53 protein-coding genes and 2 tRNA genes are annotated in these 57,150 nt (G+C 57.2%); 36 read left to right on the plus strand and 19 right to left on the minus strand.

Annotated elements, in window-relative coordinates; translation table 11 throughout:
- Positions 1-157 precede the first annotated feature (157 nt).
- The 7 genes from GPK42_RS03585 to folB all read left to right on the plus strand — a co-directional run bounded on the left by GPK42_RS03585 (position 158) and on the right by folB (position 5,911).
- A tRNA-Gly gene (locus GPK42_RS03585) sits at positions 158-233 on the plus strand.
- Positions 234-236: 3 nt separating this feature from the next.
- A tRNA-Val gene (locus tag GPK42_RS03590) sits at positions 237-311 on the plus strand.
- A gap of 633 nt (positions 312-944) precedes the next feature.
- Complete coding sequence (gene nrdD / locus GPK42_RS03595; protein WP_161155448.1) at positions 945-3,167, plus strand: anaerobic ribonucleoside-triphosphate reductase; 2,223 nt, start codon at positions 945-947, stop codon at positions 3,165-3,167.
- A 426-nt stretch (positions 3,168-3,593) separates the two neighbouring features.
- Entirely contained in the window at positions 3,594-4,175 is a 582-nt protein-coding gene (nrdG, locus tag GPK42_RS03600) for an anaerobic ribonucleoside-triphosphate reductase activating protein (RefSeq protein ID WP_035138878.1), read from the plus strand.
- Between the two features lie 66 nt (positions 4,176-4,241).
- The gene (gene folE / locus GPK42_RS03605) at positions 4,242-4,799 is read left to right on the plus strand and encodes a GTP cyclohydrolase I FolE (protein WP_195544129.1); all 558 of its coding nucleotides are present in this window, start codon (positions 4,242-4,244) and stop codon (positions 4,797-4,799) included.
- 1 nt (position 4,800) lies between these two features.
- Complete coding sequence (locus GPK42_RS03610) at positions 4,801-5,382, plus strand: HD domain-containing protein (RefSeq protein ID WP_215693580.1); 582 nt, start codon at positions 4,801-4,803, stop codon at positions 5,380-5,382.
- Positions 5,383-5,425: 43 nt separating this feature from the next.
- Positions 5,426-5,911, plus strand: a complete 486-nt coding sequence (gene folB / locus GPK42_RS03615; RefSeq protein ID WP_161115749.1) for a dihydroneopterin aldolase — start codon at positions 5,426-5,428, stop codon at positions 5,909-5,911.
- A gap of 6 nt (positions 5,912-5,917) precedes the next feature.
- Here the strand turns inward: folB and GPK42_RS03620 are convergent, their stop codons facing one another.
- Together GPK42_RS03620 and GPK42_RS03625 are read right to left on the minus strand one after the other, a co-directional pair.
- Complete coding sequence (locus GPK42_RS03620; RefSeq protein ID WP_252200077.1) at positions 5,918-6,694, minus strand: M48 family metallopeptidase; 777 nt, start codon at positions 6,692-6,694, stop codon at positions 5,918-5,920.
- 74 nt (positions 6,695-6,768) lie between these two features.
- Positions 6,769-7,782: a dipeptidase gene (locus tag GPK42_RS03625; RefSeq protein ID WP_035138875.1), complete on the minus strand. Its 1,014-nt coding sequence runs from the start codon at positions 7,780-7,782 to the stop codon at positions 6,769-6,771.
- 120 nt (positions 7,783-7,902) lie between these two features.
- Between GPK42_RS03625 and GPK42_RS03630 the strand changes: the two genes are divergently transcribed.
- The 3 genes from GPK42_RS03630 to GPK42_RS03640 all read left to right on the plus strand — a co-directional run bounded on the left by GPK42_RS03630 (position 7,903) and on the right by GPK42_RS03640 (position 9,794).
- Complete coding sequence (locus GPK42_RS03630) at positions 7,903-8,331, plus strand: FKBP-type peptidyl-prolyl cis-trans isomerase (RefSeq protein ID WP_035138874.1); 429 nt, start codon at positions 7,903-7,905, stop codon at positions 8,329-8,331.
- Positions 8,332-8,334: 3 nt separating this feature from the next.
- Complete coding sequence (locus GPK42_RS03635; protein ID WP_052044235.1) at positions 8,335-8,913, plus strand: urease accessory protein UreE; 579 nt, start codon at positions 8,335-8,337, stop codon at positions 8,911-8,913.
- Between the two features lie 83 nt (positions 8,914-8,996).
- Positions 8,997-9,794 carry an HAD-IIB family hydrolase gene (locus GPK42_RS03640; protein WP_215693584.1) on the plus strand — a complete coding sequence of 266 codons (798 nt, stop codon included), beginning with the start codon at positions 8,997-8,999 and terminating at the stop codon, positions 9,792-9,794.
- A 77-nt stretch (positions 9,795-9,871) separates the two neighbouring features.
- Here GPK42_RS03640 and GPK42_RS03645 read toward each other — a convergent pair whose 3' ends face one another.
- The 5 genes from GPK42_RS03645 to GPK42_RS03665 all read right to left on the minus strand — a co-directional run bounded on the left by GPK42_RS03645 (position 9,872) and on the right by GPK42_RS03665 (position 13,396).
- Positions 9,872-10,252, minus strand: a complete 381-nt coding sequence (locus tag GPK42_RS03645; RefSeq protein WP_215693586.1) for a Fur family transcriptional regulator — start codon at positions 10,250-10,252, stop codon at positions 9,872-9,874.
- Between the two features lie 61 nt (positions 10,253-10,313).
- Entirely contained in the window at positions 10,314-10,724 is a 411-nt protein-coding gene (locus tag GPK42_RS03650; protein WP_195245751.1) for an acylphosphatase, read from the minus strand.
- A 2-nt stretch (positions 10,725-10,726) separates the two neighbouring features.
- A complete protein-coding gene (locus tag GPK42_RS03655) occupies positions 10,727-11,833 on the minus strand; it encodes a Gfo/Idh/MocA family protein (RefSeq protein WP_195245750.1) in 1,107 nt (368 codons plus the stop codon).
- A 75-nt stretch (positions 11,834-11,908) separates the two neighbouring features.
- Positions 11,909-12,445, minus strand: a complete 537-nt coding sequence (gene rnhA, locus GPK42_RS03660) for a ribonuclease HI (protein WP_195245749.1) — start codon at positions 12,443-12,445, stop codon at positions 11,909-11,911.
- Positions 12,446-12,457: 12 nt separating this feature from the next.
- Positions 12,458-13,396: a LysR family transcriptional regulator gene (locus GPK42_RS03665; protein ID WP_215693588.1), complete on the minus strand. Its 939-nt coding sequence runs from the start codon at positions 13,394-13,396 to the stop codon at positions 12,458-12,460.
- A 273-nt stretch (positions 13,397-13,669) separates the two neighbouring features.
- Here GPK42_RS03665 and GPK42_RS03670 point away from each other — a divergent pair, with 273 nt between their 5' ends.
- The 3 genes from GPK42_RS03670 to GPK42_RS03680 all read left to right on the plus strand — a co-directional run bounded on the left by GPK42_RS03670 (position 13,670) and on the right by GPK42_RS03680 (position 16,461).
- Positions 13,670-14,980 carry an O-acetylhomoserine aminocarboxypropyltransferase/cysteine synthase family protein gene (locus GPK42_RS03670; RefSeq protein WP_195245747.1) on the plus strand — a complete coding sequence of 437 codons (1,311 nt, stop codon included), beginning with the start codon at positions 13,670-13,672 and terminating at the stop codon, positions 14,978-14,980.
- A gap of 311 nt (positions 14,981-15,291) precedes the next feature.
- Positions 15,292-16,068, plus strand: a complete 777-nt coding sequence (locus GPK42_RS03675; RefSeq protein WP_195245746.1) for a hypothetical protein — start codon at positions 15,292-15,294, stop codon at positions 16,066-16,068.
- A gap of 186 nt (positions 16,069-16,254) precedes the next feature.
- Entirely contained in the window at positions 16,255-16,461 is a 207-nt protein-coding gene (locus GPK42_RS03680; RefSeq protein WP_195245745.1) for a hypothetical protein, read from the plus strand.
- 108 nt (positions 16,462-16,569) lie between these two features.
- On the opposite strand, the gene GPK42_RS03685 is transcribed toward GPK42_RS03680, so the two are convergent.
- Positions 16,570-17,484 carry a ketopantoate reductase family protein gene (locus GPK42_RS03685; RefSeq protein WP_252200078.1) on the minus strand — a complete coding sequence of 305 codons (915 nt, stop codon included), beginning with the start codon at positions 17,482-17,484 and terminating at the stop codon, positions 16,570-16,572.
- A gap of 480 nt (positions 17,485-17,964) precedes the next feature.
- On the opposite strand from GPK42_RS03685, the gene GPK42_RS03690 reads away from it, so the two are divergent.
- The 6 genes from GPK42_RS03690 to GPK42_RS03715 all read left to right on the plus strand — a co-directional run bounded on the left by GPK42_RS03690 (position 17,965) and on the right by GPK42_RS03715 (position 24,551).
- Positions 17,965-19,155: an aldo/keto reductase gene (locus GPK42_RS03690; protein ID WP_215693590.1), complete on the plus strand. Its 1,191-nt coding sequence runs from the start codon at positions 17,965-17,967 to the stop codon at positions 19,153-19,155.
- A 90-nt stretch (positions 19,156-19,245) separates the two neighbouring features.
- Positions 19,246-20,265 carry a Gfo/Idh/MocA family protein gene (locus GPK42_RS03695; protein WP_338404324.1) on the plus strand — a complete coding sequence of 340 codons (1,020 nt, stop codon included), beginning with the start codon at positions 19,246-19,248 and terminating at the stop codon, positions 20,263-20,265.
- Between the two features lie 166 nt (positions 20,266-20,431).
- Positions 20,432-21,298, plus strand: coding sequence for a deoxyribonuclease IV (locus tag GPK42_RS03700; protein WP_215693592.1), 867 nt, complete (start codon positions 20,432-20,434; stop codon positions 21,296-21,298).
- 147 nt (positions 21,299-21,445) lie between these two features.
- On the plus strand, positions 21,446-22,306 hold the full coding sequence (locus tag GPK42_RS03705; RefSeq protein WP_035138867.1) for an ABC transporter substrate-binding protein: 861 nt from the start codon (positions 21,446-21,448) through the stop codon (positions 22,304-22,306).
- 118 nt (positions 22,307-22,424) lie between these two features.
- Positions 22,425-23,786, plus strand: a complete 1,362-nt coding sequence (locus tag GPK42_RS03710) for an amino acid ABC transporter permease (protein WP_252200079.1) — start codon at positions 22,425-22,427, stop codon at positions 23,784-23,786.
- 12 nt (positions 23,787-23,798) lie between these two features.
- Positions 23,799-24,551 carry an amino acid ABC transporter ATP-binding protein gene (locus GPK42_RS03715; protein WP_215693595.1) on the plus strand — a complete coding sequence of 251 codons (753 nt, stop codon included), beginning with the start codon at positions 23,799-23,801 and terminating at the stop codon, positions 24,549-24,551.
- 117 nt (positions 24,552-24,668) lie between these two features.
- On the opposite strand, the gene GPK42_RS03720 is transcribed toward GPK42_RS03715, so the two are convergent.
- Both GPK42_RS03720 and GPK42_RS03725 read right to left on the minus strand, forming a co-directional pair.
- Entirely contained in the window at positions 24,669-25,088 is a 420-nt protein-coding gene (locus GPK42_RS03720; RefSeq protein WP_215693597.1) for a flavodoxin, read from the minus strand.
- A gap of 46 nt (positions 25,089-25,134) precedes the next feature.
- Complete coding sequence (locus GPK42_RS03725; protein WP_215693599.1) at positions 25,135-25,839, minus strand: DUF3793 family protein; 705 nt, start codon at positions 25,837-25,839, stop codon at positions 25,135-25,137.
- 173 nt (positions 25,840-26,012) lie between these two features.
- Between GPK42_RS03725 and GPK42_RS03730 the strand changes: the two genes are divergently transcribed.
- Both GPK42_RS03730 and GPK42_RS03735 read left to right on the plus strand, forming a co-directional pair.
- Positions 26,013-26,396 carry a heavy-metal-associated domain-containing protein gene (locus GPK42_RS03730; protein WP_215693601.1) on the plus strand — a complete coding sequence of 128 codons (384 nt, stop codon included), beginning with the start codon at positions 26,013-26,015 and terminating at the stop codon, positions 26,394-26,396.
- 272 nt (positions 26,397-26,668) lie between these two features.
- On the plus strand, positions 26,669-29,221 hold the full coding sequence (locus tag GPK42_RS03735; protein ID WP_215693603.1) for a hypothetical protein: 2,553 nt from the start codon (positions 26,669-26,671) through the stop codon (positions 29,219-29,221).
- On the opposite strand, the gene GPK42_RS03740 is transcribed toward GPK42_RS03735, so the two are convergent.
- Positions 29,218-29,643: a hypothetical protein gene (locus GPK42_RS03740; RefSeq protein ID WP_338404325.1), complete on the minus strand. Its 426-nt coding sequence runs from the start codon at positions 29,641-29,643 to the stop codon at positions 29,218-29,220. The genes GPK42_RS03735 and GPK42_RS03740 overlap by 4 nt on opposite strands.
- On the minus strand, positions 29,636-31,141 hold the full coding sequence (locus GPK42_RS03745; RefSeq protein ID WP_215693605.1) for a Y-family DNA polymerase: 1,506 nt from the start codon (positions 31,139-31,141) through the stop codon (positions 29,636-29,638). Before GPK42_RS03745 ends, GPK42_RS03740 begins: the two co-directional genes overlap by 8 nt.
- Before the next feature lie 210 nt (positions 31,142-31,351).
- On the opposite strand from GPK42_RS03745, the gene GPK42_RS03750 reads away from it, so the two are divergent.
- Both GPK42_RS03750 and pgi read left to right on the plus strand, forming a co-directional pair.
- A complete protein-coding gene (locus tag GPK42_RS03750; protein WP_035138860.1) occupies positions 31,352-31,876 on the plus strand; it encodes an iron-containing alcohol dehydrogenase in 525 nt (174 codons plus the stop codon).
- Between the two features lie 199 nt (positions 31,877-32,075).
- The gene (gene pgi / locus GPK42_RS03755; protein WP_215693607.1) at positions 32,076-33,770 is read left to right on the plus strand and encodes a glucose-6-phosphate isomerase; all 1,695 of its coding nucleotides are present in this window, start codon (positions 32,076-32,078) and stop codon (positions 33,768-33,770) included.
- A gap of 141 nt (positions 33,771-33,911) precedes the next feature.
- Here the strand turns inward: pgi and GPK42_RS03760 are convergent, their stop codons facing one another.
- From GPK42_RS03760 to GPK42_RS03770, 3 genes are all read right to left on the minus strand, one after another.
- Positions 33,912-35,216 carry a VirD4-like conjugal transfer protein, CD1115 family gene (locus GPK42_RS03760; RefSeq protein WP_215693609.1) on the minus strand — a complete coding sequence of 435 codons (1,305 nt, stop codon included), beginning with the start codon at positions 35,214-35,216 and terminating at the stop codon, positions 33,912-33,914.
- Positions 35,209-35,826 carry an ATP-dependent Clp protease proteolytic subunit gene (locus GPK42_RS03765; RefSeq protein WP_022094432.1) on the minus strand — a complete coding sequence of 206 codons (618 nt, stop codon included), beginning with the start codon at positions 35,824-35,826 and terminating at the stop codon, positions 35,209-35,211. Before GPK42_RS03765 ends, GPK42_RS03760 begins: the two co-directional genes overlap by 8 nt.
- A gap of 63 nt (positions 35,827-35,889) precedes the next feature.
- Positions 35,890-36,936, minus strand: coding sequence for a hypothetical protein (locus GPK42_RS03770; protein WP_215693611.1), 1,047 nt, complete (start codon positions 36,934-36,936; stop codon positions 35,890-35,892).
- Between the two features lie 334 nt (positions 36,937-37,270).
- Here GPK42_RS03770 and GPK42_RS03775 point away from each other — a divergent pair, with 334 nt between their 5' ends.
- From GPK42_RS03775 to GPK42_RS03785, 3 genes are all read left to right on the plus strand, one after another.
- A complete protein-coding gene (locus GPK42_RS03775; RefSeq protein WP_215693614.1) occupies positions 37,271-38,113 on the plus strand; it encodes a Cof-type HAD-IIB family hydrolase in 843 nt (280 codons plus the stop codon).
- 64 nt (positions 38,114-38,177) lie between these two features.
- On the plus strand, positions 38,178-38,837 hold the full coding sequence (locus GPK42_RS03780; RefSeq protein WP_338404326.1) for an HAD family hydrolase: 660 nt from the start codon (positions 38,178-38,180) through the stop codon (positions 38,835-38,837).
- 64 nt (positions 38,838-38,901) lie between these two features.
- A complete protein-coding gene (locus GPK42_RS03785; protein WP_215693617.1) occupies positions 38,902-39,765 on the plus strand; it encodes a PfkB family carbohydrate kinase in 864 nt (287 codons plus the stop codon).
- A gap of 270 nt (positions 39,766-40,035) precedes the next feature.
- Here the strand turns inward: GPK42_RS03785 and GPK42_RS03790 are convergent, their stop codons facing one another.
- Positions 40,036-40,818, minus strand: coding sequence for a TatD family hydrolase (locus GPK42_RS03790; protein WP_215693619.1), 783 nt, complete (start codon positions 40,816-40,818; stop codon positions 40,036-40,038).
- 14 nt (positions 40,819-40,832) lie between these two features.
- Entirely contained in the window at positions 40,833-41,630 is a 798-nt protein-coding gene (locus GPK42_RS03795) for a tRNA threonylcarbamoyladenosine dehydratase (RefSeq protein ID WP_215693621.1), read from the minus strand.
- A 460-nt stretch (positions 41,631-42,090) separates the two neighbouring features.
- Between GPK42_RS03795 and GPK42_RS03800 the strand changes: the two genes are divergently transcribed.
- The 5 genes from GPK42_RS03800 to GPK42_RS03820 all read left to right on the plus strand — a co-directional run bounded on the left by GPK42_RS03800 (position 42,091) and on the right by GPK42_RS03820 (position 46,701).
- Positions 42,091-42,369, plus strand: coding sequence for an autorepressor SdpR family transcription factor (locus GPK42_RS03800; RefSeq protein ID WP_022094448.1), 279 nt, complete (start codon positions 42,091-42,093; stop codon positions 42,367-42,369).
- Positions 42,362-43,066: an SdpI family protein gene (locus tag GPK42_RS03805; RefSeq protein WP_215693623.1), complete on the plus strand. Its 705-nt coding sequence runs from the start codon at positions 42,362-42,364 to the stop codon at positions 43,064-43,066. Before GPK42_RS03800 ends, GPK42_RS03805 begins: the two co-directional genes overlap by 8 nt.
- 177 nt (positions 43,067-43,243) lie before the next feature.
- Positions 43,244-44,923, plus strand: coding sequence for an energy-dependent translational throttle protein EttA (gene ettA, locus GPK42_RS03810; protein ID WP_117763769.1), 1,680 nt, complete (start codon positions 43,244-43,246; stop codon positions 44,921-44,923).
- A 280-nt stretch (positions 44,924-45,203) separates the two neighbouring features.
- Positions 45,204-46,331 (plus strand): hypothetical protein, encoded by a 1,128-nt coding sequence (locus tag GPK42_RS03815; protein WP_215693625.1) that lies wholly within the window; start codon positions 45,204-45,206, stop codon positions 46,329-46,331.
- 31 nt (positions 46,332-46,362) lie between these two features.
- Positions 46,363-46,701: a hypothetical protein gene (locus GPK42_RS03820; RefSeq protein WP_196022586.1), complete on the plus strand. Its 339-nt coding sequence runs from the start codon at positions 46,363-46,365 to the stop codon at positions 46,699-46,701.
- A gap of 55 nt (positions 46,702-46,756) precedes the next feature.
- Here GPK42_RS03820 and GPK42_RS03825 read toward each other — a convergent pair whose 3' ends face one another.
- Positions 46,757-48,064, minus strand: coding sequence for a hypothetical protein (locus GPK42_RS03825; protein ID WP_215693627.1), 1,308 nt, complete (start codon positions 48,062-48,064; stop codon positions 46,757-46,759).
- Between the two features lie 137 nt (positions 48,065-48,201).
- On the minus strand, positions 48,202-49,155 hold the full coding sequence (locus GPK42_RS03830) for a hypothetical protein (protein WP_215693629.1): 954 nt from the start codon (positions 49,153-49,155) through the stop codon (positions 48,202-48,204).
- A 493-nt stretch (positions 49,156-49,648) separates the two neighbouring features.
- On the opposite strand from GPK42_RS03830, the gene GPK42_RS03835 reads away from it, so the two are divergent.
- The 5 genes from GPK42_RS03835 to GPK42_RS03855 all read left to right on the plus strand — a co-directional run bounded on the left by GPK42_RS03835 (position 49,649) and on the right by GPK42_RS03855 (position 57,016).
- The gene (locus GPK42_RS03835; RefSeq protein ID WP_055251466.1) at positions 49,649-49,930 is read left to right on the plus strand and encodes a DUF2087 domain-containing protein; all 282 of its coding nucleotides are present in this window, start codon (positions 49,649-49,651) and stop codon (positions 49,928-49,930) included.
- A complete protein-coding gene (locus tag GPK42_RS03840; protein WP_252200085.1) occupies positions 49,908-51,092 on the plus strand; it encodes an MFS transporter in 1,185 nt (394 codons plus the stop codon). The genes GPK42_RS03835 and GPK42_RS03840 overlap by 23 nt, the downstream gene beginning before the upstream one ends.
- Positions 51,093-51,141: 49 nt before the next feature.
- Positions 51,142-53,421: a B12-binding domain-containing radical SAM protein gene (locus GPK42_RS10155; protein ID WP_215693633.1), complete on the plus strand. Its 2,280-nt coding sequence runs from the start codon at positions 51,142-51,144 to the stop codon at positions 53,419-53,421.
- A 312-nt stretch (positions 53,422-53,733) separates the two neighbouring features.
- Positions 53,734-55,734, plus strand: a complete 2,001-nt coding sequence (locus tag GPK42_RS03850) for an NAD(+) synthase (protein WP_215693635.1) — start codon at positions 53,734-53,736, stop codon at positions 55,732-55,734.
- A 118-nt stretch (positions 55,735-55,852) separates the two neighbouring features.
- Positions 55,853-57,016, plus strand: a complete 1,164-nt coding sequence (locus GPK42_RS03855; RefSeq protein WP_006234344.1) for a pyridoxal phosphate-dependent aminotransferase — start codon at positions 55,853-55,855, stop codon at positions 57,014-57,016.
- Positions 57,017-57,150: the final 134 nt, after the last annotated feature.

Raw genomic sequence — 57,150 nt, forward strand, 5'->3', positions numbered from 1 at the left:
CAGGGTATCGGGTTCCCACATTCATCCGCACATGTGCGGATGAATGTGGGAGGTGTTCGGATAAAGTCGATAATCAAGGTTCGCGAGGGCGTTGCAAAACTTTTCAAAAAAAGTTCTTGCATAGGATGCGGGCATCACGTAAGATTAATCCCCGTAAGCGGACATGGCTCAGTTGGTAGAGCACAACCTTGCCAAGGTTGGGGTCGCGGGTTCGAGCCCCGTTGTCCGCTCCATTTGGGCGTTTAGCTCAGGGGGAGAGCGCTTCCCTGACACGGAAGAGGTCAGAAGTTCAAATCTTCTAACGCCCACCAAATGTTCGCAGCTCAGAGGCTATGTCCTCTGGGCTGTTTTGTTTTGCCACCAAGCACGCCGCCAAATAAGCCACCAAATATTGATCCAAGGTCTGTACGCGATGGTCTTCGCATCCCGTAGAGGTGCCGGCAGATTGCATACGTCCTGGCCGATCGTGACCGCAACATGTTGGTCAAGCATAATCTTTTGGATTCTTTTGGCGTGAGCGGCTTGGTTTTGGTAGGATTTGTCAGCGGCTTGACTAAGGGGGTTTTATAACTGCCATGCAGGTAGCCGTGTTGGTAACGTTTTACCGACTTGCCAAGAACCCCTCATAATTAATGCGTCTGGAAAATGACCAATTGCTTTGACCTGCTGAAACACTATATGTTGTGTTTGAACTAAAAAAAGAATACAGGATATAGATGTGTCTTTGTCGTATGATAGATGGCGGACAGAGAACGAAGACCTTAACTGCCTCTTTCGAACGTGTCCTTGAGCCGCTTGATTGGCTCTAGGGAATGTCCGCATGGAGGCTTATGGTTTATCGAGAACACAGATTGCGCGACGGCGCCGCAAGACAGGGGCAAGCCCTGCCGGGCATCGTTTGGCTCTGAAGCGCAATGAGGCTACGACGCGAAAGAGGCAAGAGGATGAAGATCATCAAGCGCAGCGGCACCGAGGTTGTCTTTGACATCGATAAGATCGTCAATGCCATCCGCGCCGCCAACTTGGAGGTCGAGGAGAGCTCTCGTCTAACCGACCGCCAGGTGGTTTATGCGGCGCAAAACGTCGCCGAGGCATGCGAGAACGCGGGCCACACCGTTTCGGTCGAGGAGATCCAGGATTTGGTCGAGGACGAGATCATGCGTCTCGACTGCTACGAGGTTGCCCGCCACTACATCATCTATCGCTATGTTCAGAGCCTGAAGCGCCAGAAGAACACGACCGATGACAAGATCCTGTCGTTGATTGAGTGCAATAACGAAGAGGTCAAGCAGGAGAACTCCAACAAGAATCCGACCGTCAACTCCGTTCAGCGCGACTATATGGCCGGCGAGATTTCCAAGGACCTGACCCAGCGCGTGCTGCTGCCCCAGGAGATCGTGGACGCCCATAATGAGGGCCTGATCCACTTCCATGATTCGGATTACTTTGCTCAGCACATGCACAACTGCGACCTGGTGAACCTGGAGGACATGCTCCAGAACGGCACCGTTATCTCGGGCACGCTGATCGAGAAGCCGCACAGCTTCTCGACCGCCTGCAACATCGCGACGCAGATTATCGCTCAGGTTGCTTCCTCCCAGTACGGCGGCCAGTCGATTTCGCTGACCCATCTTGCTCCGTTTGTTGAGGTGAGCCGTCAGAAGATTCGCGGCGAGGTCGCCCGCGAGCTCGAGGAGCTCGGCGTTTCCGCATCTCCCGAAAAGGTCCGCGAGGTTGTTGAGGACCGCCTACGTGACGAGATCCGTCGCGGCGTTCAGACGATTCAGTATCAGGTCGTAACTCTTATGACCACCAACGGCCAGGCGCCGTTCGTGACGGTCTTTATGTATCTTAACGAGGCCCGTACGCCTCAGGAGAAGCACGACCTTGCCATGATCGTGGAGGAGACGCTTCGCCAGCGCTACGAGGGCGTTAAGAACGAGGCCGGCGTATGGATTACCCCGGCATTCCCCAAGCTCATCTATGTGCTCGAGGACGATAACGTTCACGAGAATTCCCCGTACTTCTACCTGACCCAGCTGGCCGCTAAGTGCACCGCCAAGCGCATGGTGCCCGACTACATCTCCGAGAAGAAGATGCGCGAGCTCAAGCTGTCGAAGGGCGAGACCGCGGGCAACGGCGACTGCTATACCTGCATGGGCTGCCGCAGCTTCCTGACGCCCGACCGTTCGGGCAACGGCTTTAACAATGTCGCCAACGCGCTGAACTATGACCCGACCAAGCCTAAGTACTATGGCCGCTTTAACCAGGGCGTTGTGACCATTAACCTGCCTGATGTCGCGCTGAGCTCGCATCAGGACATGGACAAGTTCTGGAAGATCTTCGACGAGCGCCTTGAGCTATGCCACCGCGCCCTGCTGTGCCGTCATGAGCGTCTGATGGGTACGCTTTCGGATGCCGCGCCGATTCTTTGGCAGTACGGTGCCCTCGCCCGCCTGAAGAAGGGCGAGACGATCGACAAGCTGCTCGTGGGCGGTTACTCCACCATTAGTCTGGGTTATGCCGGCCTGTATGAGTGCGTCAAGTACATGACGGGCCACAGCCACACCGAGAAGGAGGGCACGCCCTTTGCCATGGCCGTCATGCAGCGCATGAACGACAAGTGCGCGGAGTGGAAGGCCGAAAGCGATATTGACTTCTCGCTGTACGGTACCCCGCTTGAGTCGACGACCTACAAGTTCGCCAAGTGCCTGCAGCGTCGTTTTGGCATCATCCCGGGCGTGACGGACAAGGGCTACATCACCAACAGCTACCACGTCCACGTGTCCGAGGAGATCGACGCATTCGACAAGCTCAAGTTCGAGGGTATGTTCCAGCAGCTTTCGCCGGGCGGTGCCATCTCCTACGTCGAGGTTCCCAACATGCAGGACAACCTCAAGGCTGTCATCCGCGTGATGCAGTACATCTACGACAACATCATGTACGCCGAGCTCAACACCAAGAGCGATTACTGCCAGGTGTGCGGCTACGACGGTGAGATCAAGATTGTCGAGGATGACGGCAAGCTGGTGTGGGAGTGCCCCAACTGTGGCAATCGTGACCAGGAGAAGATGAACGTCGCCCGTCGTACGTGCGGCTACATCGGTACCCAGTTCTGGAACCAGGGTCGAACCGAGGAGATCCGCGACCGCGTGCTGCATCTCTAATAACCATCCCAGGCCGCCCCGTAGCGAGGCCCCGGACCTTTACTCGCTATTTCGGACAGTCCTGGCTCACGACGGAGGCGCCACTGGCGCCTCCTGTTCGTGCGGAACTCATATCGAGCAAAGGTCCGGGGCCTCGCTACGGGGCGGCCAAGTTGACGTAGTTGAGATGCAGCTCGCGGTCTGCTCACTCCTCGAAGTTTTTAGCGGAAATAATTCGAGCTGCAGCAGCGATTGATTTGCAATGGCGGTTGAGCTGCAACAAAGTTTTTATTGGACCTCGAACCCTATACTCGATGTTCGCTTCGTTCATTGAGTTACCCTTTGCATGAGGCCGGGACATATCGTCCCGCCCGCAGTTTCGCAGGCCGAAGGCCGAGAATGTTTGAGGACGGGATGATATGTCCCGACCTCCCGGGAGAGTTACCTATGAACTACGCGAACATTAAGTATTTCGACATTGCTGATGGGGAAGGCGTTCGTACTTCTCTGTTTGTGAGCGGGTGCCGTCGTGGGTGCAAGAATTGCTTTAACTCCGTCGCGTGGGACTTTGCTGCGGGTGAGCCGTTCGATCGTGCCGTCGAGGACAAGATTATCGAGAGCCTCGACCACCCCTTTATCGATGGTCTGACGATTCTGGGCGGCGAGCCTATGGAGCCCGAGAATCAGGTGGGGCTTGTTGACTTTATCGAACGCGTGCGTGCGGCCTATCCCGCGGGGTCGGGCAAGACCATTTGGTGCTTTACCGGCGACGTGCTCGAGGAGCTTATGCCGGGTGGCCGTCATCATACCGAGGTGACGAACCGTATCCTGGCCCGCCTCGACATGTTGGTGGACGGCCCGTTTGTTCAGGATCTGTACGATATCTCATTGCGTTTTAGAGGCTCGAGTAACCAGCGTGTGATCGATATGAACGCTACGCGCGACCGTGCTGAGCGCGAGGGTGTTGCGCTTTGTGATGCGGTTGAACTTTGGCGGGACGATCCAGTCTATTCGACCCATACTATGTAGCTTGTGGCCGATGCCAAAGGGCGTGGTACCATAGCGCGAACGCAAAATCGGAAAAGTGAGGCCCAGATGATCGATCAGGAAAAAGTCGAGGCCGCCATTAAGCTGTTGCTTGAGGGCATAGGCGAGGACCCAACTCGTGAGGGCCTGCTGGAGACCCCGGCGCGCGTTGCCCGTATGTATGGTGAGATCGCCGGCGGTATGGACCAGAGTGCCGAGGAGCACCTGTCCAAAACCTTTGCCGTCGCTTCGAACGATTTGGTTATCGAGCGCGACATCACGTTCTACTCGCTGTGCGAACATCATCTGCTGCCGTTTTATGGCAAGGCCGCCATTGGTTATATCCCCAACGGCCGTGTCGCAGGGCTCTCTAAGCTTGCCCGCACGGTTGAGGTCTACGCCCGTCGTCTGCAGCTGCAGGAGCAGCTGTGCGCACAGGTTGCCGATGCCCTCATGGAGTATCTCGCTCCCCAGGGAGCGATTGTGCTCATGGAGGCTGAGCATATGTGCATGACCATGCGCGGCGTGCAAAAGCCTGGCACCAAGACCGTGACGCTCGCTCGCCGCGGCGTCTTTGAGACCGATCCGTCGCTCGAGGAGCGGTTCTTTAGGATGCTGGGCCGTTAGCATGAGGGTCGTCAATGACTTTACATCGAAGACCGATGGGGGGACGCCGCGTCGCGGCTTCATGGCTTCGGGCCTGGCCCCCTTTGATGCCATGCCTCGCATTGATTACATCTGTGCCAACGGTCTGTTCCGGCGGCACCTGGGCAACATTGCACAGTTGGAATCGGGGCGCATCTTCTGCCGCCACGGTATTGACCACCTGCTGGATGTCGCTCGCATTATGTGGATCAAGAATCTCGAGGAACAGCTCGAATTTGACCGCGAGGTCATCTACGCCACGGCACTTCTTCACGATATCGGCAAAGATGAACAGTATGAATCGGGTATATCCCATGATGTTGCAAGCGAACGCGTCGCTGATGCGATTCTCGGCGGTATGCCCGATGACGTAGCGTTTGAGCCGGTCGATGCCGCAGCCATTAAGACGGCCATTCTGGGCCATCGAAAGCTGCGCGTGAACAGCCAACCGCTCGAGCGCCTGCTCTATGCAGCCGACAAAGCGTCGCGCGCCTGCTTTGCATGCCCCGCGCGCAATGCTTGCAACTGGAGCGATGATAAAAAGAACCTGTCGATTCGCGTGTAGTTAGTTTACGCGGTCGGGGTTCTAAACGAAGGAGACGATCGCGATGAGCAACAAGAAACTGCCCGAGAATGCAACCAAGACTGAAGGCGCCGAGCTCGCCCGCCGTGGAAGGGGCGAAATATCCACCGCAACGGCGGTGCCCCACGTGAACTATGACGATCTGCGCCATGCCGACCGCATCACCGTTGAAGGTCTTGAGGTTTTTGCTAACCACGGCGTGTATCCCGAAGAGAACGCGCTGGGCCAGAAATTCATCGTGTCCTTGGTACTCTATGCTGACCTGCGTGCAGCGGGAGAGCACGATAACTTGGACGCCTCGATTGACTACGGCTCGGTGTGCCACGATGTCGATGGCTATCTGCGCGAGCATACGTTTAAGCTCATCGAGGCGGCAGCTGAAGGTACGGCCCAGATGCTGCTGCGCCGTTATCCCTCGCTGCTTGGTGTGCGCATCAAGCTCGATAAGCCGTGGGCGCCTGTTGGCCTGCCCTTGGCAAGCTGTGGCGTCGAGATCGAGCGTGTGCGCTAACCGGTTCTAATACGTCTCTATGGGTGGCTGCTTGAGCCGCTGCGACAGAGCCCTGTTGTTGGGGCAGTACGTGTCGAGCAGCGCGTGAAACCGATGATTGTGGCTCGGCTCGAGCAGGTGGACGAGCTCGTGGGCGACAACCATGTCAAGGCACTCGACGGGGTAGGCGGCAAGTTCTCGTGCGATGCGAATGGCGCCGGTTTTGGGCGTGCATGATCCCCAGCGCGTTTTCATGCTGCGCACGGAAACGCGGGAAACGGCGACACCCATTGCGATTTCGTATGCGTGCACCATATCACGCAGCGCCGATGTGACTTCGGACGTATAGAGCTGGTCAATATGGGCTTGGATCTCACTGGGCGTTAAGCCGTCGAGGGTCGCATTCCACTTGGCCTGCTGACGTTCGTCTGGCTCGTCGGCACCCATAAAACTTGCGAAGGTGGCCTGCTTGGGCCGCGGTGCGGGTGATGCAAAGTTGTGATCGAGTGCGTCCTGTACCGTGATGGGCTTGCCCCAAAGCGCAATGATGGACGAGGGGCTGAGCGGCTCTCGTGCCGTCGCCTGACGTTGCTCGCGCTGGGCAAGCCGGCTGATAATCCAGGCGCTGTTGCGCTTCACAAACGCTTCGATGCGCTCGCGACTGGCGCCGAGCGGTGCGCTGGCGTGGACCTCACCGCTCGATGTGACGCGTAGGTTGAAGTTCTTGACGCGCTTTTTGGTAACGACGACGGGGATGGGCGTCCCATCCGGTCGGGATACGGAAATCGTAAACTGCTGCGTCAAAAGCGGTCCTTCAGATTGGGGACGGGCCGGCATGTCAACCGTTCGGCATGCCGACCTGCTCAAGGGATGTGAAATTAATAACGCTCAAAGAAGGCAAGCGCGTTGTCGCTGCAGAGCTTTTGCATCACGGTCTTGCCAAAATGCTTGGAAAGCATGTTCTGGAACTCGGGCATCTTGCTGGCATCGGAGAGGAAAGCGGGCACCGTGGCACCGTCCCAGTCGCCGCCGAGTGCGATGACGTCCTCGCCGCCCAGGTCGAGCCAGTGCTCGATATGTGCCGCTAGCTGGTCGAAGGTGACGTCTGCGGCGGTCTTGTCGGTTGCGTCGTTGGAAAGGAACTCGCTGCAGTAGTTGAGGCCGACGATACCGCCCATGTCGCGAATGGTGCGGAACTGGTCGTCGGTAAGGTTGCGTTTGACGCCGCAAACCGCACGGGAGTTGGAGTGGCTGGCGACGAAGGGACGCGTGGCGTGGGCGACAACCTCGTCAAAGCACTCATCGTTGAGGTGGGAGACGTCGAGTACCATGCCGGCGTGCTCCATCTGTGTAAGTGCCTCGATGCCGGCGCCGGTGAGGCCGGCGTGGGTGTCGTGGCCGCTCGCGAGCGGCCCCTGCGCATTCCAGCTGAGTGACGACATAAGCACGCCCAAGCTCTTGAGCACTTCGATCAGCGCGGGGTCCTCGGCAAAGAACGTGGCGTTTTCGATGGTGTGGATGCAAGCGACCTTGCCGTCCTTGAGCGCGGGGCGAATGTCTGCGGCGCTGCGCACGTTGACCATACGGTCGTGGTTGAGCATTGCCTGGCCGCTCATATGCGCCATGATCTGCGCCTGGAAGCGCGCGGCGTGGGCGGTGGGAATCTCGTCGGGGACAAACGTGGCGAAGCACTGTGCCCACGGCGTGTTGCCGATCTTTGCGAGCGAGATGGCACAGGCGTTACCCTCGATGAGGTCGAAATCTTGCGGATGCGTTTCGTCGCCGGGGAAATAACCGTCGGTGCCGGCGGTAAAGCGCAGGTCGAGATCGAGCGTGGCCCAGCCGATTCGGTCGGCGGTGTCGCAGTGTAGGTCAAATACGGGATATGCCATGGTTCCTCCGGTTGCAGCGTTTCTTTGCAAACTGTCTTCAAATTGTATGACTAGGGTATAGTTAGCGCCATATGTTCATGGCGGCCCGTGTTGTGCGCCGCCCTTATCACGGAGGTTTCCATGTCCAACCAGGGCAAGAAGGTCAAGACTCATTATCGCGGCACGCTCGACGACGGCACGCAGTTCGATAGCTCCTACGATCGCGGTGAGCCGCTGGAGTTCACCTGCGGCGCCGGCCAGATGATCAAGGGCTTCGACGCCGCTGTTGTCGACATGCAGGTGGGTGAGAAGAAGACCGTGCACATTCCTGCTGCCGATGCCTACGGCGAGCACAATCCCGAGATGGTTCTGACCTTCCCGGCCGAACAGGTTCCTAACATCGAGCAGATTGAGAAGGGCATGAAGCTCTTCTTGTCCACGCCGAGCGGTATGCCCGTCCCCGCCGTGGTCATCGATGTAACGCCCGAGGCCGTGACGCTCGACGCCAACCACGAGCTGGCCGGTAAGGACCTCAACTTTGATATCGAGCTCGTCGAGGTCGAGGGTTAGAGTATGCCTGAACGCTTGGTTTCGACGACATGCTTGGGAAATCTCAACGATCCGTCCTATGAACTCCTGCTTCGCCGGAAGTTGGGCGGCGTCTTTGAAGTTGACGATCTGCTGCTCGATTGGGACCAGGCTGATGTATACGCGTTTGTGGGCGTGACGGAGCTGGGGCGCACGGTCGATGTTCGGCTGGATACTGCCGACGGCGGTCGTCTTGCCGACGGCGACGTGCTCGCCATTGACCGTTCGGGCATGGTGCCCGTGGCGGTTGTCGTGCGCTTGCGCAGCGCCGAGGTTTATTTGGTCGAAGTTGACCGCATGGACCCGATTGCGCTCGCGCATTCGTGCTGGGAGATCGGCAACATGCATGCGCCGCTCTTCCGGGGCGACTCGGACGAGCATACTGTGCGCATGTATACGCCGGTGCAGCCTGTTTTGGGCCGCATGCTCCGGGGTGTCGAGGGTGTTCGGCTCTCGCTGGTTACCCGTGAACTCGATGCGGACCGGCGCTTTGCGTCGAGTGCGGCGGAGGTCGTCGTGAGCATGGCTCCCGACTTTACCATCGTAAAAAAGGCGCGCGGCTAAGCGCGCGTATGCGCAAGACGGGCTTTGAGGGGCGACCGATCAAGGTCCGTCTTGCTGTTGATATGAGGCTTTGGGGGAAGCATATGGGTCTTGAGGGAATCAAACTGATTGCATGCGATTTGGACGGCACGTTGCTGCATCCGGGGGAGCGCGAGCTGCGTTCCGAGGCCTTTGAGCTTATCGATGAGCTGCATCGTCGTGGTATCGTGTTTATGCCGGCGAGTGGCCGTCAATATGCGAGCTTGCGCTACCTGTTTGCCCCGGTGGCCGATGAGCTCGCCTATGTATGCGAAAACGGAACCCTGGTGATGAGCGAGGGGCGTGCCGTCGTCAAGCGTTCCATGGAGCGTAGCCTTGCTATGGCTATCGCGAATGCCGTGGTTGCGTATCCCCATACCGACGTGACCCTTTCGTGTGAGGGGCACATCTACGCCATGAGCGGTAACGATGCGTTCGTCGACCATTTGCGCTATGTGGTCCACTGCGATGTGGCGGTGGTCGACCGTCCCGAGGACATCGACGAGGATGTCATTAAGATTGGCTTCCAGACGCCCGAGGTGGATTATCCGGCAGCCCGGGAGTATTTCGAGCGCCTCTTTAGCGATCGTGTCGAAGTGATGACGTCGGGAACCGCATGGACGGACTTGATCGGTTTCGGTTCGGGCAAGGGCTCCGCGCTTGCCGATTACGGTCGTGCCCTGGGTATTTCGCCCGATGAGATGATGGCTTTTGGCGACAATGAGAACGATCGCGACATGCTCAACGTCGTGGGCCATCCCTATCTGATGGAGAGCTGCAACCCCACCATGCGTGGCGTCAACGACCGCGTCCGTTACGTGCGCACGGTCGAAGAAGAACTGCACCGTCTACTTGCTGAGTAAACATTTGGGGCATGTCTAGAAATCTATTTTTTGCTGCAAAGCGCGGAAAGGTGGATTTTAAGGCATGTTCCAAACGTCTACCGGCAATCGGGGCAGAGACCCTCGAAGATGGTGTAGTGCGACGTGACGTGCCAGCCGATTTGCTCGGACGCTTTGGCGTCGAGCTGTGCATCGAAGGGGAGTGGTACGTCGATGACGCGGCTGCACGAGGTGCAGATGATATGCGCATGCGGCTCGACGGTGCGATCGAAGCGGCTGCCGCCCGGCGTCTTGATGGAGAGGATTTCGCCGGCGTCGGCCAAGAGATTGAGATTGCGGTAGACCGTACCGCGGCTGATTTTGTCATCCTGCGCGCGCACGACGTTGTAGATTTCGTCGGCGGTGGGATGGTTATAGCTTTGGCGCACGGCGTCAAGAACCAGCTTTCGCTGCTTGGTATTCCTTCTTTGCACCGCCATGCGCCTCGCCTCTTTTCTATTAACGGTCGTAGGTAAATGATACCGTATTTAGCACACAATACTAATAATGAGGAGTGAAACCGTCTTCATTGGCAAGTGGGGCTCGGGCCTGGGCATCTACGAGGCGAAAACGCGTTCCCATGCGCTCGTAGGAGGCATGAAGTGCCTCGAGATGAGATAGGATATTTGCCGGAGCTCCCTGTATCTCCATCTCGACTGAGCCGTCTTCCATGTTACGCACCCAGCCGGTGAGTGCGCGTGCCTGCGCGAGGTTGGTGTTGGTAAAGCGAAAACCAACGCCTTGGACTTGCCCCGCCCAGCGCAGGAAATAGCGCAGGGGAGTGTCTTGAGTGGCCTCGTCGCTTGCGAGCACGGTAAGCCTGCGGCGCAGCTCGAGCTCGACGTTTGATGGTTTTTGAGGCTCTCGACTGCCGCCGGTGACGCTGGAGAAGAACGTATCGAAGAGGCCCATCGCTATGCCTGCTTGCCTGCGTCGGCCGGGAAGGTTATGCCGGCCTGCTGACGCACGGCATCCATGATGCGTAGTGAGACGAGCGTGACATCGCGGTAGTGGCCAAGCTCGTGGCGTCCCGCCGGGGTCTCCCAAATCTCTTCCTTGACGTTATCGATGCCGCCGATGGCGGTGATGAAGTCCGTGAGCTCGTATTCCATAGTGTTGCTCGATTTGGGCAGGTCGAGCACGCGGCCGTTATCGCCCTGTTCGCGCGGCGCCTCGGTCGCCGAGCCGCGTACGACGTCGCCGCGATAGTCGATGCGGACGTTGCGGGGCGTGGACAGATGGTCGATCTGGATAGTGCCACGCTCGCCTTCGATCTGCGAGGGCAGTAGGTCATTCGTAATTTTGGAGTGCGCGAGCTCGACGGAGATTCGGCCACCGCCGTAGCTGGCGAGGATGGAACCGCAGCCGTCGATGGGGCCGTGCGTGAGCTGTCGCGTGGTGGGGTCGAGCAGAGTAGCCATGCTCGTAAGGCCGGAGGGCATGCCGAAAATCTCGACCATGGGCTCGACGGTGTAGACGCCAATATCCATGAGGGAACCCGATGCCATATTGCAGTCGAAGATATTGGTGGCGCGTCCCGCGAGAATCTCGTTGTAGCGCGAGGAATACTTGCCAAAGCGCAATGAGGCGCGGCGGATGGGGGCGATTTCACCCAAGGCGTCCTCGATGGCGTGGAAGGCGGGATCGTGGAGGGGACGCATGGCCTCGAGGGCCACGACACCTGCTGCCTCGGCAGCGCGGAAGACCTCAAGCGCTTGCGCCTCGGTGGCGCAGAAGGGCTTTTCGACGATAACGTGCTTACCGCCGGCGATGCAGGCGAGCGCCTGTTCGTGATGGAGTGCATTGGGGCTGCCGATGTAGACGGCGTCGACGTCGTTGGCGGAAGCGAGCCCGTCGAGTGCGGTGAAGTTACGCTCGCCGCCGTGCTTAGCGGTGAAGGCGGCGCCGCGATCAGCATCGCGCGAGAGCGTGCCCACAAACGCAGCTTGGTCGTTGGCGTTGACGACCTGGATAAAGTCGTCGGTAATCATGGATGTGCCGATGGTCGCTATACGCAGCATGTATCCCCCTCGTGCCGTTCGGTTTACAGGATGAGTGTAGCGCGAAGGGGCAGGAAATAGCGTGCGAAAACGCCGTTACAGGTCGCTCTCGTTAAAGCCGGTGTCGATATCGAGGTTGCTGCCGTCGGCCGCCCTGGTGGCAAGCTCGTCGCAGCGCTCGTTGAGCTCATGGCCGGCGTGACCCTTAACCCAGATGAACTCAACCTTGTGCTTGCTCTTTGCGGTGAGCAGGCGCTCCCACAGATCGCGGTTCTTGACAGGCTGCTTGTTGGCGGTCTTCCAGCCGCGTTTTTTCCAGCCGTCGATCCAGTGCTTGTTGAAGGCGTTAACGACGTACTGCGAATCGGAATGGACTTCGACGTCGCAGGGGCGGTTGAGCGCCTCGAGTGCCACGATAACGGCCATGAGCTCCATGCGGTTGTTGGTGGTCTTGGCGTAGCCGCGCGAAAGCTCAGAGGTGAAGGTCTTGCCGGCGGGGTTGGTGTATTTGAGCACGGCGCCGTAGCCGCCGCGTCCCGGATTTGATCGGGCCGAGCCGTCGGTATAGATGATGACCTTCACATGGTTCCTTTCGTTGGGTACGTTTCGTGTGAGTGACCATTGTAGCGCCATGCCCGCCGGGGGCTAGCAATCTACGATTTCTACCCCGTCTTCCGACAGTTGGTTGGCATGGATGATGCGGTTGAGTTCGTCGAGGTATTGCTGCAAGAGGGGAGAGGGCTTGCGATCGTCGTGCATGATGTAGCCCACATGCATCGTCGGGGCGTCTGCTAACGGGATCGATGCCATACCCCATTGCATTTCATTGGAGAGGACACCGGTCGACAGGGTGTAACCGTTCGACGTGATAAGTAAGTTAGTAAGTGTTCCGCGGTCCGAGATTCGTATGTTGCGGTCGCAAGGGATATAGCTAAAAGGTTCCTCGGCGTAATAGAAGGAGTTTGAGGTTCCCTGCTCAAAGCTGTAGCGCGTATAGGGTGTGAGGTCGGCAAGGGACAGCTGCGGGCGGCGGGCAAGCGGGTGGCGCTCGCTAACGAAGACGTGGACTTTTGCATCAAAGAGGGGATGAAAGCTCGCCCGGGCATCGGTAAAGGCCTTCTGCAAGACACGGGTATTAAAGTCATCCAGATAGAGGATGCCGATGTCACTGCGAAACGCGCGCACGTCGTCGATGATCTGCGCTGTGGTGGCCTCGCGCATGATGAACTCGAACTTGCTGTCGCGGCAGCGCTCGACGACGTTGACAAAGGCCTCGACCGAAAACGCGTAGTGTTGGGCCGAGATGGCAAGGCGGGCTTGCGGGATGCCGCCGTCTTCGTAGCGGGCCTCGAGCATGTCGGCCTGCTCAACGACCTGGCGCGCATAGCCCAAAAGCTCGGTGCCATCGTTGGTGAGCGTGACGCCGCGGCTGGAGCGCGTAAAGATTTCCAGATGGAGCTCCTGTTCCAGGCTTTTGACGGCGTTTGAGATGTTGGACTGAGCGGTATAGAGGCGCTGGGCCGCGGCGTTGATTGAGCCGGACTCTGCCACGGCGATCAAAAAGCGAAGCTGCTGGAGGGTCATCGGCGCCCGTCCTTTCGTGTGTTATCTACAAAACCGATAACAGGTTAGCGCTTTTAAGTGATTGACCGAGAGAAACAATGCTCGTACTATTCAAAACACACAAAGGCGGTAGGTAATTAAGCCAACCACGGAACCGGGATGCGAAAGGAGGCCCGCATATGAATTGCTTACCAAGACGAATGCCGGGCTCCTGTTTGCGCCCGTTGGCGTAATCAGGAGATAGCGACTTACTTCTCTCACTCTTATTACTTTTGTTCGATCAAGGAGATCATCATGAGCCAGTTCATCAACAACCCCGAGCACACCTTTGGTTTCGATACCCTGCAGCTGCACGTTGGCCAGGAGAGCGCCGATCCTGCATCCGACTCCCGTGCCGTGCCTATCTACCAGACCACGAGCTATGTGTTCCGCAACTCCCAGCACGCCGCTGACCGCTTTGGTCTTGCCGACGCCGGTAACATCTACGGCCGTCTGACCAACTCCACCCAGGGCGTTTTCGAGGACCGTATCGCCGCGCTCGAGGGTGGCGTTGCTGGCCTCGCCGTCGCCTCTGGCGCCGCCGCCATCACCTATACCCTGCAGGCACTTGCCCAGGCCGGTGACCATGTGGTTGCCCAGAAGACCATCTACGGTGGCTCCTACAACCTGCTGGAGCATACGCTCTCCCAGTTTGGCGTCGAGACCACGTTTGTCGACGCTCATAATCTGGAAGAGGTCGAGGGGGCCATCAAGGACAACACTACGGTCATCTATCTCGAGACGCTCGGCAACCCCAACTCCGACATCCCCAACATCGACGCCATCTCCGAGATCGCCAAGAAGCGCGGTCTGCCGGTTGTCGTCGATAACACCTTCGGCACCCCGTATCTGTTCCGTCCGCTGGAGCATGGTGCCAACATCGTCGTCCACTCCGCAACCAAGTTCATCGGTGGCCACGGCACCTCGCTGGGCGGTGTGATCGTCGACGGCGGTAACTTCGATTGGAAGGCGAGCGGAAAGTACGCCCAGATCGCTGAGCCCAACCCCTCCTACCACGGTGTTTCGTTTGCCGAGGCTGCCGGTCCCGCCGCCTTCGCGACCTATGTCCGCGCTATCCTGCTGCGCGACGAGGGCGCTTGCATCAGCCCGTTCAACGCCTGGGTCCTGCTCCAGGGCACCGAGACTCTGTCGCTGCGCGTTGACCGTCATGTCGAGAACACCAAGAAGGTCGTTGAGTTCCTGGCTGGTGACAGCCACGTCGCCAAGGTGAACCACCCGAGCCTGCCTGAGCACCCCGATCACGAGCTCTATCAGAAGTACTTCCCCCGTGGCGGTGCCTCGATTTTTACCTTCGAGATTAAGGGTGGCCAGGAGGCAGCTTGGAAGTTCATCGACCATCTGCAGGTGTTTTCGCTGCTCGCCAACGTGGCCGACGTCAAGTCGCTCGTCGTGCACCCGGCTACCACCACGCACTCCCAGCTCTCTGCCGAGGAGCTCGCCGAGCAGAACATCACGCCCTCCACGATCCGTCTTTCCATCGGTACCGAGAACGCCGAGGATATCATTTGGGATCTGAAGCAGGCCTTCGCCGCGCTGGACGAGTAAGGCGACTTGTGCAAGGACCCCTTGCGACTCGATAGGTATAACTGCATAAAATGCCTGCTCAAGGCGCCTGTGTGAACTATGGTTGCACAGGCGCTTTTTTGCATAGAGAGGGTGTAAAAACAGGGTTTTTGGCACGCTTTATGCATTCGAGTTGTGGAAAACTCCTGTTAAGAGGATGTGAGTTTTACGCAATTGACGTGCGCCTTTTGAGTAAAACCGCAGGTCGCGATTTGCTCGGGGTACTATGCAGCGCGATCGAATCACACGCAGCTCAAACGCAGCAAAAACACACTACGGAGGTTTCCAGCTACATGAGGATCGATTCACGAAAACCGAAAGCCGCCGCCCTTTCCGCCGCTCTGACTGTGGCACTTTTGGCGGGCGCCGGCGCAACTGATGCCCACGCGGCAACACTGTCTGATACGGTCGGATCTACGCCGTCCGAGGCGACGCTGGTGCAGCCCGTCGACTACCGCGGTGACGGTTATGGCTCCATGCAGGAGTGGAACGCCTCGATGGGGGCAAAGCGCGATTCCCTGGAGATGCGCGCTCAGATCATTATGAATATGTATGGCGACTATGCTACCGATGACGAGCGCGCTGTGCTGCAGGGTTGCATCGACGGCGCGGGTAGCCTGTTGACGATGGGGGAGGTCGACGCCAAGTCGACCGAGCTCGACGAGCTTCGCTCCACGCTCGAGGATGCCAAGCGCGAGGCGCTCGAGGCTGCCGCAGCCGAAGCCGAGGCCGCTGAGGCCGTTCAGGCTTCGTATTACAACGCCGGCTCCGGCTTGTCTTACGCGTCTGCTGCGTATTACGCGAACGGCTCGGGCCTGACGCGCTCGAGCGGCGTCAATAACTATAACGGCCGCCGCGAGACTTATTACAGCAGCAACGTGTTGTATCACCACCGCACGGGCGAATGGACGCAGGATTCCGAGGGCTTTTGGCGCGATTCCGATGGCTACTACGTCGTGGCCGCGGGCGATAAGGCTCAGGGCTCCACGTTTACCGGATCCAAGGGCGAGTGCAAGGTCTATGACTCCGGCTGCGCAGCCGGAACCACCGACTACTACACTGGCTGGTAATTGTTCTGCATCACGGATATTTGGCGGACGGGCGTCTTTACCGAGCTTTAGGGCAACGTAAGGACGCCCGTTCTATGTGTGCGCTTGAGCTAACAGAGCCCTTACCGTGACGGTACGTCGCGCATATGGGCGCGGGGCACACTAGTTCATGAGAAATAAGGTCTTTCTCGTGGAGGAAGTGGTCTTGTGAACGCTCGAGATATTGCCATTGCCGCCGTCGCATTGGTGCTTGGCTGCCTTGGTCCTACGGCCGCGCTCGTTGCGGGCATGCAGGGGTCTTGTGGGGCTGCCTCTATCGTGGTCAGTGCGTTGGTCGCGGCCGCACTGCTGGGAAGTGCGGGTGCAGTCCTTTGTCGCGACGATGAGGACCAGGCGTCGGAGTCGCAGCTCTAACCGTCGGGACATCGACTACTGGTTATAGATGAAGATGAAAGCCGCCGTAAGGGGAGTGCTCCTTGTGGCGGCTTTGCTGTTGAGCCTGTTGACGTGGTGAGCCGGGCGCTACCAGCTTTTCTCGATATCGCGGATGCGCTGATAGAGCCAATCGTTTTGCGGCACTTGGATATCGTGTTTGACGGCCAGGCGGCAAATGGTGCCCGCGAACTCCTCGACTTCGGTTTTTCGTTGCGCGATGCGGTCCTGCGCCATCGAGGGCATACCGGTGGGGTCGATTCCCTCAATGAGGTGCACCATCTGCGTCAGATCTGCCTCGGTCAGCTCAATGCCCTCGGCGTTGGCGACCGCAAGCGTTTCGCGCATGGCAGAAACAAAGCAGCGACGCTGCTCGGAGCCCGGCTCCGTGGCGCTTCCGTAGGTCCCGCCGTAGGCCATGCACGTCTGGTTGATGCCGTCGTTGAGCATGAGTTTGGCCCACATGCGGTGCGCAACGTCGCTCTCGACGGTATGGGCGATGCCGCAGCGCGTGTAGAGCTCGTCGATGGCGGTGACGGTTGCGAGCTCGGTGCCGGCCGCCGCGCCAAAGCGGATTTCGCCCGCATTGGTAAAGGTGAGCTCTCCGTTGAGGAACACGGCGTCCATGCCCTGGCAAATACCAAGAACGGTATGCTCCCAGCCAAAGCGCTCGGCAATCTTCTGCTCGCTCGTAATGCCGTTACACAGCGAGGCGATGAGCGTATTGGGTCCCACGACGCGCTCCATAGTCTTGAGTGCTTGGTCGAGACCGGTGGTCTTGACTGTCAGGATGACCAGATCGGCGGGCGTTGCCTCGCTGGCGCGGACGGACTTGAGCGCACAGGGCTTGCCATTGACGGTGAGCGCATCGCCCGCGTGACGCTCAAAACGGACGTCATCCATAACGTATTCGACGGCGTCGTTGCCGAGTGCCTGGGCGATCATACTGCCGTAGAGTAGCCCGACGCCACCCTTGCCGATAAAGGTGACCTTGTTGATCTGCATGTGAATTATCTCCCCATATAAAAGGCGCCCGCGTAAGGGGCGCCTGATGGATTGTATGCTGCCAGGGTGATTGGTGGGTGCGCGGGGCGGCTGTTATGAAAAAGAAACTATTGCGCTGTGCGCTTATGCCGCGGGGCAGACCGCAAAGACGCGGGCGGGGTATCCGACGCCATCGCGGACCTTGGGGAAGGTGCAGAAGATGACGGCGCCTGTGGCGGGAAGCTCGTCCAGATGGTCCATGACTTCGATTTGATGGCGGTCGACCGAGAGGATGTATTGCTCGCCGGGGTAGGGGTAGGCGTCCTCGCACGTGGTGATGCCCGGCTCCTTTCATCGGGCTTTTTGCTGATGTTAAAGCGGTGCCGTGACGGCTCGATTTCTGCTGCGTTACGATACGTTCTCAATTGCGATTCCGATGTGTTTCGATGACGTGACGGGTTTGTTTCGCCTTGTCAGGGCTTCGATGGGAGGGGAGGGGCCGTGCAATACCGCGTTGACCCTAAAAGTGGTAACCGAATATCCGCTCTGGGTCTGGGCTGCATGAGGTTTCCCGGTGCGCCGGGACGTCCGGATGCGAAGACAGCCGATGCCATCATTTCCCGTGCGGTGGAGCAGGGGATTAACTACCTGGACACGGCCTATCTCTATCCCGGCAACGAGGCGTGCGTGGGTGCGTCGCTTGAGCGCCTGGGCTTGCGCGACCAGGTTTTGCTCGCAACCAAGCTGCCGCATGCTTCGTGCAAATGCGCGGAGGATTTCGACCGGTTTTTCGACGAGCAACTGCGCCGCCTACGGACTGACCATATCGACTATTACCTCATGCACAACATTACCTCGCCCGCCCAGTGGGAACGTGTGGTGGCGTTGGGCATCGAGGACTGGATCGCGCAGCAAAAGGCTGCAGGGCGTATTCGTCAGATAGGCTTTTCGTACCACGGCAGCGCGGCGGACTTCCTTACGATGCTCGATGCGTATGAGTGGGACTTTTGCCAGATCCAGTACAACTACGCTGGAGAACGATATCAGGCGGGAACGGCGGGGCTCATGGCCGCCGCCGAGCGAGGTCTCGCGGTGTTTGTGATGGAGCCGCTTTTGGGCGGACGCTTGGCAGGCAAATTGCCTCCGCGGGCGCGCGCTGTTCTCGATGGTGCATGCGATCGGCATTTGCATACGCCTGCCGCTTGGGGGCTCTCGTGGGTGTGGAATCATCCCCAGGTGACCATGTTGCTTTCTGGTATGACCGATACCGCGCAGGTGGACGAGAATTCGTCACTGGCAGACCTCGCGTTGCCGAATTCGATGACGGCCAACCAGCTCGACACGATTGCGCGCGTGTTGATGGAGTTTGAGAAATCGAACCGTGTGCCCTGCACGGGATGCGGCTATTGCATGCCGTGCCCTAAAGGCATCAATATCCCTGGATGTTTTGCCGCCTACAACGCAAGCTATGCGCACAGCTGGTTTACGGGGCTGTCTCAATACTTTACGGCGAGCGCGGTGCGCACAAGCGAGCCCAAGTTGGTGAGCAATTGCGTCAAATGCGGCAAATGCGCGCGGCACTGCCCGCAGCACATCGATATTCCCGAGCGTCTCGACGATGTGCGCCGACGTTTCCAGCCTGGTCCCGTGACGGCGGTGCTTAAGGCCTTCGGCAAAACGCGCTCCTCATGACCCTTTTATAACTTGCGGTGGAATAGTTCCTGTTTGCGGCAGAATAGGGGCCAAACAGGAACTATTTCACCGCAACTGAAGGGGGCTGTCGTGGGTCATCGAGATTCATGTGATGATTTGCGTGAGGTTCGTTGGGGCGTTTTGGGCGCCGGGCACATTTCGCATCGATTTGCATCGTCGCTCAAGGAGGTGGACGGGGCACGGCTTGTGGCTGCGGCCGGCCGCACTCCTGCACATGTCGAGGAATTTTGCCGAGCGTTTTCGATCGATGCTGCGCATGGCCATGCCTCGGTCGACAATAACGGCGACGCGGCTTATGGCGCGCTGATTGCCGACCCCGATGTCGACGCAATCTACTTGGCTCTTCCGCATGGCATACATACGCGTTGGGCCTGTCGCGCGCTGCGCGCCGGAAAGGCCGTGCTGTGCGAAAAGCCGGCCGTTTTGAGTGAGGAAGAGGCTCTCTCGATTGCCTCCATCTCTCGCGAGCGCGGCGTGCTGTTTATGGAGGCGATGAAGAATCGGTTTTGCCCGATGCGCACTCGCGTGAAGGACTTGCTTGCGTCGGGTGAGCTTGGCCGTATTGTCTCGATTGAAAGCGTGCAAAAGCTCGATTACGGCGAGTCTCCTTCGGGCTATCTGCTTGATCCGTTGCAGGGCGGCTGTCTATATGACATGGGCTGCTATGCGGTCGGTTGGTTTGAGGATTTGCTCGCGGGCGCGTGCGAGGTTTCGTCCCGTGAAGTTCGCTGGCGTGACGTATCGGGCGGTCGCGTCGATTGGGCCGACGAGATCCATATGAGCGTCGGCGGTATACCCATTCATATGGTGTGCGACGGCAAAGCAACATATGAAAGCCGCTTAACGATTGCCTGTGAGCGGGGTTCGTTGGAAATCGAGCGTCTCCATCGCCCCGAGCTCGCCCATGTGAAGTACTCCGACGGGCGAACGCTCGAAATAAATGCCCCGTTTGAGGTCGATGATTTCTACGGCGAAATCCAGCATGCGACGCAGCTCATTCAGGCGGGGAAACTCGAAAGCCCCATCATGTCCCTAGCCGCCACGCAGCGCTGCGCGCACATCATCGATGCAATCCGTCTAGCCCTCTAGGACTTGGCGCTGACGCGTAGGGGATCATGACGCCGGCGCCCGTGGTGCCTGGCGGCCCACATCTCTGATGCCCCTTTTATAACTTGCGGTGGAATACGGTCTGTTTGCGCCAAAATAAGGCACCAATAGACCGTATTTCACCGCAACTGATGAGGGGGAGCTGGAGATGCTGACAATCGGATGTCATCTTTCGACGACGAAGGGCTATCGGGCAATGGGGGAGACGGCGTTGTCCATTGGTGCCAATACCTTTGCGTTCTTTACGCGCAACCCGCGCGGTGGCAAGGCAAAAGACCTTGACATGGATGACGTGGCGGCTCTGCGCGAGCTTATGGCGCAAAACGACTTTGGACCGCTGGTGGCGCATGCCCCGTATACCTATAACCCCTGCTCCGCTAAGGAGCGGGCGCGAGAGTTTGCCTTGGAGGCTATGGCGGAAGATTTGCAGCGTCTGGAAGCACTGCCCGGCAACTACTACAATTTTCACCCCGGTGCGCATGTGGGAAAAGGGGCAGACGCCGGCATTCAGATGATTGTCGACACGCTGTGCCAGGTGATGTTTGAGGGACAGCAGACGACGGTATTGCTCGAGACCATGGCGGGCAAGGGCACCGAGGTGGGCCGTAGCTTTGAAGAACTGGCGTGCATTATCGAGGGCGTTGCCGCCAAGTGCCCAGAGCTGTCCGATAAGCTGGGCGTTTGTTTGGACACCTGCCATGTGAGCGATGCCGGCTACGACATCATCCATGATCTGGACGGCGTACTCGACGAGTTCGACCGCGTGGTGGGTATCGATCGCTTGCATGCCGTACACATCAACGATTCGAAGAACCCTTGTGGCGCCCATAAAGATCGTCACGAGTGCATCGGCAAGGGATACCTTGGCAGCGAGGAATTTGGTGGCGGTATGCAGGTTATACAGAATATTGTATCGAATGGCCGTTTGCGTTCGCTGCCGTTTATTTTGGAGACTCCGAACGAACTTGCAGGTTATGCGGCTGAAATCAAACTGTTAAGGTCATTGCAGCAGTAAAGGCTGCCATAAACTGGAGTGCTACATTCACGTTATGGGTTTGTTTCAATCAGTTTTCTAATTGCAGATTCTTCCAAGCGGGTGCATAATAACCCTCAGTTTTTGCAGACCTCTGAATCAAACGAGGTCACCGGAAGGAGACTGATTATGAAGCTCAAGAAGCTTGGCGCATTTGCCGCCACGGGTGCCATGGCGCTCGCCCTCGCACTGACGGGCTGCGGCTCGTCCAACGCCACCTCTGGTTCTGATGCCGGTTCCAGCAGCTCTGACGACGCTAAGGTCGAGAAGGTCGACGGCTCCAAGGAGTACGCGCTCGTCAAGGATGGTACGCTCACCGTCGGCACCTCTGCCGAGTACGCTCCGTTTGAGTACAAGGATGACAACGGCGATTATCAGGGCTTTGACCTTGAGCTCATCAAGGCCATCGGCGACAAGCTGGGCCTGGATGTCGAGTATGTCAACAATGACTTTGACACGCTGGTTCCGGGTGTCGCTTCGGGCGCCAAGTATGACGTTTCCATTGCGGCTATCACCGACACGCCCGAGCGTGAGAAGGAAGTCACTTTCTCTGATTCCTACTACATGGACGATCAGGCTATCGTGACCAAGGTCGATAACACCGACATCACGGCCGACAACTACAGCGAGAAGCTCAACAACGCCGATGCTACCATCATCGTCCAGTCTGGCTCGACCGCCGAGTCCTTTGCCCAGGAGAACTTCCCCAAGGCCAAGATTGTCCCCTACAAGGACGCCACCGAGTGCTTCAGCGCCCTGCAGTCCGATAAGGGCGACGCCGTAGTCACCAACCGCTCCGTTGCCAGCCAGCTGACCGCCGAGCAGTTCAACACCTGCCAGACCATTAAGCAGATTAGCACCGGCGAGGAGTATGCCATCGCCATCAACCAGGGCAACACCAAGCTCAAGGACGACATCAACCAGGCCATCAAGGACCTGACCGACGACGGTACCGTTGACGCCCTCATGGCTAAGTACAACATCAAGTAAAATAGCTACTTGATTGCTCGCGGGCCCTTTCCGCTTTGGCGGAGAGGGCCTTTGCGCTTCTCTTGACGGAGAGCATTTCCGTCTCGTTTTGCCGGCAACTTCTACGATAGGAGCCACCTTGTCTCGACTGAACAAAGGGGCCGCGGAGCAGCGTTTTCCACTGCCCGTCTTGCTCCAAAAGCTAGCCTGCGTCATGGCCGTGGCGCTCGCGCTGGTGTGCGCGGGGGCATATGCGCCCACGACCGCCCAGGCGCTTGAGACCGCAAAGATTACCGCCCGACCCAACACCGGTTCGGGCAGCGACGTGGTTGGTGGCACCGAGACTCGTATCACCTGGGAGGTTCAGGCCGATGCCGACGAGGAACTGAGCGGTCTTTCGCTGACGTTTGCCGATGGCACGACCTTTGGTGCGGACGACACGCGCCTGACGATGCTCTCGGGCGATGACCTTATGGACCGTACGCCCATGAAGCCTACGTGCAAGGTCGACGGCCAGACGCTCAAGATCGATTTTGGCGAGACGGCGCCCGCCGGCGGCTATTTCCGCGTCGAGGTCTACGGCGTGACCTTCCCTGTCGAGGGTGGCGACGAGGCCTTTAGTGGCACCTGCACTTTGGCCGATGGTTCGACCAAGAAGATCTCCAAGATTCCGTCGGTGGAGATCAAGGGCGTGACGGCATTCGATAACTTCCTAGCCGACCTTAAAGAGCAGCCGTGGGTTGAGGCGTGGAACTCTAATATGTTCCTCCGCCTGTTCTTGAACCCGGTCATTTTGGTTCAGAGCCTGCCGATCGTCTTCAAGGGCTTCCTTATGTCGCTCTCGATCGTGCTCGTGGCATTTCCTTTGGCCATTCCCTTTGGTTTTGCCTTGTCACTTATGCGCATCTCCAAGTCGCGCATCCTGCGCTGCCTTGCCGGCATCTATGTGAATATCATCCGTGGTACGCCGGCGTTCCTGCAGATCTACATCGCGTTCTTTGGCCTGCCGCTGGCCGGCGTCAAGGTTGACGACTATGTGCTGGGCGTCATCGTCATGGCCATGAACTCGTCTGCGTACCTGTGCGAGATCTTCCGCGCCGGTATTCAGTCAATCCCCAAGGGCCAGAACGAGGCTGCTCGCTCGCTGGGCATGAATGCCTTCCAGACACTGCTCTACGTTATGATTCCGCAGACGTTCCGCAATGTCCTGCCTACGCTGACCAGTGAGTTCATCCTGCTTTACAAGGATACGTCGCTGCTCGCGGCCGTGGGTGTAGTCGAGATCGTCATGAACGCCCGCACCATCGTGGCCACGACGGGCTCCATCACGCCGTATGTGGTTGCCGCCCTGTTCTATCTGGTCATCACCCTGCCGCTTGCGCGCTTGGTGAGCGGTCTTGAGGCGAGGCTTTTGGGTACGGCCGAAACCAAAAAGAAGCGTCCCACCAAGAGCGCCGGACAGGTTGTCGCAACGCCCGCCGATCATATTGCCGGTCTGTAAGGAGGTTCTATCATGAGCGAAACCAATAACTCGAACGAGGTCGTCGTCAGCATCAAGAACCTCCAGAAGGCCTTTGGCGATAACGTGGTCCTGCGCGATATCGATCTGGATGTGCACAAGGGCGAGGTCGTCGTAGTCCTGGGTCCTTCGGGCTCTGGCAAGTCGACGATGCTTCGCTGCATCAATCGTCTGGAGCATCCCACGAGCGGCTCGATTGTCGTTGAGGGCGTGAACGTGTGCGCCAAGGGCGTCGACCTTAACAAGGTACGTACGCATCTGGGTATGGTGTTTCAGCAGTTCAACCTGTTCCCGCACCTGTCGGTCAAAAAGAACGTCATGCTTGCGCAGCAAAAGGTGCTCAAACGCAGCAAGGAAGAGGCCGAGAAGATTGCCATTGAGGAGCTGACGAAGGTCGGTCTTGCCGAGCGTATCGACTTTATGCCGAGCCAGCTGTCGGGCGGTCAGCAGCAGCGCGTGGCGATCGCCCGCGCCCTGTCGATGAACCCGCACGTGATGCTCTTTGATGAGGCCACGTCGGCACTCGATCCCGAGCTTGTCCGCGACGTCCTGGGTGTCATGCGCGACCTGGCACGCGACGGCATGACCATGATCGTGGTGACGCACGAGATGGGCTTCGCCCGCGACGTCGCCGACCGCGTCGTCTTTATGGACGGTGGCGTTATCGTGGAAGAGGGCACGCCGAGCGAGGTCTTCGACCACCCCAAGAGCGAGCGCACCAAGGCGTTCTTGGGCAATATCTCGTAGCCGCTTTATATGACTGGCATAGCAGAAAACGGGAGCTGGATGTGATCCAGCTCCCGTTTTTGTTGGGACGCGAATGTGTTTTGGTGCAGAGCGCGTTATGGGCGGGGCTCATTGCCGCTAGGCGAGCTCGGCTCCAAGAGCGCGGCAGGCCGCTTCGCCCTCGTCGTCGGGTGCGTCGTAGCAGATGACGGAATCTACGACGTTGACGCCGGCCTCGTCGGCGTCGGCCTTCCAGTTGTCCATCCACTCGCCCTCGGCCCACGAGTAGGAGCCAAAAAGGACGACCTTCTTATCGCCGAGGGTCTCCTTGACCTCGTCCCACATCGGCTGGAACTCATCGTACTCGAGTTCCTCGGAGCCCATGGCGGGGCAGCCGAAGGCGAAGGCGTCGTAGTCGGCGGCCCTGTCGGCAGAGAAGTCGGCGCAGGGGATGACCCCAGTCTCGGCACCCGCGGATGTGGCGCCTTCGGCGACGAGGTTTGCCATGGCCTCGGTATTGCCCGTGCCGCTCCAGTAGACGACTGCGATCTTGCTCATATGTGTTCCTTTCGGTTGTGCGGCGTGCGGCCGCGTTTTGTATGCTCTATCGGGTTGCCTGGACAAGTTGTCCCAGGGTGCAGCCCTGTTGATAGATGTAGGTAAGGTATTGTGTGCATGCGCGATATGAATCGAAGGTCGTAAGCGCTTGCTCAACGTTTGTGTATACCTTCCATGCGCCAAAGACCTTATAGTTTTCGCCGTGCTGGACGATAAACTGATGGACATCTTCGTATGGATAGCCCAAAAAATAGCCAATTTCGTGGGGAAACTCGCACATGCACTCCGTATCGCAGTGTCTATTTCGCGCGAGTGCGCAGACGCTGCTGCCATAGGCGCTTTCTGCGGCATTGCTGCTTGCCAGCGTGATGCGCGCGGCGAGATGCACCAGGGATGCGGGCAGGTTGTGGACATCGAAACCTTCGGCGGCAAGCGCTGTCGTGGCACGGGGGTCGGAGAGGTATCGCATGAGGTCCGTAGGGCGGTACACATAGATGAGTGCACCGCAGGGGCGCCAGACCAAAACGCTCGTATGGATCCCGAGTGGCTGGAGCTCGCGGTTGCATAGGGCTATGACGGCGAGCAGGCGAGCGCGTCGCTCTTCGATATGGGCGGCGTCGGGTTTTCCGTTTTGGTTGGCGTAAACGCCAGGATAGGTAAAGAGCGAAGCCGGCTTGATACCTGCGAGCGTAGGGGAGCAGTTGCGCACGATTGCTGCCTGAAACGTTGGGATGTTTATGGTTCGAGTCACGGTGCTCCTTACGGATCTAAACTGTTAGCCTAGGAAAACTTATACACGAAAGTAAACCTTGGTCAACTAAAAAGTAAGAAAAGGGAAACTAATTAATCGAACGGACATGGTTTTGGGTTAAGATGGGGACACCCCATGGGGGTATCTAGATCGGGCTACTTGAAAGGGGACGCATGAGTGACTTGCTCAATCCTGCGAATCTCATCGTGCTGGCCGTCATTGCCGTTGGCATGTTATTTGGACTGCGTCGCATTGCCGCTTCGACACACGGGAAGAGTTGTTGCAGCGATGGCGCGAGCGGCAAGAAGGCCAAGAAGGTAGTGGTTGCGGATACCGATCCGTCCCACTACCCCTATAGCGATGAGTTGCTTATCGGCGGCATGAGCTGCGACGGCTGCGCTCGAAACGTGGCCAATGCCCTCAATGCGCTGGATGGTGTGTGGGCAACGGTAACGTACGCGGACCACACGGCACGCGTGCGCTCGAAGCGCCCGGTCGATCGCGACACACTCGAGACGGCAGTGAGGGGTGCGGGCTATTACGTTATGAAAATGTAGGCGTTGCCCTCTCCGGTGGGTACCAGCCTCCTGCCCATTGTGACTATCGGCATCCAATAATTTGCGCAAAAATAACCTTTAGATGCGGCAAAAGTGGAGTTTGGTGACGGTTTGCGCGGAATTCGCTACCAATCGAGCATCTATGAACCCGTCCAAAAAATTACAGGTGTATATTTATACACTGATTATTGCTGTGCTCAGATTGCAATTAACCGTGGACAGAAATGAAGAATGCTAAAACTGGGCTTTAGGACAGGGGAGGCTATAACCTTATGAGACGAGTGGGAACACTTGGCTTGGTGGCAGCGCTTGCCGCTATCTTGGTATCGCCGCTGCCGGCGCACGCCGAAGACGCATCGGGTGCCGTTACCTACAATGCGGGAAATGGGTATTCCTTTGAGAAGCTCTCGCATCCTACGGTAGGAACGTCGCAGCCGGATGGCATCGTCGACTACCAGGGTAACGGTGCCGTTGCCGTTCCGGGCGCCGATGGTAATACGGCCAACAACGAAGGCGATCGCGGCCAGAGCTACACTTGGGCGGCTGCGAGCTATGGTGACTGGCTTTATGTGGGCACCTGCTATGCGGCGATGGGCAACACGCTGACGCTCATGAACAGCACGCTGGGCGATTCCTTTGATGTCGAAACCATGCGCCTGACGCTGGAGGCCATGTTTAACGGTACCTTCTTCTATAGACAGCAGAAGGAGGACGGCACGGCCGACAAGGACAGCGGCGGCATCTTGGTCAAGATCAATACCAAGACCGGTGAGACCAAGCTGCTACTCTCTGAATCGCTCAACGGCGTCGCTCCTTTGTTCCGCAATGCCGTGAGCTATAAGGGTAAGCTCTATTTCTGCGGCAGCGTCAGGACCAATGACGGCAAAGGCGGCCTGCCTGCTGTATACGAGATCGATCCTAAGACGGATGAGTACAAAGTTGTCTATCAGGGCCTTTCGAGCATGCAGGATTACGGTGCTGCCTACAAGCAGGGCATTTCTACCGGTATCCGCGGCATGTGCGTCCATGATGGCCAGCTCGTCATCAGTAATGTGGGTAAAGACGCGAACGGTAATTTTGTGTCGACAATCCTGACGTCGTCTGACCCCTCGAAGGGCCAGGACAGCTTCACCGAGATTGCCAACTCGGAGACGCTGTTTGGCTATCCGGCGATTCGCTATCAGGACAGCATCTACGGCGGCGCCATTTGGGATATGGTCTCGTACAATGGCCATCTCTATGCGACCATCTGCACCGGTACGCCCGAGAACGCTCCCGATGATAATTCCATGCAGTCGTTTGCCATGGTCCGTGGCGACAAGAATGCCGACGGCAGCTATTCGTGGACTCCCATTGTCGGCGATCAGAAGACGGACGGTGCAAAGTACTGCTTTGGCATCGATCCTGCCCGTACCCGTTCTGGCGCTGCCAACCTCATCGTCTACAACGACTACCTCTATATCGGTGAATACAACGACGAGGAGATTGCCCTCGAGCGCATCCTGTTCAACAAATCCAACACCGAAGAGGGCGGCAAGAGCAGCATGGGTGGCGTTGACTGCTCGTTTGTGAATGCCAATCTTGAGCAGTCGGTTAACATCTATCGCATGGACAAGGACGAGAACATGGAGCTCGTCGTTGGCGATCGCACCGACATGTTCCCCGAGGGCGGTATTTCCGGCCTGACTTCGGGCTTTGGCCGAAACGAGAACCAGTACATTTGGCGCATGCAGAAGTTCGACGGCAAGCTGTATATCGGTACCTTTGATACCGCGAGCCTGCTTGAGCCGATCGGCCAGTTCTCCAATGGCGACATTATCGATATGACGCCCGAGGAGTGGGACTCTCAGGTTCAGCGCCTTAGGGACCTGCTCGATCACCTGCTCGACAAGAAATCGCCTGACGACCCCATCGTTCCCGTGAACACGCTTGCGGACGATGATTCAAACGAGGCCGTCGAGGTCGATGATTCGAACGAAGCTGCTGAGGTTGATGATTCAAACAAGGCCGTCGATGTCGATGACGAGAAGACCGAGGTTGCTAAGGGCTTTGGCGATCTGAGCGATGCGCTGGAGGATGCCGCGGGCGGTCTTTGCGATCAGGCCGCGACGATGTCCCAGGACTTTGAGGACGACGCCGCTTATGTCCAGAAGATCGATGGCGAGATCGCGTACTTCAAGTCCTTTGCCGACCAGTATCAGGACATGCTCGATAGCTATGAGAGCCTTAAGCAGCAGTACGAGGATGCCTATGGCACCGAGCTGCCGAGCGATATTCAGGATGCGCTCGATAAGCTGCTGAACGAGGAGAACCTCAAGAAGTTGCACAGTGTGCTTACATGCATGCATTACCTGCACGATGCCAAGCGCGGCTTTGATATGTATGTGACAGAGGACGGCGTGAGCTTTACGACGCTGACGACTAACGGTTTTAACGATCCGTACAACCATGGCCTGCGCACCTTTGCCGTTACCGATCAGGGCCTGTGCCTCGGTACTGCCAACCCGTTCTATGGTTGCCAAGTCTGGATCCAGCGCAAGGAGAATTCGGAGAATCCGATTGATCCCGGTACTCCGGATCCGACGGAACCCACCGATCCTTCGCAGCCGGGTGGCAGCGATCAGCCGGGTGGCAGCCAGACGGGCGGCAACGACCAGTCGAGCAGCACCACGACCACCGTCACGACGACCGCTAAGAAGACTCCGAAGGACGGTTCGCTGCCTCGCGCTGGCGACTCGACCCTCACGCTGGTCTTGGGATTGCTGGTTGCAGCTGCCGCAGTGCTTGGCATTGCTCTCGTCTTGCGCAAGCGTTCTCGTCGCTAGGCTCGACCACGCAGCTCGATGCCTTGGATATCGTCGAAGTCGATGGCGATATCCCTGAGTTTGAGCAGCTTGAACGCGGGTAGCACTTCGTCGAGAATGCCTGTGCGGCTACGATAGCCGTACATATCGTAATAGGTGACGCGCACCAAGTCGCCGCGTTTGAGGCCCTCGAGCTTTTTCGAAAGCTCGAGGGCCTTTTCTTCCGTGAGCTCGCATTTTGGCTCGGCGGCGATCTCTTGTTTACGCACGAGTTCGTAGTATCCCGTGAGGGCGGCAAAGGGCATAAACTGTGCGGCGCGGTTGGCGCGCACGGCACCGTTGGCAGTGAGCTTGGGGTCGGCGGCGCGGCGTCTGCCCTCGGGGTCCGCCAGGCGCTCGAAGGCGGTCGGCGGGCGCACGGGCTGTTGTTTGGGTTTAGGCACGGTGTCCTCCTACCTGATCGTTGCGTTCGCGTGCGGTGGCGCCGGCGGTAAAGCTCAATCCCTTGACCAGGGCGTTCTTGCCGTATTTGCCTTTTACGGCCAACACGGCGCGCGCCAAGTCGCGTTCGCGCTCATCGGCCTCGACGTCGCTAAACAGATCGATGGTGGCAAATTCTTCGGGCATGAGGTTGCCAAATCCCAAGTTGATGCGCTTGACCGGTCGTTTGGGATCGACGGTCTGCGCCCAAAGGTCGTCGAAATAGCCCATGATCTTCTTAAACGAATTGGTGCGCTCGGGCAGCTTTCGCGAGGCGTTGGAGTGCGCGAAGAGTGCGGCATAGCCACCACGCGGTTTGCCGCCATGCTCTCCCACGAAGATGCCATCGATTGCCTGCGCTTCGCGCACCAGGCGGCGCCGTTCGTCATCGCGCTGGACGGGCTTAGGCGCACGGGGTGCGAGCTCGGGGCCGGCGGTTGCGGTGGGTTCGATACTCGACGTGCTCGAGCGCAGATGCCCGCATCCGTCCACATATTGCGCCGTTCCGCTGGCGTCGAGGCGGCGTATGTCGGCGCGCTCGCTCGCGTAGCCCACAAAGAGCGAGATGCTGTCACACACCACGTGCTTATCGACTAAGTCCAGCACGGCACTGTCGACCATCTCGCGCAAGACGGTGTAGGCCTGCTCGTAGGCATAACCTTTCGAGAGCACCTGTCCTGTGGTAGTTGAAGTTGCTTGCGGGCGATAGGCTTGGATATCGGCGATGGTTGTCGGCTCGCGGCCGAAGGCGTGGTCGATAAGATACTCGGCATTGACGCCGAGCTCGTCGTAGAGCAGGTTTTCGTCGAGCGCCGCGACGCCCATCAGATCGTAGACGCCGTATTTTTCGAGTCGTGCTGCCACGCCGGGCCCGATGCCCCAGATGTCGGTGATGGGACGATGGGGCCAGATCTCCTTGCGAAAGGTCTCGTCGTCGAGTATGCCGATGCGGCTGGGTACGTGCTTGGCAGTGATGTCGAGCGCTACCTTGGCCTGGAATAGGTTGGGGCCGATGCCGACCGTCGCCGTGATGCCGGTGCGCGCGAGGACCTCATCGCGCAACATGCAGGCGAAGCCTTTGGCATTGGTATGGTAGAGGTCTAGATAGGGCGTCACGTCGATAAAGCATTCGTCGATGGAGTAGACGTGCACGTCTTGCGGGCTGACGTATTCCAGGTAGATACCGTAGATTTGAGCCGACACCTCCATGTAGTGCTGCATGCGCGGTACGGCCTTGATGTAGTCGATGCCGTCGGGAATCTCGAACAGACGGCAACGGTTGCGTATCCCGAGGTCCTTCATGGCCTGTGTGATGGCGAGGCAGATGGTCGTGCGTCCGCGCGATTCGTCGGCAACGACTAGGTTGGTGGTGAGCGGATCGAGCCCACGGTCGACGCACTCGACGCTGGCATAAAACGTCTTGAGGTCGATGCAGATATAGGTGTGTTGCTCGTGCGCCATCCGTGTCCCTCCATCAAACACATGTTCTTATCGAATATCTGTTCGATAATACCCGCTCGTCCGGACATCGTCAAAACCTATTCCTTTTTGGCAGGTATAGTCGTGCAACTGCATCGGGTTTTAACGCAGCTCTAAAGAGTGCGAAACAGCTCGGAAAACCTCGCTTCGTAGCATGAGCCTAACGATTGGCACGGAAGGGTTGTGGGGATAATGGTCAACTATGGGTTTGGTATGCCGACGCGCTTGGTTGCGGATGGGGATGTGGCTCGCTGGTGCGGGCGATTGGTTGCCCACTATGGCGGCACCAAGGCACTGGTCGTGCTGGGAGGCGACAAGCACACGCGCGATGAGCTCGTTTCGGCGGCGCTGGGCTCGCTCGATCGTGCCCTGCTCGAACGCGTGCTCTTTCGTTGCGGTTCGGCCGGGGGCGACGGGGGAGACGATTTGGTCGATGAGGCCGTAGCCCTGGCAACCGATGAGGGCGTGGACTTTGTCCTGGCGATTGGCGATGCCGATACTGCTGGCTTTGCGCGCGAGCTCGCGCGTCGCATGGCGGCGCTCGATGCCGGCGAAGACGGTTTTGTCCCTTATGGATGCATTCTCTCGGAGGGCAAGGCGCCTGCTGTCGTGGGCACCGGTGAGGTTCCCGTTTTTGCCATTATCGCGCCCGAACTGCTGGAGGGCATCGGGTCTCCTCTGCGTGAGTTGCTCGGTAGCATCTGCGCCGCGGCCTAATATTTGCCATAAAAGGACGGGTTATTTTTGGTTGATAAAGCGTTTGACCTGCCAAAATAAGCCTGTCCCTTTTTAATCGGTTGCCGTTTGGGGGCCGATTGGCAACGCTCGCTGATTGTAGTCTTGACCTGCGCTAGAATAGTGGCATCTGAATGTCCGGGCGCATGGAGGCGTGCGCCCGTATGCTGAGGAGGACTCTATGGCAACTGTTGCCGCACCTATCGATGCTACGTCGACTGCCGCTTGGAAGGCGCTCGAGGCTCATCAGGAGAAGCTCGAGGCCGAAGGTATCGACCTCAAGGCCTGGTTCGCTGCTGACGCCGACCGCGTGAACAAGCTGAGCTTTGACGCCGGTGACCTGCACTTCGATCTGTCGAAGAACCTGGTGACCGATGAGACCGTCAAGCTGCTGTGCGATCTTGCCCGCGAGGTGAAGCTCGAGGAGCGCCGCGACGCCATGTTCTCTGGCGAGCACATCAACACTACCGAGGACCGCGCTGTCCTGCACACCGCGCTGCGCCGCCCGGCAAGCGAGAAGGGCCAGCTCATCGTCGACGGCCAGGACGTCGTCGCCGACGTGCACGAGGTCCTCGACCGCATGTATGCCTTCGCCGAGCGCGTGCGCTCCGGTGAGTGGAAGGGCGTTACCGGCAAGAAGATCGAGCATCTGGTGTCCATCGGCATCGGCGGCTCCGACCTGGGCCCGGTCATGGCCTACGAGGCTCTGCGTCCCTATGCCGACGCCGGTATCGACTGCCGCTACATCTCCAACATCGACCCCAACGACCAGGCCGAGAAGCTCAAGGGCCTGGATCCCGAGACCACGCTCGTAATCATCGTCTCCAAGACCTTCACCACGCTCGAGACCCTCACCAACGCCCGCGAGGTCAAGACCTGGATGCTCGAGCAGCTCAAGGCTCAGGGCGCCATCGACGGCTCCGATGAGCAGAACGCCGAGGCCGTGGCAAAGCACTTCGTCGCCGTTTCCACCGCACTCGAGAAGGTCGAGGCCTTCGGTATCGACCCCGCCAACGCCTTCGGTTTCTGGAACTGGGTCGGTGGCCGCTATTCCGTTGACTCCGCCGTGGGCCTGTCGCTGATCGTCGTGCTCGGCCCCGAGCGCTTCCAGCAGTTCCTCGAGGGCTTCCACGCCATCGACGAGTACTTCTGCAGCACCCCGCTCGAGAACAACGCCGTCGCGCTGATGGGCCTGCTCAATGTCTGGTACGTCAACTTCTTCGGTTCCAAGAGCCACGCCGTGCTGCCGTACTGCCAGTACCTGCACCGCTTCCCGGCCTACCTGCAGCAGCTCACCATGGAGTCCAACGGCAAGCATGTCCGTTGGGACGGCAGCGCCGTGACCTCCGACACCGGTGAGATCTTCTGGGGCGAGCCCGGCACCAACGGCCAGCATGCCTTCTACCAGCTGCTGCACCAGGGCACCGTGGTGGTTCCGGCCGACTTCATCGCCTTCGCCAATACCGCCAACCCTGCGACCGATAGCGGCCAGGACGTGCATGAGCTGTTCCTGGGCAACTTCCTGGCCCAGACCAAGGCGCTCGCCTTTGGTAAGACGGCCGACGAGGTCCGCGCCGAGGGCACGCCCGAGCAGATTGTCCCCGCCCGCTGCTTTGAGGGTAACCGTCCGACGACCTCGATCTTCGGCGACACGCTGACCCCGTTCGCGCTCGGCGAGCTCATCGCCCTGTACGAGCACATTACGTTTGTCGAGGGCACGGTCTGGGGCATCGACTCCTACGACCAGTGGGGCGTCGAGCTGGGCAAGCAGCTTGCCAAGCAGATTACCCCGGCCTTCCACGACGACGCCGCCAAGGCCGAGCAGGACGCTTCGACCCAGGCGCTCATCGAGTTCTACCGCGCGCATCGCAAGTAGTCGCTGCTGTTAACGCATCGCGCCTTATAGTCAGGGGCCCGTATCCTATCGGATGCGGGCCCCTTTGCTTTGCCGTGGTCCCGGGGCGCACGGCCTTTGTGGAACATCGTCGGGGCGCCGCGCGCTGCGAGAACCCTGCGCCTAGATCTCGGCCTCCGCATGGCCTCGCTGCGCCTCGGGCAGCTCCCCGTAGAGCGGATGGTCTTCGAGCCTAAAGCGCTCGACTTGTTCGGGAGTGCGACCGCGTACAAAGAGCCACGAGCGATCGATTGGCGTCGCCATGAGCGTGCTGGGCAGCGCGTCGGCGCGGTCGGAAAACACCCGGGCACTCTCGGGATCCTGGAACGCCAGCACCAGATGCGTGTCGCAGTTGCCCATGATGGAGCGTGCGCGTGCCTCGCCATAGAGCGCATCGAGCTGGTTGGTCGACTGCAGCAGCAGCGTCGCCCAGATGTTGCGGCTTCGGATAATCGAGAGCACGTTGTCGATCTGGGGGATCTGCAGATTTGCGAAGTCATCGAGCATAAAGCGCACGGGCACGGGCAGGCTGCCGTCGGGCTGCCTATCGGCCTCGCGAATGAGGCCCATAAACGCCTGCGTAATAAAGAGGCCGGTCAGCGGATCGAGATTGCGGTCGATATCGCTCACGGTTACAAACAGGGCGCAGGGGGTGTGTCCCATGGAAGCGAAGTCCACCTGATGGCACTCACGATAGAGCTGTGCCGCACCGTCGAATCCCAGACACATGACCTTTTCGGCAAGGATGCCGACGATGCTCGCGTGCATGCGCTCGGCATTTTGCGTAATGGCGTAGCGCCGCCATAGCGAGAGGGCATAGCTTTGGGGGTCGGTCGTGATCAGGTCGTCAAACAATCGACCCGTGGCACCGTCCTGCAGGTGCTCGATCAGCTTGTTGACCGAGCTGATCGTCTGCTCGTCGGCGGGTAGCTGTTCGGTGACGTAGGCGATAAGACACGACAGCAGGTTTGCCGCCGCATGATCCCAAAAGGGCTGGTTGTTGTCCTCGATGGGGCAGATGGCCTTTGCCACCGAGAGAATGTCCTGCTGGTTGGGCCTGCCGTCCGCCTTGCGGCGAATGTGCCTCAGGGGGTTGTAGCCGCAGCGCTCGATGCCGGGCGCAAGGACCGGGACGGTGTTGAGGTCGGCGAAGTTGAGACATTGCACGCAGTAACCGTGGGCTGCCAGCACGGGTCCCACTTCGCGACAGAGCGTGCCTTTGGTGTCGAGCACGATGTAGCTTGCGTTCATTTGCAGCAGGTTGGGCTTGAGGACGTTTCGGGTCTTGCCGGCTCCCGAGGGGCCGATCACAAGTGCATTGTTGTTGAGTCCCGTTTGGCGGGTGTCGCAGGAAAGCGTTCGATCCTTGGCGAGGATGGTGGACGATGCGGACTCAGATGCGGCGAGGCGGCTGGTGAGGTTAGACATGGGCGACCTCCTTGGTGGTCGAGAGGATTTCGTGGGCAAAGCCGAGCTCGACGGCGCGCTCGGCCGAAAGGTAGGTGTCTTTTGCAGTGAGGGACTGGATGCGCTTGGGCGTGAGGCCGCTGCGGTCCGAGAGGATTTGCGTGAGGGTCTTGCGGGTCTGCATGAGACGCCGGCTGGTTTCCTGCAGCGCAAGTGCCGAGCCGCCTGCCCCCTGGGGGATCAGCGGGTCGTGAATCATGAGCTCTGCATGGGGCGCCATACGGCGATCGTCGCCGCCCATAAAGATCACGGCGCCCATGGACGCGGCGAATTCCAGGCAGACGGTGCGGATGGGGCACGATGCGAGGCGCATGGCGTCATAGATCGCAAGACCCGATCGCACGCTTCCGCCGGCGCTGGCGACAAATATGGTGATGGGGCGGCTGGGGTCGGTGGCATCGAGCAGGCGGATCTGCTGGCATAGGTCGTGGGCCATCGGGGTTTCGATGTTTCCCATGACGGAGAGCTCGCGACGGGCGAGCATCTCATCGTAAATGCTGGTGAGCGTGATACCTCGGGCGGATTCACGCATGGTGAGGGGGCTGATGATGGGGGAATGATTGGTGTCCATGGGGACTCCTTTCTGTTGGTTGTGTTGTGGAATAGGATTGTTGCCCGCGGAGGGGCTGGCGGGCTACAGGGTTCGTCCGAGCCTGAGATCGAGCTCGGTTGTGGGGCAGGCTGCCTGTCCGTGCGGCTCGCAAGCGCCAAGGGCTCCAAAGCGATGGAGCGTTGCGGCGGGCGTGGTGTAGGCGAGCCGCAGCTGATGCTCGACAGGGGCACATCCGTCATTTTTGTAATGAGTCGCGTAGTACTGCGCGATGCTGGCGTTCATCTCGCTGCCATTGCGATGGCGCTCAAACTGGCGTCTGCAGGTCTCGATGATCTTTGCTACCGACTTGGGTGCCGTCGCGGGAACAAGGGCGAGATAGCCCTCAAATAGCTCGTTGATGCTCAGGAGGCACAGCAGGTCGATCAGCGTCCTTATGGCTGCTCCCTCGGCGGAAAAGTGCGCGGTCATGCGGTTATATCGGTTGCGGTCGACGATGGCTGCATGGGGTCTCGGAGTTTTCTGCCCTGTGGTCCCGGGCTTTTGCCGCGCCTGTGTATTGAGCTCGACGTTGCAGCGCTTGAGGCCGTCCAACGGAAGGAACAGTGCGGTGCGCAGGGTGTTCCGCTTGCTTTCGAGTTCATGACGCTCGTCGGGTTCCCATTCGAGCTTGAGTTTCGTGTCGAGCGCCGTAAGCATATGGGCTAGGCAGCCTACGGTAAGAACGTACGAATCGTTGTCGCGTTTTGGGGCATAGGGGTCTGTCAGCTTGCGAATGTCGGGGTCGCCCATGATCTTTGTGCAGCGCTTCAGCAGTTGAGGGTGGTCGGCCAAGATCGTCGCGAGCGGTAGCGACGCGTAGTTCTTGATGGTCGCGGCGGCAAAGGCGGCGTCATATTCGTTTGCATATGCTCGCTCAATGCGGGCATCCAGAATGCTTTTCTTATCGCCGTCTTCAGCGTGGTGGTTTGTCATAGCTTCTCCAATCGGTTGATGTTCGTGCTGTTTGTTGATGTGTTGGTTGTCGTGAGTGATGTGCTTGCCGTGGGTGATGTGCTGACGTTGGGGTGCTATGCGGTTTTCAATGAGCCCATGAGGCAGTTGCTGCAGGGGCGGGATGGAACGGCCCATGCAAGGCGGAAGGCATCGTGCTCAAAATCGAGACAGCAATGCCCTGGGTGCCTCACATGTGGCAGTTACCTCATTAAGTTGTCATTGCGTTTGGGGTTGTACTTTGCCGATCTTCCTTCTCTTACACGCTAAAACTCAAACTTCATATGCTCGATCTACTTAAAACCGCAACGGCGGTCTTTTATTAACTTATATGTCGGAACGCGTCTTTGCAAGTACTTTTTTTGCCTTTGTTTCAAATGGGGTGGTTTTGCAACCGTCATGCGCGCGCTGTGCGAACGTGCCCCGGCTCGGATAAGATAGTGCGCAATAAAAACGATGCAAGGAGGCACATATGGCAATTAAAGCCATCGCAATGGATATCGACGGTACGCTCACCAACGACCAGAAAGTGATTAGCCCGCGTACGCGCGAGAAGCTGCTCGCGGCGCAGGAGTCGGGCATTAAGCTCATTTTGGCTTCGGGCCGTCCCGCATGGGGGCTGCACGCCTTGGCGCAGGAGCTCGACCTCCAAAACCATGACGGTCTGCTGGTGGCCTTTAACGGCGCGCATGTGGTCGACGCTCAGACTGACGAGGTACTGTTCGATCAAGCTATGCCTGCCGACGAATTGCATCGCCTGATTGATCACCTGCGTAATTTTGACGTGATCCCTATGATTTCGCTCGGTCGTAATTTGCACGTCGAGGACTCGTACCGTTGCATGATCACGCTGCCTGACGGCTCGCAGAAGAATATCGTCAAGTATGAGCGCGATGCGTGCGATCTTAAGATCCGCGAGGTGGAGAGCCTGCATGAGGTCGCTGATGCTTATCCCGTGGACAAGCTGCTGACGGCGGGCGATCCGGCCTACCTGCAGGCGCATTACGAGGAGATGTATGCGCCCTTTAAGCAGACGCTTTCGGGCATGTTTACGGCCGACTGGTACTTTGAGTACACGGCGCCCGGTATCGACAAGGCCCGTGCGCTCGAGGGTGCCCTGCCCAAGCTCGGCATCGATGCCAGCGATGTCGTATCGTTTGGCGACGGCCAGAACGACAAGTCCATGATTGAGTGGGCCGGCACGGGTGTAGCCATGGGCAACGCCGTCGATGAGGTTAAGGCTGTGGCCCAGATGGTGACCGCCAATAACAACGAAGATGGTATTGCGGTGGCGCTGGATAAGCTGCTGGGCTAGAATCGCCGATTAATGCATGATTCGGGCGCCTGCTCGCGGGCGTCCTTTTGTTAGGGAGGGTGCCGTGTCCGCATTTCCGTTCGACGCCGTTATCTTTGACATGGACGGTGTCATTGTCGATACCGAGTATTACTACCTAGGCGAGACTGCCGCGTTTGCCAAGGAGCTTGGGCTTAATCTGACTCAAGAGGAGTTGAATGGGCAGGTCGGTACCTCGCATCAGTTCTTCCTGCATATGCTGGTCGATTGGTTTGAGCGCGCCGGTAAGGGGCATTTTACTGGCGAGGAAGCGTTGGCCCGTTGGGACGAGTGGGCGCATAAGCGTCCGCGCGACTATCAGGCTTTGATTAACCCAGGCGCCGTGGATACGATTCGAGAGCTGCCGCGCCGTGGCGTTCGCGTGGCGCTTGCTAGCTCGTCTCCGATGGATAGCATCGAGGAAGTGCTCAATGCGTGCGGGCTGTCGGATGCCTTTGAGTATGTGGTGAGCGGCGAGCAGTTTAAGGAGAGCAAGCCCGAGCCCGACATCTACCTGCATGCGCTGGACCTGCTGGGGCTGCCCGCGAATCGCTGCTGCTGCGTTGAGGATTCGGTGCCTGGCATCACTGCCGGCAAGCGAGCCGGCCTGACAGTTATTGCCAAGCGCGAGGAACGCTTTGGCTTTAGCCAGGATGCCGCGGACAAGATTATCGACCAGCTGCCGGAGCTGTTGGAACTCGCGTAGATCCTGGGCGGTACTGCTGTCGCAACAGTGGTTCCGTTGGCATAAGAGAGAGAGGAGCGGCGTCATGGCGTTTAACGTAAGCGCACTGGGATTTGGCGACAACGTCGTCGACTGCTATGAGCATATTCACACAATGTATCCGGGTGGCAATGCGGTGAACTTTGCCGTATATGCCAAGAAATGCGGAGCCGCGCGCTCCGCGTATATGGGCATCTTTGGTAATGATGCTGCTGCTGAGCATGTGATTGCGAGTCTTGAGGATGAGGACGTTGAGCTTGCCAAATGCAAACAGCTCATCGGCGAGAACGGTGCGGCACGCGTTACTGTGGTTGATGGTGATCGTGTCTTTCTTGGCTCCAACGAGGGCGGTATCCGTGGCGATGCGCGCTATGTCCTCGATCGCTTTGACCTTTCGTACATGAAGCAGTTTGATGTGGTTCATTCGGGCAACTATTGCTTTACCGAGCGTGAACTTCCCAAGTTGAAGGCCGCGGGCATCACGGTTTCGTTTGACTTCTCGGACGATTCGACCGACGAGTACTACGAGCTGATTGCTCCCTACGTTGAGTTCGCGTTCTTTAGCGCGGCAGATGCCGTGAGCGAGGATGAGATTCGCGAGCGCCTTGCCTGGGTGAAGAGCCTGGGCCCATGTTTTGTGTCCGCAACGGCTGGCGCCGAGGGCTGCATTGCCTATGACGGCGGGCGTTACTATCGGCAGCATGCCAAGCCCGTGGCAGATATGAAGGACACCATGGGTGCGGGCGACTCGTTCCTGACTTCGTTCCTGATGTGCTATCTCGATTCCGCCAAGCGTGGCGAGGATGGTGCTGAGGCCATCGAGCGCGCACTCGACTTTGCGGCGGGGTTTGCTTCGACCGTATGCGGCATGGAAGGCTCCTGGGGCCATGGAGCGCCGATTTCCGAATAGGTGAGAGCAGTCCCGGTGAGTCGAATTGTCGCCTCCCCGGGACCCCGTGGGCAAAAAATGCCAAATATGAGTACTGTCACTAATTTAGTAACAGCGAAATCAAGCTTTTGAGAGCCTAGTTGGGTGTCTGCGAGCGATTAAAACCTGCTAAAAATGATTTTAAGCATCTTGATAATGAACAGTTGTGCATTATCAAGATGTTATTTTGCCGTAAATAATGTGACTAGATTTGCAACAGTACTCATATTTGGCATTTTTTGCACACCGAGCTTAGCGAAGGCCAAAAACAGAGCGTGAATTTGCCAAAACTGCCGACTCGATGTGCTTTGCGGCACAGTTTTTGAGTGAGGCGATGCGTTCTGAGGTCCATGTGAGCGATCTGATGAGCGACCGCGCGCTTGTTTCTGTGTTTGCCTCCGCCGGTGCATCGGTCTCGAGCAGTAAACGGTCGAGTGGAATCTGTCGTACGTATTCGCGCCCTCGTTTAGACGCGAGCATGCGTTCGTTGACGGAAAAATAGCAGCCCGCATTACGCGCGCGGACGAGCTCGTCCGAGGTGCCGCTAAACCAGTGGAAGATGATAACGGGGGAGTCGGGGTTTGGGATGAGTAATCCGTGCGATTCGAGGGCGTCCAGTACGGTTCCTGCCGAACGAACGGCGTGAATTGATATCACGCGCCCGGCAAGAGAACGCTGCACGAGTGAGTCGCAGAGCCGGTCAAATGCCTGTATTTGTAGCGGTTCGCTTCCGGCAAAGCGCGCGGAAAAGTCGAGTCCCACCTCGCCGACATAGTGCTCGTGGGCAGCAACTTTGCAAAGCAGATTGACTTCGGCAGGACCGCAGCGGCCGTCGGCGAGCCACCAGGGGTGAAGCCCAATGCCAGCGATGATGCCTGGTTGGCGACGGGCGCGCTCGTTTGCGGCCGAAAAGTCGCGTGGATCGACGCCGCAATCAAATAGACCCAAGCCCAGTGCCGTCGCCTCATCGGTAACGGCGTCCGGGTGAGCCATCAAATCAAGATGGCAGTGTGCATCAATTAACCGGGGCTCCATCTCGGCGCGCTCCGCTAGTCCAGGCGTTGGCCGTCGGCGCGCACGCGCTCGGTGCCGCGCCCGCTGATCTGGCGGATAACCTCGCCGGCAATCATCTGACCCATGATGGGCGGCATAAAGCTGGCGGTACCCAACTCGGTACGCTCGTGGATGTTGGAAGGGTCGCGGGGCTGTGTCTTAACCGATTCCTCGCAGCTAAACAGCACGTGCAGGCTTTTGATTCCGCGCTTCTTACATTCTTTGCGCATAATGCGGCTCATGGGGTCACGTACCGTATCGAAGATGTCGGCAAAGCGGAGGCACTCGGGATGGAGTTTGTTGGCCCCGCCCATGGAGCTAACCAAACGAATGTCGTGGTCCTGAGCATATTTGGCAATGGTGAGCTTGGCCGAGATGGTGTCGATGGCGTCGACGACGTAGTCGAGCTTGCCGCCCGTCTGCTCAAAAACGCTCGCAAAGAACTCGTCGATGTTGTCGCTGAGCAGGTATTCGGTGCGCTTGATAACGGTGACGGCGGGATTGATATCGTGGATCATGGCTTCCATCACGTCCACTTTTCGCTTGCCGACGGTGCTGTGAAAGGCGATGGCCTGGCGATTGATATTGCTTGGAGCGATGATGTCCTTGTCAAGAATGACGAAATGACCAATGCCGCCGCGGGCAAGTGCCTCGCAGCAATTGGAGCCCACACCTCCGCAGCCGAGCACCAACACCGTGGCGTTGGCGAGTTTATTAAGTGCCTCGCGGCCCATGATGATCTCGAGCTTGGTGTCGCGTGTCTCGTTGGGAGTTGCGGCTGTGGTTTCAGTCATAGACATCCTCCGATGGGGAAGCGAATCGTGTTTTAGCTATCGCCATTATAGGTATTATCGCGATTCCATTTGAGCCCTAGGGGCTTGTTGAAATGAGGCAGAGATTCGCATAAGATGAAGCAGATGGCACCCGTTGCCGCGGGTTGGCCAACTCCCAAACACGTTTGTAGCGTGAGAAGTGGCCGTCTTCGCATTACGCGGGGGCGGCTATTTCATTCGACCTCCAATGTGGATGCCGAGCTCCACAGCCGCGATTACAAGCAACAACAACGTCAGGACATCGTCAATACTCATAGTCCATCTCCTTCTTGGGTAGAGGGAGCTGGCCCATCTGCTTCAACTTCCATTGTAGCTAAATACGAACGAATGTTCTATAGATGTTACTGTTTTAGATAATTAGACAAACATCTAAATATCGAGTATAGTGTGCGCGTCATGAGAGATGATGAGAGGAGGTCTTATGCCGGGAGAGGGTTTTAAGGCGCTTGCCGATCCAACGCGACGGCGCATTTTGGAGTTGCTGCGCGAGGGCAATTGCACGGCGGGGGAGCTTGCCGAGCATTTCGATATCAGTAAGCCGTCGCTAAGCCATCACTTGGCGACGCTCAAAAATGCCGGGTTGGTGACCGACGAGCGCCATGGCCAAAACATCGTATACAGCTTAAACACCACCGTCATGCAGGACTTGATCGGTTGGTTTATGGGCTTTACAAACACGGAAGGTGATAAGGATGAATAACGAAAACAAGGGCATTCACGCCACGGGGGTATCGCGGCGTGTGTGGATTGCGCTGATCGCTCTGTGCGTCGCCAATGTCGTAGCACACCTCATAGTGATGCCGAGCTTGCCGACGCAGATCCCCACGCACTGGGGAGCGAACGGCGCCGTCGACGGTTGGGGCCCTAGCTGGATGGCCTCCGCGCTCGGTATGCTGCCTCTGGCACTTCTTGCAATGTTCTACGTGGTGCCACGCATTGACCCCAGGGGCGAGGCGTATCGGACCTCGGGCAAGTTCTATCAGGGTTTCGTAATCGTCTTCACCTTGTTCATGTGTGCCGTAAGCTGGCTGGGAGAGCTTACGGTCTGGGGCGTGGTGCCGGCGGTCGGTTCGGTCAACGTGCTGATTTCCGGTGCTATCGGTTTGCTGTTCATCGGCGTAGGCAACTACTTGCCGCGTGTGAAGCAGAACTATACGCTTGGTATCAAGACGCCTTGGGCGCTTGCCGATCCCGAGAACTGGCGCCGTACGCAGCGCTTTGGCGGTGCCTGCTTTATGGTGTTGGGTGTTGGCCTGATTGTGATGGGCGTGGCGGGTGCGGTGCTTTCGAGTGAAGTCGTCGCCGCGGTGATTGCGGTTCTGGCGTTTGGTTCGGTCGGAGCCGTCTACGTCTACTCGTATCTGCTGTGGCGCAAATCGCAGCGAGCCGCTCGTTAAGGTTGCGGAAAACTAGCGTACGCAGTTCATAGTATGTTCCGGGGGACTTTTCCTAGGTAGTATTAGGGGGTGTGGGCAACCATGCCCCTTTTTATTAGAACGCGCGGATCTATTTCTCTGCCTTTTCCAGAAGAACAGGTCAGATGACGTTTCGCAGCTAGATAAGGAGAAATGACTGTGGCGGAGTTCATCTACCAGATGTATCAGGCTCGCAAGGCCCATGGCGACAAGGTAATCCTTGACGACGTGACCCTGAGCTTCTACCCCGGTGCCAAGATCGGCGTTGTGGGTCCCAACGGCATGGGCAAGTCGACCCTGCTCAAGATCATGGCCGGCATCGAGGAGGTCTCCAACGGTGATGCCAAGCTCACCCCCGGCTACACCGTGGGCATCCTGCAGCAGGAGCCGCCGCTCGACGACGACAAGACCGTCATCGAGAACGTGCGCATGGCATTTGGCGACATGATCGCCAAGGTCGATCGCTTCAACAAAATCGGCGAGGAGATGTGCGACCCGGACTGCGACATGGATGCCCTCATGGCCGAGATGGGCAAGCTCCAGGACGAGATCGACGCCGCCGACGGCTGGGATATCGATTCCAAGCTCGGTCAGGCCATGGACGCCCTGCAGCTGCCCGATTCCGACATGCCGGTTAACGTGCTTTCCGGCGGCGAGCGCCGTCGCGTGGCCCTGTGCAAGCTGTTGCTCGAGGCTCCCGACCTGCTGCTGCTCGACGAGCCCACAAACCACCTGGACGCCGAGTCGATCCTGTGGCTCGAGCATTTCCTGCACAACTACCAGGGTGCCGTGCTTGCCGTCACGCACGATCGCTACTTCCTGGATAATGTTGCCGAGTGGATCTGCGAGGTCGACCGCGGTCACCTTTATCCCTACAAGGGCAACTACTCCACGTATCTGGAGACCAAGGCCGCCCGCATCGAGGCGCAGGGCAACCGTGACGCCAAGCTCGCCAAGCGCATGGAGGCCGAGCTCGAGTGGGTGCGCAGCTCGCCCAAGGCTCGTCAGGCCAAGAACAAGGCCCGTTTGGCTCGCTACGAGGAGATGGAGGCCGAGGCCCGCGCAAGCCAGAAGCTCGACTGGACCGACATCCGCATTCCCGTTGGACCGCGTCTGGGCAACAAGGTGCTTGAGGCTCATCATCTGCACAAGGAATTCGATGGCCGTGTGCTCATCGACGACCTTTCGTTCACCCTGCCGCGCAACGGCATCGTGGGCGTCATCGGCCCCAACGGTGTCGGTAAGACCACGCTGTTCAAGACGATTGTGGGTCTGGAGCCGCTGACTTCGGGCGAGCTCGAGGTGGGCGAGACCGTCAAGATTTCTTACGTCGACCAGAACCGTTCCGGCATCGATCCCGATAAGAACCTGTGGGAGGTCGTCTCGGACGGCCTGGACCACATGATGGTCGGCGAGACCGAGGTTCCGAGCCGCGCTTATGTGGCGAGCTTTGGCTTTAAGGGCCAGGACCAGCAGAAGCGCGCTGGCGTGCTCTCCGGCGGCGAGCGCAACCGTCTGAACTTGGCGCTTACGCTCAAGCAGGGCGGCAACCTGCTGCTTCTCGACGAGCCCACGAACGACCTCGACGTCGAGACGCTGTCCTCGCTCGAAGCGGCGCTGCTCGAGTTCCCGGGCTGCTCGGTGGTCATTAGCCACGATCGTATGTTCCTGGACCGCGTCGCCACGCACATTCTGGCGTGGGAGGGCACCGACGAGAATCCGGGCAACTGGTATTGGTTCGAGGGCAACTTCGAGGCCTATCAGGCCAACCGTATCGAGCGCCTGGGCGAGGACGCAGCCCAGCCTCATCGTATCCACCGCAAGCTCACGCGTGACTAGTAGCAAGTAGAAAGGCCGCCCCCAAGGGCGGCCTTTCTTGTAGCAATTGCACTGCAGCTATGCCCTGGCTGCTGGTTTGATTCATAATCAAAGTCATCTCTTTGGGATTAAAGCCCGTTTTTGCTATGAGTGATTTTCTAATTCCGTTTAAAACGTAAAGACGTATTGGGTTACAAGGACATAAGCAAATCGAATTGAAATATAACCAGTGCTGTAACGTTACAAAAAAGGTTATAGAATAAGAGTATCTTATAAGTCGCTCCTCTAGAAAGAAGAACATATGCTTTCGCGTCGTCGTTTTCTGCAACTTGTCGCGTCTTCAATTGTCGCCTTAGCCGCACGTCCGAAAGAGGTTTTTGCTTCGACGGGCAATATTGATGGTGAGCAGATACAATTTACTTCTGAAATTGCGCAAGAGCTTGCCGATAAATATATAAAGGGACTCCTCGGCTCTTCGTATACGCCTTCTGACCCTATTCCTTTTGTAGACGTTGATGGGTCCCCGCTTGGCTACATTGTTCCGGTTGTGACATTCAATAGAGCCGCGGGCTATTTGGTTTTAGATGCTTCAGATGATGAAATACTTACGGGATATCGTTTTGGAGACGGCTTAGTCAGCCCTATGGATCGGGGAGGAGATCTTGGTGTTGAGTCTTATTCTTTCAATAACCCAGTCGTAATGATCAATCCATTCGAATTCGGTGTGCAATCTTTGGACGGTTCAATAACAACAAATTGCGGAAGAACAATCCCGGCTGATTCCATAGAAGGACGGCCTGTCGTTTTATCGAATAAACCTTCAAGCTGGAACGATGTCGTAATTTACGCAACTCAAATGCAGGATTACACAGTATCTGGATTTCGTTCCATTTCTCAGTTTATGTCATATGATGAAAGCGAGATTGAGAGGCTTACTGCCCACTATGCTTGTATGGTGACAGCTTTTTCGAACGTTGCGGAACTGTATGGCATTGCCAATTTATATAGCGACCCTTCGCAATATATGCAGATATGGAATTACACCAATACCCATGCTCTTTCCGATGAAGAACAGACTGTTCCTGGCGTTGTTTTGGGCGGAACGCCGATATCAACCTGTGCAACGGGGTTTACAAATTACTGCGCAAGCAGGGGAAGTACTCTTATCGCCCGCACTGTCTCCTCTCCGGCTATCGCGAGCATTCAAAATGAGATTAACTCTAATAGACCGAATGTTTTACATGCGAGTTTGTACAACGGATCAGCCCATTCTGTAACAGCGGAGGCTTACGCCACACTTACTGGTAAGAAAACTGGAGAGACGAGGCAGATGATTGGCATAGCGGACGGCTGGAATTCATCTTTATCCTTCCTGAAGTATGATCAGAGCTATTATGCGTGGACTTATGGAACGACTTTTTCGAAGTAGGGCGATTCGTCTAGCTCTGTCTTTGGTGCTGATGGCTTCATTGGTGGGCTGTTCAACAAAGGAAGAGATATCGCGCGGAGGTTCCGGAGAAGTGACTGCGACAGACTCAGGTTCATTAGAAATAGCTGGCGGGCATGCCGATGTGATGTTACAAGGAAAAGGCGTGCTTAGGTCGATTGATGCTGAAGACGCTGTCTGCTCAATAGAGGATTTGAAGACAGGTGAAACTGCATCGTACCGAGTTTCAGATAATGCTGCGAATATGATTGAGTCGATACCGACTGGAGCGCAGGTTTCTTTTAGATACTTTGCTCCGCAACTTGAGGATGAGCTTGCTTCTCTGGTGTCTATATGCACCGATGACAACTAAAAGGCCTGAATTCAAACGGCCTCGGATGGTCAAATTGGCTATCCGAGGCCGTTTTTTACTCGACCGGGGCTTCGACCTTGTCGATGGCCCAGGCGGCTCCGAGACCGCCGGTGGTGTTGCGGCGGATGCGCACGGTGACTTCGTGGCGCTCGCCGGCCTGCGTGTAGCGCAGGGGGAAGATTGCGCGGTTTCGCGCGGCCTCGATGGTACCGCGCTCGCGGGCGATCCAGTAGTACTCGCCGACAATGCCGAGGGTGTCGGCGCCGTAGGGGAGATAGGTCGACAACTGGTGCAGAAGCGGACCGGGGCAGAAGACTTCGGTTGCGAAATCGATGGGGAAGTCCTCGGGGATGGCGGGCGCTGCAGGTGCGGGGGCTGGGGCCGCTACGGGTACCGAAGCCGGTGCCGGTGAGGGAATTTGGTCGCAAGCAGAGGCGGGCACGGATTCGATGAAGGGTGCGGGCTCCAGCGTCGCTTCCGGCTTGATCGTGGAATCTGCGGGCTCCTCGGTGACGGGCGCGTCTACAGCTGCGGTTTCAACCTTAACCTGCGCTGCGTTCTCGTTCTCGACGCTCGACTTTGCCTCGATGGGCGTGGATGCCATGGTGGTGATGCCGGCGTTGGCGTTCTCGGGGTCATAGACGACCGTGAGCGAGATGGCGGGCTGCGGCGTCTCGGGCTCCGGCGTCGACTCAGTAGCGCCTTGATCGGCGGGCTCGTCGGGCTGATCGTCCTCGGCCTCGTCGCCAAAGACATCGCTGTTTTGGAACGCAGACGTCTCGGGCTGGTCAGCGGCTTCTTCGGTTGTCGACTTGGGAGCCTCGTTGAGCTCGGCAGTGGCTTCCTGCTCGGATATGACTTCGGGATCGGTCGTGGCGGCGATTTCGGTTTCGGCTTCTGCCGTTACCTCAATAGCGACTTCGATCTCTGCCTCGGGCTCGGGCTCCGGAGCGACTTCGGCCACGGGCTCGGGCTCGGCGCGCTTAACGTGCTTGGGGCGCACGGCCTTGAGGTCCTTCTCGCCGCGCTTTTTCTTTTTGTAGGACTGCTTGGCACCCTTGGCAGCCTTGGGCTTGTCCTCGCCCTTGGCAAGGGCGGCATCCCAGGCCTCGTTGGCGATGACGGTGGCATACAGGCGACCGCCCTTAAAGACGGTCAGCTTAATGCAGTCGTCGAGCTCCTCGAGTAGCTCGCGCGTGGACTCGAAGCCCAGGTCATAAGCGGCCATGTCACCAGCGGCGAGCGCCTCCTCGACCTGCGTCATAAACGTTTGCTTGCCGCATCCGATTGCGTCGCGCAGCAGGCGATACAGATAGATGTGGTTGCCCAGCGAAAGTGTGGGCCTAACTATTGTCTTGCTCATGGCAAATCTCCTCTTTACACACCAAAGCATCTTACCATCGCGCGGGGCTTGCTACCTCGTCGCCTAAGGCAAACGGGCGCGACCGTTGCCGGTTCGCGCCCGTTATACAGGTCGGTTATCTATGAGGGGCAACGTGCTTAGTTGCCCGATGCTGTGCCTTGGCTCGAGCTGTCAGATGCCGTGCCGGACGCGGTTCCGCTCGAGCTATTCGAGCTGTTGGTGTTGCCGTTGTCGGTAGATCCCGTGCCCGATGTATTGCCGCTCGTCTGGTCGCCCGTGCTCGGTTGAGAGCCGTCGGTCGTTTGGCTTGAGTCGGTTGTGCCGGATTGCGTACCGTTGTTGTTCGCAGAGGAATCGGCGCCCTGCGACTGATCGGGGGCGTTCGGGGACGAATCGGTAGATGCGGAGGTGTCCTGCGAGTTGTCCTGCTGGCTTTGCGATTGGCCGGAGCTGACCGCGTCGTGCTCGGCCGTGCGCGACGAAAGGATTGGCTCGGGACGCTCGCCCAGACCCTCACCGGCGGTGGTGATAAGGATGGCGCCGGTGCAGGCGATGACCGCGACGATGGCGATGGCGATCGAGAAGACGATGACCTTCTTTTGCGTCTGGCTGCGCTCTGCCGCGGCCTTGGCGCGCAGGCTGTTAGGGGCGACGCGGGCCGTGGTCGCGTGCCCCGCAATCTGGCGCATCTCCTGCGTAGTCGCGGCGCCGCCCAGGTGCTCCTCGGCATTAAACTCAACGGGCTCGTAGGCGCCGGCGGGGTAGTCGACGTCGGCGTGCGTGCCCTTGAGGGCTTCGGCGCTGGCAGAGATAAAGTGGCGGTAGACCTGCGAGGACACAACGGTGATGACCGAGCTCACAGCGGCACCGATCACCGATCCGGCGATACCGATCTTGGAGGCAAGCGCGACGCTCGTGGCGGCAGCTGCGGCGCCGGCGATGATCTGGGGAATGGAAATGTCGTCAAACAGGCCCTTTTTGGGCGCGATGGCCATGGTCTGTCCGATGGAATGGTTCTCGTGCACGCCGTTGTTGAGCGATGCCGGCGTCATGACGCGCGTGCGCGGCGCGTCGGTGTACTTGGTTGTCATACGGGGTCCTCCCGGTGTAAATCTGCTTCGTTTCATGCAGCCATCAGGGTACCCACCTGATGTGAATCGTACGTGACATTTAACAGATACCATCAACTCATCAAGGGGGCTTGCTGTCTTTGGTGCAATAGCTTGATGCTAAACTGGATTTACGATTGCGAGGTGGTTTACGTGATGTACCCGTATATGACATTCGAAGACGGTACCGAGGTCGTTCATTCTGACCTGATTGCAGATGGGGATATCGAAAAGGTTGTCGTGCATTTTGAACGACCGACGGCAGAGGGCTTCGACTCCGCTCGCTGTGAGTTGCCTTCCTGTTCGTGGACTGACTGGGAAGGGCGTTTTACTCAGAGTGAAAAACGAGCTTTCGAAGAGTGTTTGAGCAAATCATTTAGATTAGTTCGAGTTTAGTTCGAATATAGAAGCCGAATGCGATGACCTAAAGCGTATGCATTTTTAGTATTAGATGCGTATGAAATGGAGGATGTGAATGGATGAGCTAATAGACTTTAAAAAACGATTTCTCAAGAATGGCGAGCTGGTTTCAATTCCAAAAAAGGAAAGCTATAAAAGAATCATGCTGCTATGGGCCGTCTCTTTCTTTGAATTAAATACAAGTTATACGGAGCTTCAGGTTAATCGTGTGCTGTCACAGCTCTATCCTGATTATGCCGTGTTGAGGCGGTACTTGGTTGATTATGGATTCCTATTAAGGGATGAGCGAGGCCTGAAATACGAGGTTAATCGTGATGTTCACGGTATTGAGAGCTAGCCGTCCGGTTCGGGTCCTATATATTGCTAGAGGGATAAGCGAAATAGGCAATTGGTGTGCGAATATTGCTTTGCCAATGCTGATTTACGAGGTAACTCACGATGTTTCTGCAACTGCTTTGATGGTCTGCTGCAGATTTGCCCCCTCTCTGTTTTCAGTTGCGCTCGCGCAGCTGCCTCAGAAGATGGGTATCGGGACACTGCAGGCCATGAGATTGGCAGACTTAATTCGCGCGGGATTATTCGTTTGCTATATTTTTGTTGATAGTAAATGGAGTATGTTTGCTATTACGTGCGCGGTATCGCTTTGCCGAACGGTTGAAATGCCCTGCTTTTACTCGTTGTTAAGAGCCAATACGAATAGTATCAATCGCGACGTAATTAATAATTCGTTTGGGTTTCTGCAGAATTTGATGATGGTTCTGGGGCCAGTTGCCGGCGGTTTTGTTGTCGCTCAATTTGGGGCGGAGGCTGTTCTTGCATTAGACGCGCTTTCTTTTGCCGCGTCGTTCTGGTTGCTGCGAGATGTTCCGTCGGTTATCGAGATTAATGATAAAGAGGGGATAAGCAAAAATGAAAAAAACAGGACTGCATTTAGTGATCTTAGCGCGAAGCACTTGGCAATTGGTTTCCTATTAATCGATATTTCTAGTGGTGTGGCATTCGGCTCTCTGAATTCTCTTTTGCCAGCTATTGCGCAATTGCAATTTGACTCGTCATCGATACAATACGGATTCCTTCAGAGTAGTCTTACAATCGGACTGTTGTTCGGAAATACAATATATGGTCGTTTAATTAGTGGTTCCGATTGCGTTAAATCATATTGTTTTGTGACGTATCTTGCGCTCGGTGCGTATCTGGCGTTTGGCTATCGCTATGCGTCTGGGATATCATTTATTTTCCTTTTTATCGTCGGTGCCGGAAACGCCATTCAAGATGTGCTTCTCATAACATCGCTGCAGGATTTGGCGAGAGACGAATCTGAATCGATAAGCCTGTTTTCAATTAGGGAGTCTTTGCAATCGGTTGCTGTTGTTATTTCAACACTCCTTGTTTCGCTGTTCACGAGCATCGCGATGTTCTCAATTCTCGTTACAGGACTTGGTGTATTTTCAATTATGATGGTAGTTGTGTTTCAATTGAATTATTTGCGAAAGATGTGACGTTGATATACCTAAAACGCTTTTAGTATTTCCCCCAGGATGGAGTCCAGTGGGGCCGTATCTTGCCTTGCCTGTTTTGAAGTCATATCTTCAAGAGGTTGAACAATATAAAGTTGACATCGTTGACTTAAACGTGGAATTTTACGATGACCTCCTATCTTATAGACATGTCGAAGAGTGCTGTAAAAGGTATCGGGAATCAAAGGATTCGTTTAGTTCGAATGTTCAATTAACAATCGAGTTGATACAAAAGTCAGCACTTAATGTTGACGAGGCAAAAGATATTTTCAGATCGAAGAGATACTTTAATCTAAAAGAAAGACAATATGCTGAAAACATTTTTAGAAATGCACTCTATATCATAAATCACGTCTCATATGGAGTTAAATACACGTTCAACTCCATAGATCTGCCCTATGATTATTATTCGACACCAGAAATAATGAAATCGCTTGCGGATACCTTGCATAATCCGTTTATTTCCTTCTATGAAATTGCCTTTCTTAAGCGTATTCAGAGGGAAAAAATCGAGTTTATTGGGATTTCGGTGAGCGGCTGTTTCCAATTGATTTCTGCAGTTACGTTAGCGAAACTGATTAAAGAAGAATGTCCATCTGTTAAACACGTCTCATTGGGCGGCAATTACATTACTCGTTTAGCAGATGACTGCATGAAAGAATGGCATCCCTTTTTTGAATACATTGATTCGATAATGATGTATGACGGCGAAGAGCCGCTTGCACGTCTTCTTGAGGCTCTTGACTCTGGTGATGACAATCTCGACTGTGTTCCAAACCTTTGCCATGCTAAAGGTGGAAAGATATATAAAAACCATCGGATTGAGCAAACATTTATCAACGATACAGTTCCCGATTTCGATGGCTTCGCCCTTTCTAAATACTTCATGCCTGAGTTAATATTGCCGGTTTATTCCTCTAGGCAGTGTTTTAATCATTGCGCCTTCTGCACCATTCCCGGTGCTACCGGTGGTTGTTACCGAAAGATGCCTATATCGAGAGTATTTGAAATAATGTGTCGGTTAAATGAAAAATACGGCACGAGAGTTTTCTCTTTTGTGGATGAAACATTCGAAGGCAAAAGAATGGAGCAACTCGCGGATGAAATAAACGCATCGGGAAAAACGTTTTTCTGGCATGGAGAAACGAGGTTCTCTCCAACCCTAAGTACAGACGTTTTCAACAAGATATACCAAAGTGGATGTAGGCAGATTCAGTTTGGCCTCGAGTCATACAACCAAAGAGTTCTTGATCTAATGAAGAAGAACACGAGAGTTGATTGGATTGATCGCAATATCCATGATTGTCTCAATGCGGGTATTCCTGTTCATCTATTCTTTATGATTGGCTTTCCGACCGAAACTAAAGAAGAGGCTCTGAACACCTTAGCTTATACAGAGAATGTTTTGAATTATTCAAAACAGGTATGTGGTGTTCCATATTCCACGAGAGGATTTACGAATTTTGGTCTCGTTATGGGGTCGGATGTTTGGAATCATCCCGATAAGTATGGTGTCTCTGTAATGCCGAAGTCCCAATATGAGGATTTGCGCCTCGAAGTGGATTATGTTTCAGGCACTGGTTTAACTTTAAATGAAGCAAAATCCTTATCTGATGAGCATCATATTGATTTTTATATGCAAGAAGTCATAAACGGTAGCGACACAATTGACTTGCCCCAGCGGCTTCATATTTCAGAGGTGACCTGGATCCTAGATTCTATTCACGCTGTCAGGTATAAGGGACATTTGACCAAAGTAAAGCGACGGCTGACTAGTCTAAATCCAGCTGATCGAATCTGGCTGGATTCCAAGACCTCTGTCGTGCTCGTTGAGCCATTTGCCTACTTCTATAATTCTGAATACCATCATGTCTATGCTGTTTCCCAGTTGGTATACCTTAAGTTGGCCCGTTTATTGGAGGCCGATTGTAGCATTTCTCTTATCCTTGATCAGGGCGATCTCGAGCTGACAAGGGCGATAGAAGAACTGTTGCATTATGGATTGCTGAATACAAATATCGATGCCGATTATGTAATGCACGATAATGGTTTTCAATTGGTTAAAAGTTCGTTTGTGAAAGAAGTCGGACGCTCAAAAGAGGGGTTAAGAGTACTGCTGAGTTGTGCCACCCATAGAATGTGTGCGGTTAATGATTTTTCGTTCGCTTTGCTTTCGTTGTTTGAAAAGCCGATTACTAAGAACGAGGTGCGCGACATTTTGAAAAAAGAGGGACTATCGGCAAGCGAGGAGCAATTAAACAAGTTGGTTGATAATTGCATGAAAGCAGATATACTACAATTGATTAGATAGAGGAGGTTTCTGCATGGACGTTATTAACAAAGATCTCTTGGAGCAGCTGAAAGAGTTTCAGGAAGAGGGCGTCGTGGTAGAAGTGTTCGACTTTGAGGACTACATGGATAAATTCTGCCATTAGTTTCGGAATTTACTCGCCTCGCTTAAAGGAGAAGTCGATTATCGATTTCTCCTTTTTTAATTAAAGATATTTTTGAACTACATGCTCTTAGCACAGGTTGGCCTCTCAGTAAACTGGGAGGTTGCTTTGGCTAGTTAGAGATATGTGAACGTCCGTTAGACTGAATCTCAGGGTAGAAGGGGCCTCCAGTGTCCAGATCAACAAGGCAATGCTGCGTTTCGGCTAATAAGAACGATGGCTTTTTGCGTGTGGCGGCGGCGTCGCCGCAGATTCGCGTCGCCGATGTCGAGGGCAATGCCGAGGTTGCGCTGGCGGCTGTTCGCGATGCTGCCGAGCGCGGCGTTCGCGCGCTGGTGCTGCCCGAGCTTAATCTGACCGGTTATACCGCGGCCGATTTGTTCCATAACCGCACACTGCTGCATGCCTGCGAGACCGCACTGGCACATATTCTCGATGAAACCCGTGAGCTGCCGATCGTCTTTACCGTTGGCTTGCCCGTTGCGGTGGCTGAAAACATCTACAACTGCGCGGCCGTGTGCTGTGCGGGCGAGCTTTTGGGCCTCACGGCCAAGAAGTATCTGCCCAACTATGGCGAGTTCTATGAGCGTCGCTGGTTTGCTCCGGCGCCTGCGGATCCCGTGTGGGTTGAATTTGCCGGTCAGGGTCCGGTTCCGCTGGGTTCGGGACTTGTCTACCGCTGCTGTGATGAGGGTGCCGAGGATATGGTGCTGGGCGTTGAGGTCTGCGAGGACCTGTGGGTGCCGGCGCCCCCTTCGACCGAGATGGCGCTTGCCGGTGCGACGGTGATCCTCAATCCGTCGGCTTCGGACGAGATTATCGGTAAGGCGGATTACCGCCGCAGCCTCATTTCCAACCAGAGCGCGCGCCTGTACTGCGCCTATGCCTACGCGGACGCGAGCGAGGGCGAGTCCACGACCGACATGGTCTTTGCGGGCGAGAACCTCGTCTACGAAAACGGCTCCAAGCTCGCCGCGACCAAACTGCTTACCTGCGATATGGCCATCGCCGACGTTGACCTTGACCGCCTGGTTGCCGAGCGCCGTCGCTCGACGACGTGGACGCGCGCGGACGATGCGCCGGAGGCCGTGACCGTCGAGTTCTCGTTTGAGGGCTCGCTCGCCGAAGAGCCTGTCCTGCGCGATGCGCTCGGCATAGACCGTGTCTTCCCCCGCGCGCCCTTCGTGCCTGCCGACCATGGTGACCTGGCTGAGCGCTGCGAGACCATCCTCGACCTGCAGACCGCGGGCCTCAAGACCCGCCTTGCCCATACGGGTACCAAGGCTGCGGTCATCGGCCTTTCGGGCGGCTTGGACTCCACGCTAGCGCTGCTTGTGACCGTGCGTGCCTTCGATGCACTGGGGCTGTCGCGCACGGGTATCACGGCGGTTTCCATGCCCGGCTTTGGCACGACGCACCGCACTAAGTCCAATGCCGAGTCGCTTGCTCGCGACCTGGGCGTGAACTTCCTCGAGGTTTCGATCCATGCTGCCGTGGAACAGCACTTTAAGGATATCGAGCATGATCCGGCCGTGCAGGACGTGACCTACGAGAACAGCCAGGCGCGCGAGCGTACGCAGATTCTGATGGATCTGGCCAACCAGGCTGGCGGTTTTGTCATCGGCACGGGCGACCTGTCGGAGCTGGCGCTCGGCTGGGCTACCTATAACGGCGACCACATGAGCATGTACGCCGTCAACGCGAGCGTGCCTAAGACGCTTGTGCGCCATCTGGTGCGCTATGCGGCCGATGTGTTTGGCGGGCGTATTGCCGAGGTCCTGCTCGATATCCTCGATACGCCGGTGTCCCCCGAGCTTCTGCCGCCCACGGGCGACGGCGAGATTGCGCAGAAGACCGAGGATTTGGTGGGCCCGTATGAGCTGCACGACTACTTCCTCTACTACCTGCTGCGTTTTGGCTTTGAGCCGGGCAAGATCTACCGCATGGCGCTCAAGAGCTTCGAGGGCGTCTACGACGCCAAGACCGTCCACACGTGGCTACGTACGTTCTACCGTCGCTTCTTTGCCCAGCAGTTTAAGCGCAGCTGCCTGCCCGATGGTCCCAAGGTGGGTTCGGTGACGCTCAGCCCGCGCGGCGATTGGCGTATGCCGAGTGACGCTAGCTCGCGTCTGTGGCTTGCGCAGATCGACGCGCTCAATCCAGTTGACTAAGGTTGGCTAAATTGAACCAATACGGGGGTTGCAAGCGTTACACTTTTGCAATCTGATGGCCCGTATCGCGCGGCGCTCTTGTCGGAGCGCCGCGTTTTTTATATCGAAAGGTGGCACCATGCAGGCATCGCAGCGTCTCGACCGCTTTGGCGCGGAGGTCTTCGCCTCGCTCAACAACAAACTTCTCGCGCTGAAGGCTCAGGGCAAGACCATTTACAACATGAGCGTGGGCACGCCCGACTTTAAGCCGTACGACCATGTGGTCGAGGCGCTCACGCAGGCAGCCCAAGATCCCGAGATGTGGAAGTATGCCCTGCGCGACCTGCCCGAACTCAAGCAAGCCGTGTGCGATTACTATGAGCGCCGCTTTGGCGTTTCGGGCATTACGCCGTCTATGGTGCAGTCGTGCAACGGCACGCAGGAGGGCGTGGGCCATTTGGGCCTGGCCCTGCTCGATCCGGGTGACACCATTCTGGTTCCCGATCCGTGCTACCCGGTCTTTGAGGCGGGTGCCAAGATCGCCGATGCCAAGCTCGAATACTATCCGCTGGTTGCCGAGCATAATTACCTGCCCTATGTGGCGGGCATCGATCCCGAGGTGGCCGATCGTGCCAAGTATATGATCGTGTCGCTGCCTGCGAACCCGGTGGGCTCGGTGGGCACACCCGAGGTCTACGAGGAGATTATCGCTTTCGCCCGCGAGCATGATCTGCTCATCGTTCACGACAACGCGTACTCCGACATCGTGTTCGACGGCGAGCCCGGCGGCAGCTTCTTGCAGTATCCCGGTGCGCTTGAGGTGGGCGTGGAGTTCTTCTCGCTTTCCAAGTCGTTTAACGTCACCGGTGCCCGCATCGGCTTTTTGGTCGGTCGCGAGGATGTTGTCTCGGCCTTTGCCAAGCTGCGTGGTCAGATCGACTTCGGTATGTTCTTCCCGATCCAGAAGGCTGCTATCGCCTGCCTGAACGGTCCGCGCGATGAGGTTGAGGCGCAGCGTCTGAAGTATCAGGAACGCCGCGATGCCCTGTGCGACGGTCTTGAGGGCCTGGGCTGGGAGCGTCCCAACGCGCATGGTTCTATGTTTGTGTGGGCCAAGCTTCCCGGTGGTCGCACCGATTCCATGGCGTTTTGCGAGGAGCTCATGGAGAAGGCCGGCGTTGTGGTGACGCCGGGCGCGAGCTTTGGTCCTTCGGGCGAGGGGCACGTGCGCATGGCGCTGGTCCTGCCGCCCGATCAGATCGCTTTGGCTGTCGAGGCCATTCGCGAGGCGGGCCTGTATTAGAAACCTATTTCGGCTCGTCAATAGCTCGAAACCGATTTCGTGCAGTTATTTTACGAATTCTGCAAACAATTTCGGTAAACGGTCGATTTTTGGCTGCGAATAGGAGCATAATCAAAGTCCCGATTGGATGTATT

It is taken from the genome of Collinsella aerofaciens (genome assembly GCF_018785265.1).
Lineage (GTDB): Bacteria > Actinomycetota > Coriobacteriia > Coriobacteriales > Coriobacteriaceae > Collinsella > Collinsella aerofaciens_AI.

Bases quoted from the DNA above. Each gene is read 5' to 3' on its own strand.
- GPK42_RS03770 (WP_215693611.1), bottom strand. From the start codon at position 36,936: ATGGGCCGTTCCATCCCGCCCCTGCAGCAACTGCCTCATGGGCTCATT.
- GPK42_RS03630 (WP_035138874.1), top strand. From the start codon at position 7,903: ATGTCCAACCAGGGCAAGAAGGTCAAGACTCATTATCGCGGCACGCTC.
- GPK42_RS03685 (WP_252200078.1), bottom strand. From the start codon at position 17,484: ATGCAGATCAACAAGGTCACCTTTATCGGCAAGGGTGGCGTCGGGCTA.
- GPK42_RS03655 (WP_195245750.1), bottom strand. From the start codon at position 11,833: ATGCTGCGTATAGCGACCATCGGCACATCCATGATTACCGACGACTTT.
- GPK42_RS03635 (WP_052044235.1), top strand. From the start codon at position 8,335: ATGCCTGAACGCTTGGTTTCGACGACATGCTTGGGAAATCTCAACGAT.
- GPK42_RS03750 (WP_035138860.1), top strand. From the start codon at position 31,352: ATGGTCAACTATGGGTTTGGTATGCCGACGCGCTTGGTTGCGGATGGG.
- GPK42_RS03665 (WP_215693588.1), bottom strand. From the start codon at position 13,396: ATGACCCTCCAGCAGCTTCGCTTTTTGATCGCCGTGGCAGAGTCCGGC.
- GPK42_RS03760 (WP_215693609.1), bottom strand. From the start codon at position 35,216: ATGTCTAACCTCACCAGCCGCCTCGCCGCATCTGAGTCCGCATCGTCC.
- GPK42_RS03830 (WP_215693629.1), bottom strand. From the start codon at position 49,155: ATGACAACCAAGTACACCGACGCGCCGCGCACGCGCGTCATGACGCCG.
- GPK42_RS03700 (WP_215693592.1), top strand. From the start codon at position 20,432: ATGCTGACAATCGGATGTCATCTTTCGACGACGAAGGGCTATCGGGCA.
- GPK42_RS03800 (WP_022094448.1), top strand. From the start codon at position 42,091: ATGCCGGGAGAGGGTTTTAAGGCGCTTGCCGATCCAACGCGACGGCGC.
- GPK42_RS03775 (WP_215693614.1), top strand. From the start codon at position 37,271: ATGGCAATTAAAGCCATCGCAATGGATATCGACGGTACGCTCACCAAC.
- GPK42_RS03720 (WP_215693597.1), bottom strand. From the start codon at position 25,088: ATGAGCAAGATCGCAGTCGTCTACTGGAGCGGCACGGGCAATACCGAG.
- GPK42_RS03670 (WP_195245747.1), top strand. From the start codon at position 13,670: ATGAGCCAGTTCATCAACAACCCCGAGCACACCTTTGGTTTCGATACC.
- GPK42_RS03815 (WP_215693625.1), top strand. From the start codon at position 45,204: ATGCTTTCGCGTCGTCGTTTTCTGCAACTTGTCGCGTCTTCAATTGTC.
- GPK42_RS03795 (WP_215693621.1), bottom strand. From the start codon at position 41,630: ATGACTGAAACCACAGCCGCAACTCCCAACGAGACACGCGACACCAAG.
- folE (WP_195544129.1), top strand. From the start codon at position 4,242: ATGATCGATCAGGAAAAAGTCGAGGCCGCCATTAAGCTGTTGCTTGAG.
- GPK42_RS03745 (WP_215693605.1), bottom strand. From the start codon at position 31,141: ATGGCGCACGAGCAACACACCTATATCTGCATCGACCTCAAGACGTTT.
- GPK42_RS03705 (WP_035138867.1), top strand. From the start codon at position 21,446: ATGAAGCTCAAGAAGCTTGGCGCATTTGCCGCCACGGGTGCCATGGCG.
- GPK42_RS03790 (WP_215693619.1), bottom strand. From the start codon at position 40,818: ATGGAGCCCCGGTTAATTGATGCACACTGCCATCTTGATTTGATGGCT.
- GPK42_RS03735 (WP_215693603.1), top strand. From the start codon at position 26,669: ATGAGACGAGTGGGAACACTTGGCTTGGTGGCAGCGCTTGCCGCTATC.
- GPK42_RS03765 (WP_022094432.1), bottom strand. From the start codon at position 35,826: ATGGACACCAATCATTCCCCCATCATCAGCCCCCTCACCATGCGTGAA.
- GPK42_RS03835 (WP_055251466.1), top strand. From the start codon at position 49,649: ATGGATGAGCTAATAGACTTTAAAAAACGATTTCTCAAGAATGGCGAG.
- GPK42_RS03825 (WP_215693627.1), bottom strand. From the start codon at position 48,064: ATGAGCAAGACAATAGTTAGGCCCACACTTTCGCTGGGCAACCACATC.
- GPK42_RS03625 (WP_035138875.1), bottom strand. From the start codon at position 7,782: ATGGCATATCCCGTATTTGACCTACACTGCGACACCGCCGACCGAATC.
- folB (WP_161115749.1), top strand. From the start codon at position 5,426: ATGAGCAACAAGAAACTGCCCGAGAATGCAACCAAGACTGAAGGCGCC.
- GPK42_RS03805 (WP_215693623.1), top strand. From the start codon at position 42,362: ATGAATAACGAAAACAAGGGCATTCACGCCACGGGGGTATCGCGGCGT.
- rnhA (WP_195245749.1), bottom strand. From the start codon at position 12,445: ATGGCGCTACAATGGTCACTCACACGAAACGTACCCAACGAAAGGAAC.
- nrdD (WP_161155448.1), top strand. From the start codon at position 945: ATGAAGATCATCAAGCGCAGCGGCACCGAGGTTGTCTTTGACATCGAT.
- GPK42_RS03650 (WP_195245751.1), bottom strand. From the start codon at position 10,724: ATGGGCCTCTTCGATACGTTCTTCTCCAGCGTCACCGGCGGCAGTCGA.
- GPK42_RS03675 (WP_195245746.1), top strand. From the start codon at position 15,292: ATGAGGATCGATTCACGAAAACCGAAAGCCGCCGCCCTTTCCGCCGCT.
- GPK42_RS03640 (WP_215693584.1), top strand. From the start codon at position 8,997: ATGGGTCTTGAGGGAATCAAACTGATTGCATGCGATTTGGACGGCACG.
- GPK42_RS03645 (WP_215693586.1), bottom strand. From the start codon at position 10,252: ATGGCGGTGCAAAGAAGGAATACCAAGCAGCGAAAGCTGGTTCTTGAC.
- GPK42_RS03610 (WP_215693580.1), top strand. From the start codon at position 4,801: ATGAGGGTCGTCAATGACTTTACATCGAAGACCGATGGGGGGACGCCG.
- GPK42_RS03715 (WP_215693595.1), top strand. From the start codon at position 23,799: ATGAGCGAAACCAATAACTCGAACGAGGTCGTCGTCAGCATCAAGAAC.
- GPK42_RS03820 (WP_196022586.1), top strand. From the start codon at position 46,363: ATGGCTTCATTGGTGGGCTGTTCAACAAAGGAAGAGATATCGCGCGGA.
- GPK42_RS03730 (WP_215693601.1), top strand. From the start codon at position 26,013: ATGAGTGACTTGCTCAATCCTGCGAATCTCATCGTGCTGGCCGTCATT.
- GPK42_RS03785 (WP_215693617.1), top strand. From the start codon at position 38,902: ATGGCGTTTAACGTAAGCGCACTGGGATTTGGCGACAACGTCGTCGAC.
- GPK42_RS03840 (WP_252200085.1), top strand. From the start codon at position 49,908: ATGTTCACGGTATTGAGAGCTAGCCGTCCGGTTCGGGTCCTATATATT.
- pgi (WP_215693607.1), top strand. From the start codon at position 32,076: ATGGCAACTGTTGCCGCACCTATCGATGCTACGTCGACTGCCGCTTGG.
- GPK42_RS03855 (WP_006234344.1), top strand. From the start codon at position 55,853: ATGCAGGCATCGCAGCGTCTCGACCGCTTTGGCGCGGAGGTCTTCGCC.
- nrdG (WP_035138878.1), top strand. From the start codon at position 3,594: ATGAACTACGCGAACATTAAGTATTTCGACATTGCTGATGGGGAAGGC.